Source organism: Pseudoalteromonas sp. TB51, assembly GCF_000498055.1.
GTDB classification, from domain to species: Bacteria; Pseudomonadota; Gammaproteobacteria; order Enterobacterales; family Alteromonadaceae; genus Pseudoalteromonas; species Pseudoalteromonas atlantica.
The window spans coordinates 1-47,774 of sequence record NZ_AUTO01000273.1; the positions used below are offsets into that span (position 1 = coordinate 1).

At 41.2% G+C, this 47,774-nt stretch carries 39 protein-coding genes and 5 pseudogenes; 23 read left to right on the forward strand and 21 right to left on the reverse strand.

Annotation, left to right across the window (positions count from 1 at the left end):
• Positions 1-350: 350 nt before the first annotated feature.
• Both gppA and rhlB read right to left on the reverse strand, forming a co-directional pair.
• Positions 351-1,830 (reverse strand): annotated as a pseudogene (gene gppA / locus L650_RS0116020) (guanosine-5'-triphosphate,3'-diphosphate diphosphatase).
• Positions 1,831-1,874: 44 nt separating this feature from the next.
• Positions 1,875-3,152 carry an ATP-dependent RNA helicase RhlB gene (gene rhlB, locus L650_RS0116025; protein WP_024032051.1) on the reverse strand — a complete coding sequence of 426 codons (1,278 nt, stop codon included), beginning with the start codon at positions 3,150-3,152 and terminating at the stop codon, positions 1,875-1,877.
• Positions 3,153-3,243: 91 nt separating this feature from the next.
• Here rhlB and trxA point away from each other — a divergent pair, with 91 nt between their 5' ends.
• Both trxA and rho read left to right on the forward strand, forming a co-directional pair.
• Complete coding sequence (trxA, locus tag L650_RS0116030) at positions 3,244-3,570, forward strand: thioredoxin TrxA (RefSeq protein WP_004588957.1); 327 nt, start codon at positions 3,244-3,246, stop codon at positions 3,568-3,570.
• A gap of 182 nt (positions 3,571-3,752) precedes the next feature.
• A complete protein-coding gene (gene rho, locus L650_RS0116035; RefSeq protein WP_004588958.1) occupies positions 3,753-5,012 on the forward strand; it encodes a transcription termination factor Rho in 1,260 nt (419 codons plus the stop codon).
• Positions 5,013-5,234: 222 nt separating this feature from the next.
• Here the strand turns inward: rho and L650_RS0116040 are convergent, their stop codons facing one another.
• Complete coding sequence (locus L650_RS0116040; RefSeq protein WP_029773734.1) at positions 5,235-8,048, reverse strand: tetratricopeptide repeat protein; 2,814 nt, start codon at positions 8,046-8,048, stop codon at positions 5,235-5,237.
• Positions 8,049-8,123: 75 nt separating this feature from the next.
• Here L650_RS0116040 and L650_RS0116045 point away from each other — a divergent pair, with 75 nt between their 5' ends.
• Positions 8,124-8,687 carry a DNA-J related domain-containing protein gene (locus tag L650_RS0116045; protein WP_029773735.1) on the forward strand — a complete coding sequence of 188 codons (564 nt, stop codon included), beginning with the start codon at positions 8,124-8,126 and terminating at the stop codon, positions 8,685-8,687.
• Here L650_RS0116045 and dbpA read toward each other — a convergent pair whose 3' ends face one another.
• Positions 8,688-10,076 carry an ATP-dependent RNA helicase DbpA gene (gene dbpA, locus L650_RS0116050; RefSeq protein ID WP_029773736.1) on the reverse strand — a complete coding sequence of 463 codons (1,389 nt, stop codon included), beginning with the start codon at positions 10,074-10,076 and terminating at the stop codon, positions 8,688-8,690.
• 205 nt (positions 10,077-10,281) lie between these two features.
• Between dbpA and L650_RS0116055 the strand changes: the two genes are divergently transcribed.
• From L650_RS0116055 to L650_RS0116065, 3 genes are all read left to right on the forward strand, one after another.
• Positions 10,282-12,360 carry a TonB-dependent siderophore receptor gene (locus L650_RS0116055; RefSeq protein ID WP_029773737.1) on the forward strand — a complete coding sequence of 693 codons (2,079 nt, stop codon included), beginning with the start codon at positions 10,282-10,284 and terminating at the stop codon, positions 12,358-12,360.
• Positions 12,361-12,512: 152 nt separating this feature from the next.
• The gene (locus L650_RS0116060; protein ID WP_029773738.1) at positions 12,513-13,913 is read left to right on the forward strand and encodes a M20/M25/M40 family metallo-hydrolase; all 1,401 of its coding nucleotides are present in this window, start codon (positions 12,513-12,515) and stop codon (positions 13,911-13,913) included.
• Positions 13,914-14,006: 93 nt separating this feature from the next.
• Positions 14,007-14,948: a tetratricopeptide repeat protein gene (locus L650_RS0116065; RefSeq protein WP_029773739.1), complete on the forward strand. Its 942-nt coding sequence runs from the start codon at positions 14,007-14,009 to the stop codon at positions 14,946-14,948.
• 49 nt (positions 14,949-14,997) lie between these two features.
• Here L650_RS0116065 and L650_RS0116070 read toward each other — a convergent pair whose 3' ends face one another.
• On the reverse strand, positions 14,998-16,956 hold the full coding sequence (locus tag L650_RS0116070; RefSeq protein ID WP_029773740.1) for an alpha/beta hydrolase family protein: 1,959 nt from the start codon (positions 16,954-16,956) through the stop codon (positions 14,998-15,000).
• A 115-nt stretch (positions 16,957-17,071) separates the two neighbouring features.
• Positions 17,072-17,983, reverse strand: coding sequence for a DUF808 domain-containing protein (locus L650_RS0116075; protein WP_029773741.1), 912 nt, complete (start codon positions 17,981-17,983; stop codon positions 17,072-17,074).
• Between the two features lie 133 nt (positions 17,984-18,116).
• Between L650_RS0116075 and L650_RS0116080 the strand changes: the two genes are divergently transcribed.
• The 4 genes from L650_RS0116080 (at position 18,117) to L650_RS0116095 (ending at position 21,419) form a co-directional block, all read left to right on the forward strand.
• Positions 18,117-18,410 (forward strand): MliC family protein, encoded by a 294-nt coding sequence (locus L650_RS0116080; RefSeq protein WP_024032060.1) that lies wholly within the window; start codon positions 18,117-18,119, stop codon positions 18,408-18,410.
• Between the two features lie 146 nt (positions 18,411-18,556).
• Positions 18,557-20,023, forward strand: coding sequence for a 4-hydroxy-3-polyprenylbenzoate decarboxylase (gene ubiD / locus L650_RS0116085; RefSeq protein ID WP_024032061.1), 1,467 nt, complete (start codon positions 18,557-18,559; stop codon positions 20,021-20,023).
• 103 nt (positions 20,024-20,126) lie between these two features.
• Positions 20,127-20,840, forward strand: coding sequence for an NAD(P)H-flavin reductase (fre, locus tag L650_RS0116090; protein ID WP_004588968.1), 714 nt, complete (start codon positions 20,127-20,129; stop codon positions 20,838-20,840).
• 162 nt (positions 20,841-21,002) lie between these two features.
• Positions 21,003-21,419 carry a CBS domain-containing protein gene (locus L650_RS0116095; RefSeq protein ID WP_029773742.1) on the forward strand — a complete coding sequence of 139 codons (417 nt, stop codon included), beginning with the start codon at positions 21,003-21,005 and terminating at the stop codon, positions 21,417-21,419.
• Between the two features lie 46 nt (positions 21,420-21,465).
• Here the strand turns inward: L650_RS0116095 and add are convergent.
• From add to cyaY, 8 genes and pseudogenes are all read right to left on the reverse strand, one after another.
• Positions 21,466-22,451: pseudogene (gene add / locus L650_RS0116100) on the reverse strand (adenosine deaminase).
• A 138-nt stretch (positions 22,452-22,589) separates the two neighbouring features.
• On the reverse strand, positions 22,590-25,238 hold the full coding sequence (locus L650_RS0116105; RefSeq protein ID WP_029773743.1) for a CHASE domain-containing protein: 2,649 nt from the start codon (positions 25,236-25,238) through the stop codon (positions 22,590-22,592).
• A 46-nt stretch (positions 25,239-25,284) separates the two neighbouring features.
• Complete coding sequence (locus tag L650_RS0116110) at positions 25,285-26,394, reverse strand: heme biosynthesis HemY N-terminal domain-containing protein (protein WP_029773744.1); 1,110 nt, start codon at positions 26,392-26,394, stop codon at positions 25,285-25,287.
• Positions 26,391-28,225, reverse strand: a pseudogene (locus L650_RS0116115) (uroporphyrinogen-III C-methyltransferase). The gene L650_RS0116110 and the pseudogene L650_RS0116115 overlap by 4 nt, the downstream one beginning before the upstream one ends.
• Positions 28,226-29,164, reverse strand: coding sequence for a hydroxymethylbilane synthase (hemC, locus tag L650_RS0116120; protein WP_029773745.1), 939 nt, complete (start codon positions 29,162-29,164; stop codon positions 28,226-28,228).
• Positions 29,165-29,199: 35 nt separating this feature from the next.
• The gene (locus L650_RS0116125; protein ID WP_029773746.1) at positions 29,200-30,135 is read right to left on the reverse strand and encodes a DUF2914 domain-containing protein; all 936 of its coding nucleotides are present in this window, start codon (positions 30,133-30,135) and stop codon (positions 29,200-29,202) included.
• A gap of 21 nt (positions 30,136-30,156) precedes the next feature.
• Positions 30,157-30,813 carry an alpha/beta hydrolase gene (locus L650_RS0116130; protein ID WP_029773747.1) on the reverse strand — a complete coding sequence of 219 codons (657 nt, stop codon included), beginning with the start codon at positions 30,811-30,813 and terminating at the stop codon, positions 30,157-30,159.
• On the reverse strand, positions 30,810-31,133 hold the full coding sequence (cyaY, locus tag L650_RS0116135) for an iron donor protein CyaY (protein ID WP_004588977.1): 324 nt from the start codon (positions 31,131-31,133) through the stop codon (positions 30,810-30,812). The genes L650_RS0116130 and cyaY overlap by 4 nt, the downstream gene beginning before the upstream one ends.
• Before the next feature lie 148 nt (positions 31,134-31,281).
• Between cyaY and lptM the strand changes: the two genes are divergently transcribed.
• From lptM to L650_RS0116180, 9 genes are all read left to right on the forward strand, one after another.
• The gene (gene lptM, locus L650_RS0116140; protein ID WP_004588978.1) at positions 31,282-31,473 is read left to right on the forward strand and encodes an LPS translocon maturation chaperone LptM; all 192 of its coding nucleotides are present in this window, start codon (positions 31,282-31,284) and stop codon (positions 31,471-31,473) included.
• On the forward strand, positions 31,474-32,727 hold the full coding sequence (gene lysA, locus L650_RS0116145) for a diaminopimelate decarboxylase (protein ID WP_029773748.1): 1,254 nt from the start codon (positions 31,474-31,476) through the stop codon (positions 32,725-32,727).
• A gap of 64 nt (positions 32,728-32,791) precedes the next feature.
• Positions 32,792-33,622: a diaminopimelate epimerase gene (gene dapF / locus L650_RS0116150; RefSeq protein ID WP_004588980.1), complete on the forward strand. Its 831-nt coding sequence runs from the start codon at positions 32,792-32,794 to the stop codon at positions 33,620-33,622.
• Positions 33,619-34,230, forward strand: coding sequence for a DUF484 family protein (locus L650_RS0116155; protein ID WP_024032071.1), 612 nt, complete (start codon positions 33,619-33,621; stop codon positions 34,228-34,230). The genes dapF and L650_RS0116155 overlap by 4 nt, the downstream gene beginning before the upstream one ends.
• Positions 34,227-35,171, forward strand: a complete 945-nt coding sequence (locus tag L650_RS0116160; protein WP_029773749.1) for a tyrosine recombinase XerC — start codon at positions 34,227-34,229, stop codon at positions 35,169-35,171. Before L650_RS0116155 ends, L650_RS0116160 begins: the two co-directional genes overlap by 4 nt.
• A 10-nt stretch (positions 35,172-35,181) precedes the next feature.
• Positions 35,182-35,889, forward strand: coding sequence for an HAD-IA family hydrolase (locus L650_RS0116165; protein WP_029773750.1), 708 nt, complete (start codon positions 35,182-35,184; stop codon positions 35,887-35,889).
• Between the two features lie 24 nt (positions 35,890-35,913).
• Entirely contained in the window at positions 35,914-37,014 is a 1,101-nt protein-coding gene (locus tag L650_RS0116170) for a retroviral-like aspartic protease family protein (RefSeq protein WP_029773751.1), read from the forward strand.
• Between the two features lie 24 nt (positions 37,015-37,038).
• A complete protein-coding gene (locus tag L650_RS0116175) occupies positions 37,039-38,340 on the forward strand; it encodes a hypothetical protein (RefSeq protein WP_029773752.1) in 1,302 nt (433 codons plus the stop codon).
• Positions 38,341-38,377: 37 nt separating this feature from the next.
• Entirely contained in the window at positions 38,378-38,734 is a 357-nt protein-coding gene (locus L650_RS0116180; RefSeq protein ID WP_029773753.1) for a HopJ type III effector protein, read from the forward strand.
• A 15-nt stretch (positions 38,735-38,749) separates the two neighbouring features.
• Here the strand turns inward: L650_RS0116180 and L650_RS0116185 are convergent, their stop codons facing one another.
• Together L650_RS0116185 and L650_RS0116190 are read right to left on the reverse strand one after the other, a co-directional pair.
• Positions 38,750-39,157, reverse strand: a complete 408-nt coding sequence (locus L650_RS0116185; RefSeq protein WP_029773754.1) for a GNAT family N-acetyltransferase — start codon at positions 39,155-39,157, stop codon at positions 38,750-38,752.
• 41 nt (positions 39,158-39,198) lie between these two features.
• A complete protein-coding gene (locus tag L650_RS0116190) occupies positions 39,199-39,504 on the reverse strand; it encodes a DUF6482 family protein (protein WP_029773755.1) in 306 nt (101 codons plus the stop codon).
• Positions 39,505-39,595: 91 nt separating this feature from the next.
• On the opposite strand from L650_RS0116190, the gene L650_RS0116195 reads away from it, so the two are divergent.
• The 3 genes and pseudogenes from L650_RS0116195 to L650_RS0116205 all read left to right on the forward strand — a co-directional run bounded on the left by L650_RS0116195 (position 39,596) and on the right by L650_RS0116205 (position 41,969).
• Positions 39,596-40,288 carry a pseudouridine synthase gene (locus L650_RS0116195; RefSeq protein ID WP_029773756.1) on the forward strand — a complete coding sequence of 231 codons (693 nt, stop codon included), beginning with the start codon at positions 39,596-39,598 and terminating at the stop codon, positions 40,286-40,288.
• 99 nt (positions 40,289-40,387) lie between these two features.
• Complete coding sequence (locus L650_RS0116200; protein ID WP_004588989.1) at positions 40,388-40,762, forward strand: BlaI/MecI/CopY family transcriptional regulator; 375 nt, start codon at positions 40,388-40,390, stop codon at positions 40,760-40,762.
• A gap of 9 nt (positions 40,763-40,771) precedes the next feature.
• Positions 40,772-41,969 (forward strand): annotated as a pseudogene (locus L650_RS0116205) (TonB family protein).
• A gap of 73 nt (positions 41,970-42,042) precedes the next feature.
• Here L650_RS0116205 and L650_RS0116215 read toward each other — a convergent pair.
• On the reverse strand, positions 42,043-42,426 hold the full coding sequence (locus L650_RS0116215) for an MAPEG family protein (RefSeq protein ID WP_029773757.1): 384 nt from the start codon (positions 42,424-42,426) through the stop codon (positions 42,043-42,045).
• Between the two features lie 255 nt (positions 42,427-42,681).
• Between L650_RS0116215 and L650_RS0116220 the strand changes: the two genes are divergently transcribed.
• Positions 42,682-43,560 (forward strand): DMT family transporter, encoded by an 879-nt coding sequence (locus tag L650_RS0116220; RefSeq protein WP_029773758.1) that lies wholly within the window; start codon positions 42,682-42,684, stop codon positions 43,558-43,560.
• 81 nt (positions 43,561-43,641) lie between these two features.
• Here L650_RS0116220 and L650_RS0116225 read toward each other — a convergent pair whose 3' ends face one another.
• The 4 genes and pseudogenes from L650_RS0116225 to L650_RS0116240 all read right to left on the reverse strand — a co-directional run.
• Positions 43,642-43,959 (reverse strand): DMT family transporter, encoded by a 318-nt coding sequence (locus L650_RS0116225; RefSeq protein WP_004588993.1) that lies wholly within the window; start codon positions 43,957-43,959, stop codon positions 43,642-43,644.
• Positions 43,959-45,491 (reverse strand): bifunctional GNAT family N-acetyltransferase/carbon-nitrogen hydrolase family protein, encoded by a 1,533-nt coding sequence (locus tag L650_RS0116230; protein ID WP_029773759.1) that lies wholly within the window; start codon positions 45,489-45,491, stop codon positions 43,959-43,961. Before L650_RS0116230 ends, L650_RS0116225 begins: the two co-directional genes overlap by 1 nt.
• 88 nt (positions 45,492-45,579) lie before the next feature.
• Positions 45,580-46,409, reverse strand: a pseudogene (locus L650_RS0116235) (MBL fold metallo-hydrolase).
• Between the two features lie 58 nt (positions 46,410-46,467).
• Positions 46,468-47,774, reverse strand: a 1,307-nt coding sequence (locus tag L650_RS0116240; RefSeq protein ID WP_029773760.1) for a penicillin acylase family protein, incomplete at its 5' end; no start/stop codon positions are given.

The window sequence follows — 47,774 nt, forward strand, 5'->3', positions numbered from 1 at the left end:
ACGAGTGCCCACACAGATGATTGCTTTATATTGTTAAAGAACGTTGCGATTAAAGCGTTAAACTTTATCTCGCTAGGGCTGCGCATCTTACGCTTTCCTATTTTTTTGTCAACACTTAATTTTGTTAAACTTGAAAGTTTTTAAAACTAAGTTTTACTCGACTTACTAAGTGGTTTGCTTGCCTCGCTAAGCGTTGCCTGCTCTGCCGTCTCAGTGGGGTCGCATTATAGGGAGATCCGAAAACAGATCAACCCTTTTTTGAAGAAAACTTAAAATAAATGACTGTTCGCGTGAAATTGAAGCAAAGTGGTTACTTTAAACACTAAAAAGGCCCTTACGGGCCTTTTTAGTTAGTTTACGATGAGTTTCCAACCGAGTTTACTTTGCAATTTAGACTCTTGTTGTAGCTCACTAGCCATAAGAGGGTGTTCTTTTAACCAGTTATTGGCAAACTTTAAGTCTAAGGTGTCTTTTTCTACAGATAACTCTATTTTAGGAAGTACGTCGTCTTGTCGACGCATCGATAATATTACGGCAATTCTTAATAACCTAACTAAGTATTGGGTAAGTGTACTATGTGCACCTAGAACGTCGAAGCTTCCTTTTTGAATATCGGAGCGATGTGCATTGGCAACAGCTGCAATCACTTTATGTTCAGATTGTGAAAAACCTGGCATATCGGTGTTTTCTATAATGTAGGCTGTGTGCTTGTGATATTGCTTGTACTCTATTAATAAACCAATTTCGTGTAGTTGTGCTGCAGCTTTTAAAAGCGGCAACGCATTTTCACTAACAAGCGGCCAGCTTTCACCTACTTGTTCTGCCAGTTGAATAACTAAGCTCGATACCCGATTAGCTTGCTTTTGGTCAACATGATAACGGTCCATAAACCCATCAACAGTGCGTTTACGAATGTCGTTGTTATGAAGCTCGGGCACCATACTGTAAAGCACACCTTCGCGTAGTGCACCGCCAGCTAATCCCATTTTTTCAATTTCAAGCGATTCAAATAGCGCAATTAAGATAGCTAGACCAGATACAAAAACTAATCTGCGCTCTTCGCTTAAACCAGGTAAGTCTAGTGCAGCGATAGTGCTAAACGTTATTGATTGCTCTTTTATTTTATTTAGCTTTTCTAGGGTGAGTAGTTCATCTAAGTGTTGCGCAACCATTATTTCTTGAATGGCTTGCACCGTGCCAGAAGCACCCGATGCAATTTGCCAACCTGCTTGTTTATACTCAGGGGCAATTTCATCAATAACTTCGTGGGCAGCTTTGATGGCAGCGTTAAAGTTTGCTTCACTTAATTGGCAATCTTTAAAATAGCGTTCTAAATAAGTAACACACCCCATATTTAAGCTTTTATAGTGCAGTGCCTCAAAGCCCTTACCTATAACGACTTCGGTACTTGCACCACCAATATCAATGACTAGCTGCTTACCAGTGCATGATGAAGTGTGTGCTACGCCTTTATAAATAGTGCGTGCTTCTAGCTCACCACTTATTACATTAATAGTGTGGCCTAAGATTTTTTCGGCTTGTGCTTTNCGTCGCAAGACGTAATGTGGCCGTTGCTACTATGGTTATATTTTGTTTTGGAATGTCTTGTAGGCGCTCAGCAAAAAGTGCAAGGCACTCCCAGCCTCGCTGCATTGCCTCAGTGCTTAATACGTTATCTTTATCAAGCCCTGCGGCTAATCTTACTTTGCGTTTAACGCGGCCTATAGTTTGTAGGCCGCCAGCAATTGATTTAGCAATTAGCATATGAAAGCTATTTGAGCCTAAATCAATGACTGCATACACATTTTTTTGCGGTTTAAATTGCCCCACCGTTCAAAAACCTCTAGTTACTACTACGTACAGTAACGGCCGAGTTACGACCGTCCTTTTTGGTAACTATTATTTGGGCGACGTCCGTTATTATTACTACGATTACGTGGGCCTGTAGAATAGTTGCGCTTTCTTTGAATAGTAGGCTTTGTTAAATCATCTAGCAATGCGGTTTTATCATAATGTGATAAAGGAATGCTGTGCTCTATATACTCTTCTATTTCATGCAGGTTATAAGCGTACTGCTCACATGCAAAGCTAATTGCATGACCTGATGCGCCCGCACGACCTGTACGGCCAATACGGTGAACGTAATCTTCACAATCATCTGGCAGGTCAAAGTTAAATACATGACTTACCTCAGGGATATGTAGCCCACGTGCTGCCACATCGGTTGCCACTAAAAAGTCTAATTCGCCTTTGGTGAATTGCGCTAATATAGATTGGCGTTTTTTCTGGTTTACATCGCCAGTAAGCATACCTACTCGGTGGCCATCGGCTTTTAACCAGGCATACACTGTTTCACAGCTGTGCTTTGTATTGGCAAACACAATGGCTTTCTCTGGCCATTCTTCCTCAATTAAAGTTAATAGCAGCTTAATTTTATCTTCTTGAGAAGGATGAAATAGCTCTTCTTTAATTCGCTTACCTGTTTTAACGTCTGGCTCGATTTGAACGTGCTCAGGGTTGGTCATATGTTCAAAGGCAAGTTCTTGCACGCGATAAGAAAGCGTGGCAGAAAATAATAGATTTAATCTATCTGCTGTATCTGGCATACGGCGGAACATGTAACGAATATCTTTTATAAAGCCTAAATCGAACATACGATCGGCTTCATCAAGCACAACTACCTCAATTTCATTAAGGGTGTAACAGCCTTGCTTGTACAAATCGATTAGTCGACCTGTAGTACCAATTAAAATATCAACGCCTTTTTCTAATTGTGCACGTTGTTTTTCGTAATCTTCGCCACCATATACTAAACCTAAGTTAAGATTACAGTGCGGCGCTAAAATTTTAGCATCTTTGTGTATCTGAATCGCAAGCTCCCGAGTCGGGGCCATGATCAGGGCTCTTGGATGTTTACTAGGTGCTTTGCTAGATTGTAATAACCGATGGCACGTGGCAGTTAAAAACGCCAACGTTTTGCCCGTACCCGTTTGTGCTTGGCCCGCGATATCGCGTCCGTCACAAATAAAAGGTAGGCATTTTGCTTGAATGGGTGTGCAATATTCAAACCCACTTTCGGTTAAACCGGCAACCACTTCCGGTGCGATAGCAAAGTCTGAAAACTTTTTATCGGTCAAATGTGTCTTAGTCATAGCGTTTAAGCATAACGTTTAAACTTGCAATAAGAAACAAGAGTGTTTAAATACGCACTAAATATTTCGCCTAACTAAATCGGAGAGCGCAATGAGCGAGAAAATAATCCAAATTACTGACGATAGCTTTGAAGCTGACGTATTACAATCAGACAAGCCTGTACTAGTAGATTTTTGGGCTGAGTGGTGCGGACCTTGTAAAATGATCGCCCCTATCCTTAATGAAGTAGCTGATGAATACGAAAGCCGTGTAACAGTTGCTAAATTAAACATCGACCAAAACGCGGGTACGCCGCCTAAATTTGGTATTCGTGGTATTCCTACTCTGCTTCTTTTTAAAGACGGCCAAGTAGCTGCAACGAAAGTTGGTGCGCTTTCTAAAACTCAACTTATTGAGTTCTTAGAAAACAATATCTAAGTAAAAATTAAAAAAAAGGGCGTTTTTGCCCTTTTTTTGTGTTTATTTTGTATAAAGACTGGACGCTATGCCAGTGAACTGCTAGTTTATAAAGCCAACTAATCCTTAGTTATATTCAACAAACCTCACTCAACTATCAAAGCGATTTTGAGTATGACAATTGTAATAAAGAACCCACCAATATGCATTTACGCGAATTAAAAGACAAGTCTATAAAAGAACTTGTAAACTTAGCTGAGTCCATGGGGCTCGAAAACGTAGCCCGCTTAAGAAAGCAAGATATCATTTTTGCTATTCTTAAAGCACACGCCAAAGGCGGAGAGAACATCTTCGGTGGCGGTGTACTAGAGATTTTACAAGATGGTTTTGGTTTTTTAAGATCATCAGAAGCATCTTACTTAGCTGGCCCAGATGATATTTATGTATCTCCAAGCCAAATTCGCCGTTTCAGCATGCGTACTGGCGATTCTATTTCAGGGCTTATTCGTCCACCTAAAGATGGCGAACGCTACTTTGCTTTATTAAAAGTAAATGAAGTTAACTTCGATAAACCTGAAAACTCTCGCACTAAAATTCTTTTTGAAAACCTTACCCCACTACATGCAAACGAACGTTTTCGTATGGAACGCGGTAACGGCAGTAAAGAAGACATTACCGCTCGTGTACTTGATTTAGCATCTCCAATTGGCCGTGGCCAACGTGGTTTGTTAGTAGCACCGCCTAAAGCCGGTAAAACAATGCTACTGCAAAACATTGCACAATCAATTACTCACAATCACCCAGATGTTACATTAATGGTTTTACTTATTGATGAGCGTCCGGAGGAAGTAACCGAGATGCAACGCCTCGTTAAAGGTGAAGTTATTGCATCAACGTTTGATGAGCCAGCTTCTCGCCACGTACAAGTTGCAGAAATGGTTATTGAAAAAGCAAAACGTTTAGTTGAGCACAAAAAAGATGTGGTTATCTTGCTTGATTCAATCACCCGTTTAGCGCGTGCTTACAACACTGTTATTCCTTCATCAGGTAAAGTACTTACCGGTGGTGTTGATGCTAACGCACTGCACAAGCCTAAGCGCTTCTTTGGTGCTGCACGTAATGTTGAAGAAGGCGGTAGCTTAACAATTATAGCTACAGCACTTATCGACACGGGCTCTAAAATGGATGAAGTTATCTACGAAGAGTTTAAAGGTACCGGTAACATGGAACTACACTTAAATCGTAAGATTGCTGAAAAGCGTGTATTCCCTGCCATCGACTTTAACCGCTCTGGTACGCGTCGTGAAGAACTACTTACTAAGCCAGATGAGCTACAAAAGCTGTGGATTTTACGTAAGATTGTTCATGAAATGTCAGAGATTGATGCAATGGAATTCTTAATTGATAAGCTTTCTATGAGCAAAACGAACGATGAATTCTTCGATTCGATGAAACGCCAATAAGCGCGTTTTCGTTATATAAAAAAAGCGCCTAGGGCGCTTTTTTTATGTTTAAACGACTAATACCAATCGACTTAGATATTTAGCCTTTTTGCATGCTAAATAAAGCGTTAATGGCGTTATAAATTTCTTATGTAGAGCAACTTCGTGTCAAAATTCACGCCTTATTACCACTCTATTTATCTGTCGCTATAAATGTCTAATAACCTAACACGATTGGTATAATTAACTCTCGTTATATTTTTTAAGTACACGCTGTAATTCATCTACAAGCTTTTGAATGTGTTCTTTACTTTGGCTTTGTTTATTGAGTAAAGCCATATCGAGATTTTTAGCGGCTTTGGCAATATCGTCTAACGCAAACATTTGCGCAGCGCCTAAAATACGATGGCTGTCTTTTTGTAGTGCCTCTAGGTCATTACTATTATGGTGCTGACTTATGGTTTCGCTTTCAAACGTGAAGCTTTGCTTAAAACTTGTTACTAAGTCGCTCATGTCTATCTTAGCTGTATAGGCTGCCTCTTGTTTTGCTTCACCTAAATGCTGGGCAAGGGTGTTATAAAACGCGTTTTTATCTAATGGCTTACCTAAATACCCTGTAAAGCCTAGGGCAAGATAATCATCAACTTCATGGCTCATTGCATTGGCCGTTAAAGCAAAAATAGGCGCTTGAAAACCGCACTGTTGCAACAACGAAAACGCAGCACGCCCGTCCATAATAGGCATTTGTATATCAAGCAGCACGAGGTCTGGGTATATTTGTAGGCACTTCTCAACCGCTTGCTCGCCATTTTCTACCGCAATAACTTCAAGCCCCATAGAACGTAAATAACGACTTATGAGTCTGCGATTGTCGGGATGATCCTCAGCCAGTACTACACGCCCGGTTAATTGCTTAACCTGTTCAGCGGCGCTTACATGTTCGTACTCATCTAGCTCTTTTTCGACCTCTACACAGGGTAAAAACAGCGAAAACTGACTTCCGCGTTTAAACTCACTTTGTACGCTAATGTAGCCGCCCATCATAGAAGCTAGCTGTTGAGACAAACTAAGCCCTAACCCGGTGCCACCAAAACGGCGGCTAATACTGTTATCGGCTTGGCTAAAGCATTCAAATATTTGTTTTAGCTGTGATGAATTCATGCCAATACCGGTGTCTTTCACTATAAAAACAAGCCCTTGCTCGGTTTTGTTTAAAGACACAACAACCTGCCCCGCCTGCGTAAACTTAATGGCATTAGCACATAAATTAATGAGTATTTGCTTCACCCGCATTAAGTCGAGCTTGGTATAAAACGCATTGCCTACATGGTTATCAAAACGGATTTGTAAATGCTTCGCCTTAGCCTGCGTAATAAACATGGCATGTACATCGCTAACTAGCTGCACTATGTCAAAGCACGAAATATTAAGCTCTAATCTGTTTGCTTCTATTTTACTCAAATCGAGTACGTCATTAATTAAACTTTTTAAGTGATCGCTATGTCGTTGAATTATTTTTAATTCATCTTGTAGGTTTTCAGGCTCGTACAAACCATTAATTAAATCATCTGTTTGGCCTAAAATAGCGGTGAGCGGGGTTCTAATTTCATGGCTAATATTTGCCAAAAACTGGCTTTTAACATCATTTGCTTCTCGCAGCTCCTGGGCAATAGCTTGTAGCTCTGCTGTACGCTGCGCGACTTGTTCTTTTAATAACTGCTTGGCACGCTTTTCGGCGCCCCGACGATAAAGCGCGGTGCCCGTTACAATTACTAAAAATAATAAAACAAAAATAAAAACCGTAAGCTGCGAGCGTTGGCTCATTTTTAACTTTTGTACTTTTCGTTCTTGCTTCAGCTTTTGAATTTCTTGATTTAACTGAGTAGCTTTAAATTGATTTTGTAATACAGCTAAGGCGCTGGTAATTGTTTCGCTATTTATACCGCGCTGCTCTGCTACAAACTTTTCGTGCAGAGTTAATGCCTCAGCGTAGTTGCCTTTGCTTGCCTCTAGGAGCGAGCGTGTACCAAAAGCATCGCGCTTTATACGCACACTATTATATTGTGTGGCCAAATCGGTTGCTTTATCTAGGCTTTTTTGCGAATCAGCAAGCTCGCCTCTCACAAATTGTATTTTAGCCAATGCATGTAAGGCGTTAAGCTCTAAACTGTGATTAGCAATTTTAAGGGCATTTTGTACCCCCAATTTAGCTTGCTCGTAGGCAACATCCACGTTATTAAGAATTAAATTGATGTTTGCTAAATTAGTATATTGGGTAGATAACTTATTATAATCATTGGTAGAAATATAATAGCGCAGTGCCATTTGGTAATAATGCAGCGCTAAATCAAATTGCGAACTTTCGTAGTAAGCAACCCCTAAATTATTGTTAACTTGCGCTATGCCGCTGGTATCAGCTAATTTTTGATAAACTTTAAGTACTTCTTTATAAAATAAAATGGCGCTTTCGTAACGCGATAACCTTATGTACACCCCTGCGATATTTAGCAAAATATCAGCTTGGTCTTGAGCACTGCCCTTTTTCTCATAAATCTCCTTTGCTTTTAAATAATATTCGAGCGTTAGCTCCATATTATTCATTTCGAAGTACGCTAAACCAATATTACTTAGCAGGTTTGCAAGCTCTACTTGCTTATTGTTTTTTTCAACAATCACCATGGCGCGGCTATATTCAACAATAGCTTGCTGAAAATATCCCTGAAAATAAAACACAACGCCTTGCATTTTAATGGCTCTAAAGTGCATATCTGGTAGGTAGTTTAAGGAAGTGTGCTGTTCTAATTTTTTAAAATACAGCAGGGCATTTTCAAAATCATCTGAGGAGAAGGCTAAATCGGCAAGTTCAGAATACACACTGACCTTCTGGGATTCTGTGATATTTTTTGCTTCAAGCAGCGCATTACCGAGCGTGAGTTTTACGTCCCACTGCTGCTCTTTTTTAAATTCATCAAATAAAGATACACTATTTTGAGCAAAGCTTGGCAGTATGAACACACAACATAAAACAAATAAAAGGCACTTCAATTTGCCTTGCATAATATTATTCCTTCAAACTTTAGCTTTAGTCAGTGTAATCTTTATTGAAGATACACAACAAAACGAGTGCAAACAATGCTTAACCCCCTGATTGATGAGATTTTTGAGCTACTTTTAACTCAGCGTGTTTGGAAAGTTCATACCTTAGCTGCAACGCTCGCTCAACAAGGGGTGTTACCACCTTTAGATGCAAACCCTGAGCAAAATTTATTTAAAAAGAATTTTTTAATTATGAATGCTTTATTTGAGCTGCAAACACAGCTATTACCCAAGCACTTAATTATATCGTCATTACATATTGAACTTACAGAGCCAAGTAGCAATATAGCAACGCAATCCCATTTAAAAAGTTACTATTTAAACTGGGAAAACTACGACACCAGTGCCAAAGACATAGAGGCATTATTAGATAGTTTTTGGCAGCAATTTAACCCACTAATAAAGCAACCAGTTGGGCATATTGAGCCATTACTTAAGGCTTGGCAACTACCGCCAAACTTTAGCCTGGCTATGCTACAAAAGCGCTGGCGGCAATTGGCATTAAAACATCATCCCGATAAGCAAACTGGGAGTGCATGTAAATTTAGACAAATAAGAGCCGAGTATGAGCAGCTAAAGCTAGCTGCTCAAAACAGGTAATTAACGGGTAAGGCGACGGGCACGAATTTTACGCCCTTTAATATTGCCCTCGGTTAATTTACGAAGCGCAGGTTTTGATGCATTGCGCTCAACGGCTACAAAGGCAACGTTATCAAGTACATTTATTTTACCTACTTGGCGTCCTGCAACACCATCTTTGCCAGTAAGTGCACCTAAAATATCACCAGCGCGCACTTTTTGCTTTTTGCCCGAGTCGATCATTAGGGTAACCATTTCAGGCTTGTAAGGCGGCTTTTCTAATAAACTAAAAGCTGGCATTGGCTCTGGCAAAAAGTCTCGTTCGTAATGGTCGCCTATTTGCGCCACTTTAAACTGCTCAGCCTCACCGTAAATAGAGCACGCAATGCCTTTTTTACCCGCTCGGCCTGTACGCCCTACACGGTGCACATGGGTTTGTGGGTCGTGTGCTAAGTGGTAATTTATTACCATATCCATGTCGTCAATATCTAAGCCACGCGCGGCAACATCGGTAGCAACTAATATTGAGGCGCTCTTATTAGCAAAATGAATTAACGTACGCTCGCGATCACGCTGCTCTAAATCACCGTGCAACGCCACTGCGCTAAAGCCTTCACTTGCTAAATCATCACAAACTTGTTGTGTTTCTACCTTGGTATTACAAAAAACAACACAGCTTTGCGGTGTAAATTTAAGCAGTAATAATTTAAGTGTTGAGTAACGCTGTTTGTTGTTATCCATTTTGTAAAAGTATTGCTTTATTGTGCTTTTTTCTTGCTCTCCTTCTACTTTTATCATCTCTGGATTTTTTAATACGCGCTTTGCAATCGCTTCAATTGCACGCGGAAAGGTAGCACTAAATAACAACGTTTGACGATTTTGCGGTATACACTCAATAATTGCATCAAGGGTATCTTGAAAGCCCATATCAAGCATTTGATCTGCTTCATCAAGTACCAGCGTTTCAACATCGTCTAAACGCAGTGTACCTTTGCGAATATGATCGTCCACTCGCCCAGGTGTACCCACAATAATGTGCGCGCCATGCTCAAGCGAGCCTATTTGTGGGCCAATTGATACACCACCACATAGCGTTAATATTTTAATATTGTGAATACCGCGGGCAAGTTTACGCATTTCTACTGCCACTTGCTCGGCCAGTTCGCGCGTTGGACAAAGTACAAGCGATTGAATACGAAAACGTTTTACATTTAATTTAGCTAACACACCTAAACTAAAAGCAGCAGTTTTACCTGAACCGGTTTTTGCCTGTGCAATAATGTCTTTACCTTCAAGTACAGGTGGCAGGCTTTGCGCTTGTACAGGCGTCATTTGCGAGTAGCCAAGTGTTGATAAATTATCAACTAAACCAGCAGGTAAAGCCAAAGATGAAAATGCAGTAGAAGTCACAATAAATTCCAAAATAATAAAAACAACACAGGGCTTAGCCCCAAAATATGGCTCTATAATAGCAGAATTCAGGTTAGGCAACCATTAATACCCGATGTGCATTATTTTACGATGCGTTAATCCTTGTTAATAAAAAAGTTGCAAATGATACTAGTTTTCATTAAGATCCCCAAAAACTTTAACACCCTAACACTGGATGTAATTGATGAAACTAAACTCACTGTACGTAGCACTTGTTGGTGCCATTAGCACAAGCGCCTTTGCCGCCCCTACTGACCTAGAGCGAATTGAAGTTAAAGGCAGCTATTTCAACGACTACAAAGTCGACAACGCCAACGGAGCAATGAGAACATCAGCGTCATTGTTAGAAACAGCGCAATCGGTAACGGTTATTAGCGATACAATAATTAGCGAGCAATTAGCAACGACCCTTGGCGAAGTACTTACTAACGATGCAAGTTTAACTGCCGGCTCTCAACAACGTAACCGTGAAGTATTTAACTTACGCGGCTTTGAACTTAGCTCTTCAACAGGCTACTTACGCGACGGACACCAACATTGGTCTCACTACCAGCAACCGATTGAAATTCTACAACAAGTAGAAGTTATTAAAGGTCCATCAAGTATTTTATACGGACAATCAGGCCCAGGTGGCTTGATTAACATGGTGACAAAAAAGCCTACGGCAACTACATTATTTAACGCCAGCGCAGATGTAGACCAACACGGCTCTACCCGCTTTATGCTAGACGCAGCTGGTGCACTTACCGACGCTGAAGATTTACGTGCACGCGGTATTTTAGTAAAACAAGATGTTGATTACTGGCGCGAATATCAAAACGGCGAAAACCGTGAACGCGACCGTTTTTTAGGCGCTGTAATTGTTGATTACGATTTAAGTGACAACGCATTAGTACGCGTGCATTACGACCGCACAGACGACAAAGCAGGCCTTGATACAGGTGCATGGATAGATGACAACGCTAATGTGATTGGCGATGACAAAACCATTCGCGATATGTCTTGGGCGTTTACCGACATAACGGTAGAAAACTTAGGCGTAGATTTTGAAGTGTACTTAAACGATCACTGGCAAGTTAAGCTTGGTTACAACGAGCAAACATTTGAGCGCCAGCGTTTTGAGTCATCTCCTAGTCGAAATTCTTACATCTCACAAACGAATACATACACTTCGAACCCATACGATCGTTTTGATGATTGGCAATTCACCACTGCATTTATTGATTTTATTGGTGAATTTGAAACGGCTGGCATACAACACCAATTTCTAATCGGTGCGAACTCGCTTGACTACTATTATGGTCAACTACGCACATCTGCTGATTCATTTAGTTTTACAGCAGGCCAAAATGAACCTGCCCGCCCAGATGTCAGCTATAAAACTGATCTCACTAAAAGCGAAACTGAATATGACTACTACGGTGTATACGCCCAAGATTTAATTACTTTTTCACCACAATGGCAAGTGTCTGTTGGCGGTCGCTTTGATAAGCAAACACGTGAAGGACAAAATAACGAGTCGTTTTTGCCTAAATTCGGCGTACTTTATCACCCGAATGCATCTGCAACTATTTATGCCAGTTATACAGAAGGTTTTGAGCCACAAAACGAAACCATTACTAACGAAGAAGATATCAACTTTGGTATGAAAATAGATGCTGTCACCTCTGAACAAAGAGAGCTTGGTATTAAATGGCAGCTATTTGATGAGCGTTTAATGCTTAGCGGTGCTATTTTCGATATAAGTAAAAATGGAACCTTAGTTACAGAACAACTTGAAACACCTATCGGCTCAATTACCACTGAAACAAACCAAGTTGGTGAACAGCGTCATAAAGGTTTTGAAATGGCAGCACAAGGTGCAGCAACTGACCGTTTATTTGTTATGGCATCTGCAATGTATTTAGATGCTAACTATGAAAGAGCGAACGAAAATCTACAAGGTAAACGACCTACCGATGCCCCTAAATGGTCTGCATCACTTTGGACACGCTATGAGTTAAACGACACCATTGCGTTTAATGCCGGTGCTTTTTATGAAGGTGAACGCTTTGCAGATAGCGATAATTCTATTACCAAAGATGCCTATACACGTATAGATGTTGGTGCAACTTATAAGTTTAACATGAGTAACACCGATATAAATCTTCGCCTTAACGTTGAAAATCTATTTGATACTGATTACTTAGGTGGCGGCGGTAATGGTAATGTAACTATTGGCGAAGGCACCAATGTACGCCTAGCAGCTCAATTTAGCTTTTAAGTTATAAAACTTATACTTATTAAAGCCCGCACAATAATAATTGTGCGGGCTTTTTACTGCCTATTAAAAACACCACTGCATTCATCTCATCTATTTTTTAAAGCCTTTAAAAAGTGCTCTAATGCACTTAATTATAAAAAGGCTTACTCTATATGAAAAAAATTATTACAGCGCTACTAATGACTAGCAGCCTCAGCGTTAGCGCAAACAATGCAGAATTCACCACAACGCAATTACAACAGGTTGATGAGGTGCGCACTGCTGCACTTAAAAGCCATTTAAGCTACGAGCTACTCGAGTCACTCACAACAGAAGTTGGCCCTCGCTTACCCGGCACTGAAAACGATAAAAAAGCAGTAGCATGGGCTAAAGCAAAATTTAACGAACTTGGTTTTGATAAAGTATGGCTTGAAGAAGCAACATTTCCAAAATGGCGCCGTTATAGCGAAAGCGGAAAAATACTCACCCCAAGTGAGCAACCTCTGCATTTAACTGCGCTGGGTAATAGTGTAAGCACACCTGATGATGGCATTAGTGCACCGGTTGTGTTGTTTGAAACATTGGATGAGCTAATTGCAGCACCAGCAAATAGCTTGGAAGGTAAAATTGCCTATATTAATTACCGCATGAACCGCGACATAGACGGCAACGGTTACGGCCCTGCAGTAAAAGCACGTGCCACAGGCGCAATTGAAGCTGCAAAAAAAGGCGCGGTTGCTTACATGATGCGCTCAGTGAGCACAGCTCACCATCGCTTTGCTCACACTGGCGGTAGTTACTATAAAGAAGGGGTTAAAAAAATACCTAACGTAACTATTGCCAACCCTGATGCGGATCAAATAGCGCGCTTAGTGGCTTTAAACAAAAAGGTAACGGTTAATATAAATGTACAAACACAAAGCCTAGGAGAAGGCACAAGCTATAACGTTATAGGCCAATTTAATGGCACCGAAAATCCAGAACAATATGTGTTAATTGGTGGCCACCTAGACTCGTGGGATTTAGGCACTGGCGCATTAGATGATGGTGCAGGTGTTGCGTTAACAATGGCTGCGGCTAAACACATTAGCGATGTTAAACGCCCTAAGCGCAGTATTCGTGTTGTACTGTTTGCAGCAGAAGAGCTTGGACTTTGGGGTGCAAAAGCTTACTTTGCACAACACAAAAGTGACTTACACAATATAGTTGCAGCTGCTGAGTCGGACTTTGGCGCCGATGTAGTATATGGTTTTGAGTCAAATGTTAATGCGGCTTCTCTGCCAGTAGTCCGTGCCATAGCAAAAGAGTTGGCTCCATTAAATATTGAGTACATTGGTAAAAACCAGGCTAACGGCGGGCCGGATTTAATCCCATTAAAAAAAGCGGTGTCGGCACCTATATTTGAGTTGGCCCAAGATGGCACTGACTACTTTGATTACCATCACACAGCTGATGACACACTCGATAAAGTAACGCCTGCTAAACTGCGCCAAAATACCGCTGCGTATGCTGTATTTGCGTTAATGGCAGCAGATGCCAAAACAACAATTCAACCGAAAGCGCAGGCTAACTAATAACTGACATACTTACTTACAGTTTGTCGCTTTGATAAAAGCACTCCTTGTTTTACCTTTATATAAATTAAATAAAACAAGGAGTGTGCGGGCATGTTGCTTTTCAATACGAGTCAGTCGTTTCCTCATTTTGCACAAATACAGTGCTGCCCTAACTGCCATAGCCGCGCCTATCATCTAATAAACCAAAGTCGTTTTTTACGCTTTACGGTTATTCCTGTTCTACCTTTAGCACTAAACTATAAATACGAATGCTATCAATGCGGCCATAATGCGCCTGTAAAATTAAAGCAGTTACCGACGTTTGAAATTTTCACTCTACCTAAATACTTTATAGGGGTATTTTTAGCGTTATGGGTGGGGCTATTTTTTTACCAACAACACGCTGCAGCGCAAGCGCAAAAGCAAAGCTACTTAACTAACCCTAAAGCCTACGATACGTATTTAGTACACGCTGATAAATTTACTCATGAGCCCTGGACACTCACCAACTTAAAAGTTGCGCAAGTTTTAAGTTTTGACGAGCAGTTTATAACGTTTCAAGTAAGTAACTACAGCTATAAACGCAACAAAGGCATTACTACTGCAATGCGTACCAGCTTATTAGTACAAAGAGGTTACTTCTCAGATGACAAAATTACTTTGCCTCGTAGCGAAGTAAAAAGACTTTACAACGACGGGGTGATTTACGACGTACTGCGCCCCTCAGCAAACAGTTTATATGGTGGTTTTGTAATGTTTCCGCCAAAACCAAAACCGCTATATAAAGGCTTAAAGCTCGACAAAAATAACCAACAGGGCATTACGTATTTTAAAAACGGACAGTATAGCGATGCGCTTGAGAGTTTTACTCTAGCCGCAAATGCCGGCTCGCAATGGGGGCAGCTCAATCTTGCGCAAATGTACCGAGATGGACAAGGCGTAACTCAAAATGTACAAACAGCAAAACATTGGTATGAGCAGGCAATAGCGCAAGGTAATAGCAAAGCGAAAATAGAATTAGAGGAAATGTGCAATAAAGCAAACTGCAAATAAAAAATGGCCAGTTTAACTGGCCATTTTCAATCTTCGTTCATACTTATAATTAGAAAGTCATATGCTCATCTAAAAAGTTAAGTACCTGTTTGTAGTAGCGCGTTCTGTGCTCTGCTTTATAAAAGCCATGCCCTTCATCTTCAAGTAACTCGTATATGTAAGGATGGTTTTCTTTTTTTAGCGCTGCAACTAAAGACTCAGCTTGCTCAATAGGTGCTCTTTCATCCTGCCCACCATGTACAATTAAAACTGGCGCTTTAAGCTTGTCTATGTTGTAGCTAGGTGAAAAACGCTTTAACAGTGCCTCATCAGTACCAAGCGCGCTTTTAAGATAGCGCTGTCCACGGTCACGTTCAGAGATATCGCCTTCTTCGAACATTAGCGGTAAATCGTACACCCCAACTACACCAATAGCACACTGAAACATATCAGGTTCTAAAATTGCACTTTGTAATGCCGAATAACCACCAAAACTTGCGCCCATTATACAAATATTATCTTTATTTACAGTGCCTTGCTCTATTAAGTATTTTACACCGTCAATAATGTCGTATTGTATTTCGGCACCCCATTTTTTATGTCCAGCATGTTCAAAGTTACGGCCAAAGCCACCAGAGCCTCTAAAGTTAACTTTTAGTACTGCAATGCCTCTACTGGCTAATAGCTGAGCTTCGCTCTCATAGCCCCACCAATCTCTTGGTCCATGAGGCCCACCGTGAGGCATAACAACTAAAGGTAAGTTTTTCTCATCAGTATTATTAGGGATGGTTAAATATCCGTATATTGTTAAGCCATCACGCGCTTTATAATTTACAGGTTTGGTTATAGCCATTTCACTTGGCTTGATCCAGCTTTTAGTCGCAAACAAAAAGCGTAAGCTATTCTTTTTGGCATCGAACAAGTAGTAGCTGCCAGGGTTAGTATCGCTTGACGCAAAGATAATACTCTTCTCACCATCTTCAGTACTACTAACAAGCTGAACTTGCTGCCCTTGAAGGGATTGTATCAATGCCTTTAAGCGCTCACTTTTGTGTGAATTATTTATAAAGGAATAGGCAGGATAGCCAAGCTCATTTTCAATTGCGAATAATTCTTTAGAAACTTCATCTACCCACACTTTTTTTGGAGAGACCTGTGGTTCTTTATGTAAAAGCTCAAACTTTTTGCTTTCTAAATTTAGTTTATAAAGCCCCTTTGCTTCGCCATTTTCTGACGCTGTAACATAAACAGAAGCACCGGTACTATCAAACGCATGGAGGCTAATATCAGTGTATTTTAACTCTCCTAAATCAAGCTGTTGCCATTCACCACCTGACTTTTCTCGCGTATAAATCTTTTGGTTAATGTAATCATCGTTTGAAACAGCAACACGCACATTACCATCATGATCTGTTAAAAAGCCTGCCATTCTTGATGGTGAGCGAGCGACTCTTTTTCGCTTTCCACTGTAAATATCAACTTCATAAACTATTGTATGCGGCTCATTTGAAGCGCTCCATGGGTAGGTCAGGATCAGCATTTTACGCCTATCATGAATAAGCGGGTCTAGTACATAAGAAGTACCTAGTATGGGTGTCGCTTTTTTTATACGGGTTCCTGTTTGCATTTCACCTTGGTAACCCACTAAATATTTGCCTCGGCTACCATCAGCATTTACACCAAAAAGCTCACCATGAAATTCGGGATGATCTTTCCAGCCTTTAATGTACTCTTTAGCCAGTACAATTCTTTCATTGTTAACCCAATAATAATTACCAACCTGGGCATCATTAGGAAAGCTAATTGCATGACTTACTTTAAATGTATCAGTGCTTAGCACCATTAATACATTTTTTCCTTCAGGGCGCGTAATTACAGCTAAGTATTTTCCATCAGGTGAAATTTTCACACCTGCAAACTCTATATCTTTACTAAAGCTTTCTATCGGTACCAAGTCGTTACTTGCTGTAGTATGTGAGCTAAAAATACTGGCCAGTAATAAAGACAGACAAGCCAAAAACTTATTCATTAAAGTTCCTTTTATTTATTTTTGATTGAGCTTTTATGTTACATACTTTTAACAAAAATATACACCATACTTCTTCCCTTTATATAAACAGGCGTAAATTAATAGGGTTATAAATCTAATGCTTAGGGTTAGTAAGCTTACTCCAAACTAAATGCAGAATAACAATGCATAGCCCTGCTACTACTCCTAGTAATCCGTCAAATATAAGGGGGGCTAATGTTTCGCCGGTGCCATTTAATAACGACTTGCCTATGGCTATTACTTCTAATTGCCAATGATGTAGTAGCTCAATACCGTGGGATAAAATGCCGCCACCGACTAAAAACATGGCCACCGTGCCGGCAAAGGCTAAAAATTGCATAAACCTTGGTGCTGCAGCTAATAACCCCTTACCAAGCATCTCTTTAAATTTATTAGCCGACACCTTTGATTGATTAAGCAAGTACAACCCCGCGTCATCAAGCTTTACAATACCGGCTACAAGGCCGTATACACCTATGGTCATTAATACGGCTATAACACACAGTACAAGCGCCTGATTTACAAGTGTAGCACCTGCAACCGTTCCTAAGGTGATCACTATAATTTCGGCTGATAGAATAAAGTCGGTGCGTATGGCTCCTTTTACTTTTTGCTTTTCATACTCAGCTGGGTCTAATTGCTGCGACTCATCAACCTCTTTTTCGGGGTGAGGTAAAAACCGAGCAAATACTTTCTCAGCGCCTTCAAAACATAAAAATAAGCCACCGATTATTAGCAGCGGGGTTATTAACCAAGGCAGCCATACACTTATGAGCAATGCACCAGGCACCAAAATGGCTTTATTTAAAAATGAGCCCTTTGCCACAGCCCAAACCACAGGTAACTCACGGTCGGCTGTAACCCCTGTAACTTGCTGAGCATTAAGTGCTAAGTCGTCACCAAGTACACCGGCTGTTTTTTTAGTGGCGACTTTACTCATTGTGGCAATGTCATCAAGTAAGGTGGTTATATCATCAAGTAATGTTAAAAGGTTAATGCCTGCCATGTTGCTTCCTAGCTAAAAAATAATGCTATCAACATAGCGTAATCCGTAATTTTCACCAACGGTTAATTTTGCTTTGTTATGCTGATTAAACGCACTGATTTTTATCAATGGCAAACTTACTTAGGGGATATTAATGAAAGCATTGGTGGTTATTTTTACAAGCATGCTGGTTTTATCAGCCTGTAGTAATGAGTCTAAAAGTACCCACTACTTATGCAACGAGCGCGTAGTAGAATTAGCCCACCAAGGAGCGGGGGCAACACTTACTTTAAATGAGCAAACATATACGCTTAATAAAGAGCCGAGCGCATCAGGGGTAAAGTATATTAATGAGCGAGTGCTATTTTGGTCTAAAGCCGATGAAGCGATGTTGATTGTTTCAGGTAATAAATACCACTGCCAACTTCAACAAGCCGACGCCTTATAATTTTGTCGTTCGCGATTTAAACTTTTTCTTTTTTCTCATCGTAATAAATAGCCTGTTTTTACGCTATCACTGACTTAACAACTGCACATGCATTTGTTGTTTAGTTGGGTATAATACTTTCACTTTTTGCTTAGTAGCGGCCTACCATGAAATATAAAGATTTACGTGATTTTATCGATTTGCTTGAAAAAAAAGGCGAACTTAAACGTATTACTCAAGAAATCGACCCGTATCTTGAAATGACCGAAATAGCCGACCGTACATTACGTGCTAAAGGCCCCGCATTATTGTTCGAAAACCCAAAAGGTCACAGTATGCCTGTGCTTGCAAACTTATTTGGTACACCTAAGCGCGTTGCTATGGGCATGGGCCAAGAAGATGTAAGCGAGCTGCGTGAAGTTGGCAAGCTACTCGCTTTTTTAAAAGAGCCCGAGCCACCAAAAGGGATTAAAGAAGCACTAGGGCAAATTCCGGTATTTAAACAAGTACTCAATATGCCGGCTAAAGAAGTTAAAAAAGCACCGTGCCAACAAGTTGTTCTAGAAGGTGACGAGGTAGATTTAACTAAGTTACCAATACAGCATTGTTGGCCTGGGGATGCCGCTCCCCTTATTACTTGGGGTTTAACCGTTACCAAAGGGCCTTATAAAAAGCGCCAAAATTTGGGTATTTACCGCCAGCAGCTATTAGGTAAAAATAAAATAATTATGCGTTGGTTATCGCATCGCGGTGGCGCACTCGATTTTCAAGAATGGTGTAAAGAAAACCCTGGCGAGCCGTACCCGGTTTCGGTTGCATTAGGGGCTGACCCTGCCACTATTTTAGGTGCCGTTACACCTGTGCCAGACACGTTAAGCGAATATGCCTTTGCTGGCTTACTGCGTGGTAGTAAAACAGAAGTGGTTAAGTCAATTTCAAATGACTTACAGGTCCCTGCCAGTGCCGAAATAGTACTTGAAGGCTACATTATGCCTGGCGAAATGGCTCCCGAGGGGCCATATGGCGACCACACTGGTTATTACAATGAAGTTGATGATTTTCCTGTGATGACAGTGACCCATTTAACACACCGTAAAAACCCAATTTACCACAGTACATTTACCGGCCGTCCACCTGATGAGCCAGCTATTTTAGGTGTGGCATTAAACGAAGTGTTTGTGCCTATATTGCAAAAGCAGTTTCCAGAAATCGTCGACTTTTATTTGCCACCCGAAGGCTGCTCTTACCGTATGGCCGTGGTAACCATGAAAAAACAATACCCAGGCCATGCTAAGCGCGTCATGATGGGCGTATGGTCGTTTTTACGTCAGTTTATGTACACTAAGTTTGTTATTGTTTGCGATGATGATGTAAATGCCCGTGACTGGAACGATGTTATTTGGGCCATCACTACCCGTATGGACCCTGCACGCGACACCACATTAATTGAAAACACGCCAATAGATTACCTCGATTTTGCATCGCCGGTATCTGGGCTTGGCTCAAAAATGGGCATGGATGCAACAAATAAGTGGCCAGGTGAAACCGACCGCGAATGGGGCGAGCCAATTGTCATGGATAAAGCGACAAAAGATCGTGTTGACGAAATTTGGCAAAGCCTCGATATACTTTAAGCACGCTTAGTGAATATAAACAGGCTATAAAATAACCCCGCAGATATGTTAATATTGCTCCACTTAACTGCATATCTGCGTAAACGCTGCTAAAAGGTAAAAAATGCAAACATTAAAAGCTGAAGTTGTTGCCATCAGCCCACTTACAGAATTTGTTCATAAAGTAATTTTAAAGCCTCAACAACCTGTTACGTTTGAAGCTGGCCAATACATGCAACTTGTACTTGGCGAAAAAGACAAGCGCGCATTTTCGATTGCAAGTCGTCCATCGCAATGTGATGAAATAGAGCTTCATATTGGCGCATCTAAAGCCGATTCATACGCAATGCAATCGCTTGAGCATTTGCGTAATGCGCATCAAAATAATACACCGGTAGATATAGAAGCTGGCCTTGGTGTATCGCAACTACGTCTACAATGCGAGCGCCCTATTATTTTATTGGCTGGCGGCACTGGTTTTTCTTATGCAAAATCAATGGCTGATCACTTAGCTGAAATTAACTGCGACCGCCCGGTACTATTTTACTGGGGTGTTAAAGAAGAGTCTGCATTGTATGCTCACAGCGAAATGCAAGCATGGGCAGAGAGTAACGAGCACTTTAAATTTATTCCTGTTGTAGAAAACCCATCTGCTAATTGGCAAGGCCACACTGGGTTTGTACACAAAGCAGTCATGCAAGATATTGTGTCGTTAGAACCTTACGACATTTATATGGCTGGTCGCTTTGACATGATTGGCATTGTCCGTGATGACTTTATTGCTCACGGTGCTGTTCGCGAAAACATGTACGCCGATGCATTCGCGTTTATAAAATAAATTTTTATTTATAATACAAAGGCGCCCCATGGCGCCTTTGTTATTTCTATCAAATTTAAGCTATTAATTGGTATAACCTATTACTTTAATCAGTATAAACAATTTCCTAAATTCCTATCTATAAACCATACTTTGTATAGAACATCAGCGGGAGAGACCCAAATGTTAAATACAAAAGTAAAAGATTTTATGCAACGCAAGTTGCCACACATTACCCCAAATACCGAAATGACCACTGCCATTAGTGAGCTGCAAAAGTTTAAATTATTAGGTGCACCAGTATTTGATGACAATAAATCGCTGGTTGGCTTTATATCTGAGCAAGAGCTGTTAAAACCATTAATGCGAAGCAGCTATTTTTGCGATGGCGTTGTAAAAGTTTCGCAGCTTATGCAAACCGAGGTTGTAACCGTTAATGCCGATACCAACATTATCGAGCTTGCAGAGCAAATGAAAACAGGAAAGCCAAAAAACTACCCCGTTGTTGAGGGTGATACCGTGATAGGGCTAATTGGCCGAAGCGATGTATTAAAAGCACTGTTTGATAATTACGTGAGCTGCCAAACAAAAGTAAGCTAACATAAAAAATGCCGCTAATAAGCGGCATTTTTTGTATTAAGCGTGTTTAACGTGCTGCAGCAAGCGCAGTTAATGCGCCTTTATCGCTATCGCTTAAAAATGCAATCTCTAAGGCATTCGCTTGTGCCTTATGCATATCGGCTTNGGCGCAGCCACTAAATATTCATGCTCAATTTCAATGCCCTCTACAGCCGGATCGTCGGTATTAATACACGCTAAAATACCGTGATCTAAAAACTGTTTAAGGGGGTGTTTAGCTAAATCGTTTACGGTGCTGGTTTGAATATTACTGGTTAAGCACGACTCAATACCAATGCGGTTATCGCGCAGGTAGTCCATTAGTTTAGGGTCTTCAATTGCTTTTACCCCATGACCTATACGGCTTGCACCTAATTCATTAATGGCTTGCCAAATACTCGCTGCGCCCAGCGCTTCACCGGCATGAATGGTAGCGGCCAGGTAAGCGTCTCTTACTTGCTTAAATTGTTCGACAAAAAGCTCTCCCGGAAAACCAATTTCATCTCCGGCTAAATCAATCGCCACTAAATCATTTTTAAAGGCAAGTAATGCGTCAAGCTCCTGCTGGCAGGTTTTAACACCATAAGTACGCGACATAATACCAATTAAGTTTGCTTTAATATTGGCGCCTTGAGTAGCCGATTTAATACCATCAACCACGGCCTCAACCACCCCTTGCGGGTGTAAGCCTTGGCTTTGTGCCATATAATACGGGCTAAAGCGAAGCTCTACATAATCAAGTCCCTGCGCTTGAGCGTCTTCTATGTTTTCAACGGCAATGCGTCTACAGGCGTCGTAATCGCCCAGTACCGTTACACCCCAGTCGAGCTTTTGCAAAAACGCCATTAAATCAGGCTCAGGATCAATAACTTGCACATGAGGGATAAGCGCCTCTACGTTATCAGCAGGTAGCGTAATATTAAACTGTCGACCAAGCTCTAGTATGGTTTGCGCACGTACATTGCCATCTAAATGACGATGAATATCTAGCAGAGGTAATTTTTTATTTATCATAATAGCGACTCGGTTAGGTTAAAATTGCGCGCATGATACGCAGGTACAGTTATTTTTCAAGTGTAGAGCAGTTAAAGTAAATATTAGCGGTCATATGTCTGCTTTTTACTCTAAAAGTGAACAAAATTAGGTTTTTGTTCACTTATTTTGATGAGCTAAGTGATGCCAGAGTGTTTTGAATAAGGTATTTGCTTCAATGGGTTTAGTAATATAATTATCCATACCGCTGGCAACTGCTTTTTTAACATCGTCATCGTGGGCATTAGCAGATAAGCCAATAATAGGTAGGTCAAACAAACCAAGTTCATTACGAATAACTCGCGTGGCTTCAAGGCCATCCATTTTTGGCATTTGTATATCCATAAGCACAATGTCGTAGGTATGCTCTGTCAGCTTTTCAATCGCCTCAAAACCATCATTAGCAATATCAGCAACGCACCCTTTGGTTTTTAAAATAGCGCTCGCGACGTGCTGATTTAATGGGTTATCTTCAACAAGCAATAATTTATAATCTGCAAAAGAAAGCGTACTAACATCTATCTCATCATATTGTTGCTTTATTTGCTCAGCCTTTGGTAGCGGCGAATAAATTGGCAGGCTAAAAGTAAACGTAGAACCGTGCCCTTCGTGGCTTATTAAATCAATTTCTCCACCCATCAACTCTACAAGCTTTTTGCATATACTTAAACCTAAGCCCGTGCCGCCATATTGACGCGAGGTAGAACTATCTGCTTGTGCAAACGGTTTAAAGAGCTGTTTTTGCGCCTCTTTACTAATACCAATACCGGTATCGTTAACGCTAAAGTAAGTCATTTTTTTTGATTGCCACACTTTAAGCGTGATGCTGCCTTTGGCCGTAAACTTAATGGCATTATTGATTAGGTTTAGTAAAACTTGTTTTAAGCGAATTGGGTCGGTGTTGATAACCAAGTTACTTGATTTATCGTAATCAAGCATAAATTCTAGCGACTTTGCTTCTATATCAAACTGCAGTAAATTGGCCACTTCTTCACTGAGTGTGCCTACATCAATTGGCTCTTGAATTAAATCAAGTTTGCCTGCTTCCATTTTAGAAAAATCGAGCACATCATTTAATACTCTTAGCAATACGCCCAGAGCCCCATCCGCTTGTTCAATATAGCTGCGAGCTTGCTGCCAATCGTTTTGCTGTAGGGCTAAATAATGCAGCCCTTTAATACCATTAATAGGTGTGCGAACTTCGTGGCTCATATTTGCTAAAAACTGGCTTTTTATTTCATTGGCTTCATCGGCCTTTTGCTTTTCTAAGCGTAAAATTTTTGTTTGTTTTGCTACCTGCTCACGTATACGAATATTGGTACCCGTTACCGATATTAAAAAGGTAATAAGCAACCAAACAAATAACATGCCGGCTATTTGTGCAAGCCAGNCCTGCCACACCCGCTTACCTACCAATAACTTATAGTCTTTTAACGGCAATAGTTGCTGATGATCGGCAATAAAAATAGGCTGTGCATTATTCTCTGTTGTGGTGTCTGTAAAGCTCACTGCAACGCCGTTGTTTTGATCAAATAACACCGCGTTTGATAGTCTTTCTAAACTAACAACAGCTACCACAAAACCTTTAAAATCGTCTTCGGTAATATTGTTGCCAAACACCGGATGAAAAAACAACACGCCGCGCTCAGCTTCGTTTTGTACTAAATTTATTGGCTCACTGATCACCAACTCATTTAACACTTTTGCTTTTATTAGTGCAGATCGCCTTACCTCATTTGAGGCAAGATCAAAGCCAATTACATCTTCATTTCCCGACAAAGGATGTGCGTATTGTACGGGGTAGTAAAAATCTCGTGGGGGTGCGGCTTGCCAACTGCCATCTTTTGCTCTTTCTTTTAAGCTATATTTAGCCAGCTCGGTGTTGTTATTAGCCTCTATATACTGAGCTAAGTTTTCACTTGGTAAGTAGGGCACCCACTCAAATGCTAAAATTTCTTCGCTGTAACTAAGCTGCTTAGAAGTAAACTGCTTAAATTCAGTAAAGCTCACATCGTCACTACTAGAAAAAAAGGTCGCCAGTAAGGCGAGGTGTGCTGTTATTTCGTTAATTTTATTGTTGATAGCATCTTGAGTGGCTAATATTTTCAGCTCTTCTTTTTGAATGTTTTTTTCTTTTTTTACACTGGCCGCGCCATAAAAGCTAATACTTATAACCATATAAATTAACAGTGAGGGCAGTATAACTTGGAGGCGATAATTTACCTGTGAATAATTAAATGCCGCCAGCATAAGCGGAGTAAAAACAAGCACCCCAATACTGTCGCCTATCCACCACGCTATAAACGTATCCCAACCGGCTTGAGACACAATAACGCCATTAAAAATTAATAAGCTGGTGCCTACACCTGCAGCTATAACACAGCACAATGGGCCGGCAACAACGAGGCTTTGAATACAGTGCTTTAAAGAAGATAAGTCGAGTGGTGCTTTAATCACTTTCGTGACCAATTGGCTACCTACCCATGCTTGTAAAGTAGCAGCAAAGGTAACAGCCGCAGCATGCATAAATACACTTAACTGAAATATCGCTGAGGCGCTTTCTAAATGAATGAGGTTAGTAAAAAAAGCCCCTAAAACAATACCTAGTAAGCTCTTTCTGCCCCAAATTAAAAAGCCAGCAAGCGCAATTCCCGAAGGCGGCCACACAGCCACTGCGTAGCCATCTATCGCTAATAGTAAATTACTAAAATATCCGGTAAAAAAGTAAGCGCACGCTAAACTTACAGTGACAATGAAAAAGTGTTTCAACCCAATGCTCCCGAATATCAAAGCTGCAAAAGTATAAGTGTAGCCTTTATTGATACAAAACGAGTGCTTTATCGGCTTGTGCGGTATTTTTATAGCTAAGCGCTGCTTGCTGAGCAAATTGCTTTTTGTTTTCGATATTCAAGGCTTTATCAAAAACCTTTGCGGCTAACTCATAATCGCCTTGAGCATTAGCTAAACACGCAAGCGAGAGTAATAATGCGTTGTTTGCATCATCTTTTTTCAGGCGCTCTTGAATACTACTTTGAAGCTTTACAGCCTCTGCCGAGGTGGCGTTACTTAATATATTAGCCAGCTGAGCATGTTGCTCGTCGTGCTTCACCATTTTAATTAAGTCACTTTCAATCGCACTTAACTGGCCCACTTTAGCCATTTGCATTAAGTAAGCTGTATTAGCATGAGCTTGTAGCTTTTTAGGAAGTTGTTTATATTTTTCAGTTATTTTATCGCTAGCTTGTGCATTAAAATAGGCATTAAACAGCTGCGTCCACTGCGCATCGTTGAGGACTTTTTTGCGAAGTAAACGCGGTAAAAAGTCTTCAAGTGCACTAAAGTGCTGTTGCTGTACAAGTATTTCGGCGTATAGCTTAAGCTCAAGTGGTGTCGCTTTTTTTGAATCGCTGTTAGCACGCATTTGTGATTCTATTGCGCTACTATCGCCACTGGCTATCCAAAGTTTAGCAACGTTAAGTTGCTGCTCTGGGCTAATTTCAAATAAACGCTCTAGAGCTTTGTCAGTTTGGTTATTAGCAAGCGCTGCTTTTGCTAATAGCGCTAAGCGTATATCTTCAAACTTACTGGGTACACTATTACCTGATAACGTTTGCTCTACAAGCTCGTAATCATCGTTTATTGCACTCCATAAAGCTTGCTCTATAGCTGCTTGCTTTCGCTCTTCGCTACGCGCAAAAAAACCATGTTTAGTATTATGATAAATCGAGAATAAATAGCGCACTAATTTGTAAGTTAAAAACAAAATGGTTGCACTAATTACCGCCATAATACAAAACGATACAATCGTGCCTTCAATCGTGGTGTTGTTAAACGAGATCAGCACATAGCCTTTTTCATCCAGTACAAATGGCGTAATCGCTAATACTAAAACAATCGCAACAATTAATACTATAAGCCCTATCATTGCGCCCACTCCTTAACCTGCTGCGTACTTTGTAGGTTTACTTCAGGGTTAAAGTTTAATGGCTCTTTTTCTAGGCTAGTTAGTGCATTTATAACAACTTTTGTCGCCTCGTCATCTTGTTTAAAGTACTCATTAACAAGACGCTTTGCCTCACTTATGGCACTAAAATAAATGCTCGCTTGTTTGCTCATTAATGCATCTTGAGCTTGCGTCACATTTAATTTAATACGTTGATTAATTAAGTGGCGCTCCTGATCGGTTAGCAGTGGCTCTATAGCAACCCCTTCGTGCTGACGAATAGTAATAAAGCTATCAACTAGCTTATTCCAGCTATTACTTAGGTTTTGCTGCCAATCGCTTACATCTTCACTCAAGGCATTTTTTTCAATTTCTGCTGCTTCTTGCGGTATGTTAACGGCATTAAATGCAAGGTTATCTATGTTTGATAACACGCTATTAAGTTTTAAGTAAATGGCTTCTGTTGGGATAGGTTTTAAGCTATCTAATGTTTGAATATCTTGTGTTATTGCTTGGCGAACTGCAACAGTACCTGGGTGTTCACTCAATAAGGCATCTAAGCGTTTAAGTACAGCGCTAGCACCTTGGTAATCTTTTTCAGCCCACAGTTTAAACTCAGCCATACGTTGTAAGCTGGTTACTTCTTGCGGGTTTAGTGAAGCGCCTTGCTGTTGAGCTTGTTGCAATGCTGCTTTTAATTGTTGCTGGTTGTTCTCTGCACTTTCATTAAGCGCAGCAGCCACTTTTTGCTCACTATTGAACAATGCTTGCTGAAGATTAGATTGCGCAGACTTGAGCGCCTGTAACTCTTGTGACAATAACGCGTTTTCTTCTTTTAGTTCATTAACAGCTACATTTTGGGCTTTACCTGCATTGAGTTTTTGGTAAAACTCATACCCTACACCACAGGCAACAATAAGCGAAATGATCAGCGCTAATACCGCTAATTTACTTATTTTTTGCTTATCGTTATGTGGTTTACTGTGTGCTTTAGCTGCCTCTTTTTTTTGTGCAGAANAGCCGCTGCCTTAGTGGTTGGTGTGTTATCTGCCGTTACTGGCTTTGACTGTTCGCTCATCTTGCTACCTTGCTGTTTTATGCAGGAAAACATAGCGGTATCGCTTGCCCCTGCGGCAATGTGTATATTAGCCGAGCTTACCTGTTGCTGTTGTAAATAAGCGGCTATACGCTCGCTAGCAACATAAAATCGGCACTGTTGTAACCACTGTAACTGTTGTTCAGTCAGGTTATTAAATATTGCATCAACTGCTGCATTACTGGTTATGACTATACCTTGTACTTTCAGGCTTTGCCAGTGGTCTGTCCAGTTGGTTTTTTCAGCGCTTATTGGCTCGCGCTTGTATACCACACAGTTATTTAAAAATGCCCCACGCGCCTTTAAGGTTTTGGCAATATCAGGGCGCCCCGCTTGGCCTTTTACTAATACAATATTGCTACCATCAACCTCAGCTAACGAGTTTAGCGCCAATAACCCTTCAGAATCATGTAGCTTAGGCACTGCTGCTCGCACGCCTAATAACGCATAAATAGTATCTGCAGTTTGCAGCCCTACTGCGTAAAATTGCGCTTTGGTATTTATTGTTGGCTTTAATTGCGCAAGGGCAGTAACGGCATCTTGAGAGATAAAAATAATTTTATCGGCATTAATTAACGGGCTTAGCTCGGTAGTAGAAGGAGTAAGGTAGGATATTTTTAAAACAGGAAATAATGACGCCTGATAACCCCCTTGCTCAAGTTGCTGAGCAAGGGCTGCGCCTTTTCCTTCGGGCCGAGTTATCAGGATATGTGTCATTTATGCGTCTCTATATACTTCTGCTAATATTTTGTCGGCGCCTTGCGCTAATAACTTTTTAGCAAGCTGCACACCGATAGCTTCGGCATCATTTATATGACCGGTTACTTCGTCATGTAAAATTTCACTACCATCTACCGCGCCCACGAGGCCACGTAAATGCACTTGCTCGCCATCAACTAATGCGTAGGCACCAATTGGTACTTGGCAGCCACCTTCTAAATGACGATTCATAGCACGCTCTGCATTTACACGAATACGTGTTTGGGTATGCTCAAGCGGGGCCAGTAAGGCTTTTGTTACTTCATCGTCAATACGACATTCAATGCCGACAGCACCTTGGCCGTTAGCAGGTAGAGATACCTCAGGCTCAATATAATCAGCAATACGCTCGTCCATTTTTAAACGTAGCAGTCCGGCTGCGGCTAAAATAATCGCATCATACTGGCCATCATCTAGCTTAGCTAAACGGGTATTAACATTACCACGTAAGTCTTTAATGACTAAATCAGGGCGCAAAGCTCTAATTTGGCACTGACGACGAAGGCTAGAAGTGCCTACTACAGCGCCTTGTGGTAATTCGCTTAAATTGGCAAAGTTATTTGATACAAACGCGTCGCGCGGGTCTTCACGCTCACAAATTGTGTGCAGTGCTAAGCCTTCTGGAAATTCTACGGGTACATCTTTCATTGAATGCACTGCTATATCCGCGCGGCCATCTAACATTGCTTGCTCAAGCTCTTTAACAAACAAGCCTTTACCACCAATTTTAGCAAGCGGTGTATCTAAAATAATATCCCCTTGAGTAGACATAGGGACTAATTCTACGCGCACATCAGCATGAAAATGCTCAAGCTGTGCTTTTACAAATTCAGCCTGCCAAAGCGCTAAAGCACTTTTACGGGTTGCAATGCGTACTAACTTTGTTTTTTCTGTCATAGGGGTATCCAAATAGTTACAGCTAATAGCCAAGCTTAATTAGCTAAAATTCTAAATTCTTTTTGAGCAATTAAATTACCTTGCTCATCAACAACATCTACACGCCAATGGCCTGTTTGTGTATTCATAATATTTTTGGTTGAGTACGTTCTGTAGCGCGGCGAAGTAACATTAAGCGAAATCTCAGCCATGGTTTCACCCTCATAAGACCATACATGCTTTACTTGTTGGCCTTGTAGGTTTTTAAGCTCACTAAAAAACGAAAGCGCCTCTTCAAACTGATTTAAGCGAATATCTGCAGCAAATACATTAGTGGGCTCGCGCTTACTTACTTTGCGAGTAAGCACTGCACGGCTAATTTTACCTGTATCAATTTGTGCACCTAACGCAACACTGGCAATGTGCGCATTAGATGAAAAACCTTCACTGCTAGTTAGCGAACCGTCGTCGTTTTCAATATCTGGGAACTGTTCATTGGGTGATGCGCTTAACTGCGTGCTAGTAAGCGGCTGATTAGCAATAGGCTCAGCGAGTTCGGTATCTGATTGCTCAATAACAGAAACTTGATTGCTTTGGACGTTAGCAATTGGCTCTCTATTCGTTTGCTCATTATTGCTTTGCGCTAACGAAGTATTATTAACGCTTTCATCTTCAAGCACCGCTGGCGCAACATCTGCTATATCATTTGTAAGCTCATTTGGGCGCGTTTGCTCGTCATTTACACTCACCGTGGGCTCAACATTATCTGCTGTGTTGTCGCTTAAATGTGAATACGGCGATTGCTCATTAGGTTGCTCGCCCTGCTCGGCATTTACCGAGCTAGTTAAGCCATACACAATCGCTGCCGAGGTCATTGCTACCAACATAGAAACACTCGCAATACGACGCCAATGCCACTCGTAGCTTACATTAGGTACACTATTTTGTGGTTCGCGTTTTACATTTGCTTTAATAACTATTTTTTGACTCATATTGACCTCAGCGGCTCCAAATTAGCTTAAACGGGCAATTAACCATTGGCGAATAGCTTGCAGTTCTTCTGCGCAAACCTGATGAGCCATAGGGTATTCTTGCCAGCTTACATCCATGTTATGTGCTGTTAATACTTCAAACGCACTTCTACCCGCGCTATGCGGTACTACATTATCTTGGCTACCATGAGCCATAAATACATTTAAATCAGTATGCTTTGCTTCTTGCGCTAGCTTTTCAGGCACGCACATATAAGTAGACAGCGCCATAACACCTGCAAGTTTGTGCTCAAATCGCGGCGCTAAATGTAGAGACACCACGCCCCCTTGCGAAAAGCCCGCCAAAATAATTTTATTGGCAGGTATACCATTTTCAATTTCTTGATTGATCAGGGTTTGCACTTTTTCGGCTGAATCTCTCACGCCTTGTTCATCGGCACGTTTGTCTAATTCTATAGATTTAATGTCGTACCACGAGCGCATTTCCATGCCACCATTTATGGTGACCGGTTGAATAGGCGCATGCGGAAAAATAAATCGTATACCAAGCTCACTGGGTAAGTTAAGTTGCGGTGCAACCGGAGCAAAGCCATCGCCCGAGTCGCCTAAACCATGTAGCCAAATAACAGTGGCTTTGTGCTCACCTTGCGCTGGGTATTGTGCAAACTCTAAACTCATAAGCTTGATTGCCACTTAATTTCTTGGCCAGCTTGGCGAGTAGACGCTTGGTTCATAAACTCCCAAAACTCTGCGCCCGAGCGGTTATCAATCCACTGGCCGTCACGCATTTCAAAATGGTGGCCATTAAATTTAGTCGCAACCCACACTTGATGCAAAGGCGCTTGTTTGTTAATTACAATTTTACTTTTATCAGGGAAAATTATTTCTAAAATACCCTCTGCCGATTCGTAGTCTAAATCTGCTTCGCAATCATCAACTTGCTCTTCAATTGTGAACATAAGAGCTTCGGCTAATTGGTGATATTCGTGTTCAGTCATTGTAATTTTCCTTTGCAGGCGAGCTGCCTAATATTGGGTACGGTTTATATACAGCTAGTGTAACAGGAATAAAATCATCCGCGAATAGCTGCATTTTTTAGATATTCTGTTACTCTGCGATTATAAAGCCAGCAACCGTATTAATCTAATGAAAGCGACACATACCTTACAATTAAAACGACTATATATAAGTACTTTACTGCTAAGTGCATTAGCTGGCTGCGGCCAAAGCGGGCCTTTGTATTTACCAGAGCAACAGGCTGAGCAAAACACGCCCCCTAATACGGCACAGCCAACGCCCGTAAAAAAAACCAACACAGAGCAAGTGCAGGAGCAATAAATGGATTATTTTAACTATCAAAACAATCAATTATTTGCCGAAGATGTCAGCATTGCCACAATTGCTCAGCACTATGGTACGCCGTGTTATGTGTACTCGCGTGCTACTTTTGAGCGCCATTATTTAGCCTTTGCAAATGCCACTAAAAATCATAAAAGTTTGGTGTGCTACGCAGTTAAAGCCAATTCTAATATTGCAGTATTAAATATATTAGCGCGTTTAGGCTCAGGGTTTGACATAGTGTCTAAAGGTGAGCTGGCGCGTGTAATAAAAGCTGGCGGTGATGCCAGTAAAGTGGTGTTTTCAGGTGTGGCTAAAACCGCCGACGAAATTGCTTATGCACTAAAGTTAGGTATTAAATGTTTTAACGTTGAGTCGGCCTCAGAGCTTGAGCGTATTTCTGAGGTAGCGTGCGAGTTAAATTTAGAAGCCCCTATTTCTATTCGTGTAAACCCTGATATAGATGCCAAAACTCACCCGTATATTTCTACCGGTTTAAAAGAAAACAAATTTGGTATCGATATTCAAACGGCTGTGAGCGTTTATCAGCATGCGGCGTCTTTACCTGGTCTAAAAGTAACAGGTGTAGATTGCCACATAGGCTCGCAATTAACTGAGGTTAAACCTTTTTTAGAAGCGCTTGATAAGCTAATGGCATTAATAGATGAGCTTAAAGCAAATGGTATTGAGCTTACTCATTTAGATATTGGCGGCGGCTTAGGCGTTCCTTACAATGATGAACAGCCACCTCACCCAAGTGAATACGCTGCGCAGGTTACCGAGCGCTTAGCCAATTACAAACACCTTGAACTTATTTTTGAGCCAGGGCGCGCTATAGCCGCTAATGCTGGAATTTTAGTAACGCAGGTTGAATTTATTAAGCAAAACCAGGATAAATTTTTTGCCATTGTCGATGCGGGTATGAACGACATGCTTCGCCCTTCGCTTTATCAGGCATGGCAAAAAATCATTCCTGTATCGGTGCGCGATGACGACACCCCAACACATAACTTTGATATTGTGGGCCCAGTGTGCGAAACCGGCGACTTTTTAGGAAAAGACCGCGAGCTAGCCCTTAAACAAGGCGACTTATTGGCGCAGCGAAGTGCTGGTGCCTATGGTTTTACAATGAGTTCAAACTACAACTCTCGCCCACGCGTGGCCGAAATAATGGTAGATGGTGAGCAACACCACCTTATTCGCCAACGCGAAACCATCGAGAGCCTTTATCAAGGTGAGAAAATTTTACCATAAACGTTTTTGTTAAGGCGCTGCTCTGTGGCATGATTAGCGCAGAGCAAACCCGAATTAGAGCGCTATGTTAGTTAATTTTTCCAAAATGCACGGCTTAGGCAACGACTTTGTTGTAATTGATAACATTACACAAAATGTATTTTTGTCTCGCGATCAAATCAAAAAACTGGCTGATCGCCACTTTGGTATTGGCTTTGACCAATTACTTATGGTTGAAGCCCCTTACTCCCCTGATCTCGACTTCCATTACCGTATATTTAATGCCGATGGCAATGAAGTAGAACAATGCGGAAATGGCGCACGCTGTTTTGCCCGCTTTGTGCGCATGAAAGGCTTAACTAACAAGCACAAAATTAGTGTCTCGACTAAGTCGGGCAACCTCACGCTATATATAGAAAAAGACGGCCAAGTGACGGTAAACATGGGCCATCCTAATTTTGAGCCTGCTAAAATCCCGCTTAAAGCCAGCAAGCGAGAACTTACTTATATAATAAGAGCTCAAGAGCACACTGTATTTAGTGGCGCTGTGTCTATGGGTAATCCGCATTGCGTGTTAGAAGTTGACGATATAGCTACCGCACAAGTTGAGGTGCTTGGTCCGCTGCTTGAAAATCACGAACGTTTTCCAAATCGTGCCAATATTGGCTTTATGCAGGTGGTATCACAAGATCATATTAAACTTAGAGTGTGGGAGCGCGGCGTTAGTGAAACCCTAGCGTGTGGCACGGGTGCCTGCGCAGCAATGGTAATTGGCCACATTCAAAGCAAACTTAACACCACGGTACAAGTTGATTTACCCGGCGGCACATTACAAGTACGTTGGAGCGGCGAAGGTCACCCTGTCCGCATGACCGGCCCAGCCGAGCATGTATTTGATGGTCAAGTTGCCTTATGAGCGAGCTAACAAAAGAGCAAGTCGCTGAGTATTTGGCGCGCCACCCTGATTTTTTAATAGAGCAGCCAGAGCTACTTGCACAACTTGAGTTACACCACAAAACGCAAGGTGCCACCTCGCTTGTGCACATACAACAGCGCCAATTGCGCGAGCACAATACTCAGTTAAAAAATCAAATACACAGTATGAGCGAACACGCTACGCAAAATGAGCTAGTATATCGCTTGTTTAGCCAATGCCACCGCCAACTGTGGACAAACTACGACTTTAATACGCTTGCCGCTAATTTGCGCAATATTATTTGTACCAGCCCACACATTAGCGAGTGTAGGTTGGTTAAATACAACAACACTTTAGATGGGCTTATTGAGCACCGCCTTAGCCAATTTGGGCACTACTTAGGACGCGTTAATCAGCAAGAGCGTGAGCTATTATTTTGTGAAAACACGCAGTCTTCTGCTATTTATCTTATTGGTTGCGCTGAAAAACCGGTCGCTATATTGGCCTTTGGCAGCCATGATGAAAACCATTTTGAACCCGCACAAGATAACCTATTCGTGCTTGATTTTGTTCATGCATTGCAACTTAGGCTGTTGGAATTGGCATGAGCGACGAGACGCCTAACACTGAGCAATTAAGTGAGCATTGGCGTACACCCATTCATTTATTTAGTGACTATTTAAAGTACGAAAGACAGTACTCAGAGCACACTGTAAATCAGTATGTTAGCCAACTAAACTTTGCCGCCCTGTATTTTAGTAAATTATGTGATGACTGGTTTGGCGTACAAGGCGAGCATATTCGCCGCTACAGCATGGCGCTTCGTTCAAAGCAATTAAGTGGGCGCACCATTAGTTTAAAATTAAGCTGCATTCGTAGTTTGTATAAATTTTTAAAAGCTAAAAACATCGCTCAGCACGCGCATTATCATAATCCGGCACAAGGCATTAAAGGCCCTAAATTTTCTAAGCCTTTACCTAAAAATCTCGATGTAGATCAGATGGCAAGTCTATTGGAGATTAACGACGACGACCCATTAGCCATACGAGACAAAGCTATGATGGAGCTTATGTATTCATCGGGGCTGCGCATTAGCGAGTTAGTTGGCACCAACTTACGCGATATAAACACTGCAAGCGGCGAAATATTAGTCAAAGGTAAAGGTAACAAAGAGCGCCTCATTCCCGTGGGTCGCAAAGCGCTCACAGCGTTAAAAAATTGGCTCAACATACGAGGGCAATTTGCAAAGCCTGACGAAATGGCGGTGTTTTTAAGCAGTAAAAAAAATCGTATTTCGGTTCGCCAAGTTCGCTTACGCATGCAAGAGTGGGGAATAAAACAAGGCATTAGCTCACAAGTGCACCCGCATAAACTTCGCCACTCGTTTGCCTCTCATATTTTAGAATCATCTGGCGATTTACGCGCTGTGCAAGAATTATTAGGGCACAGTAGTTTATCGGCTACGCAAGTATATACGCATTTAGATTTTCAGCATTTAGCAAAAGTGTACGACAACACTCATCCGCGTGCTAAAAAACAAACCGATTAGGAATGTAATTATGATCCGATTTAATCGTGCTCCTCGCCCTTTTTCAGTTATGAGCTTTGATTTAGACGACACCCTGTATAACAACCACCCTATAATAAAAGCCGCGGTTAAAGCCCAGCAAGATTATTTAAACGCGCTACCCAGCTACTTACAACAAGGCCCAAAATACTGGCAAAAATGCCGTAACGAGGCTGTATTACAGTTACCAGAGCTTGCTGATAATGTAACTAAATGGCGCCAACATACGCTTCGCTTAGCCCTTTCAAAGCTAGATTTAAATGAGCATGAGGTAGAGCATCATGCCGATGCTGCCTATAACGCTTTTGCCGATGCGCGCAGTAAAATAGTGGTAACTGACGACGTACTAAAGCTGCTAGATAACTTAGCCCAGCACTTTACGCTGGTTGCAATAACCAATGGCAATGTAGAAATTGAGCGCTTTAACTTACGCGATAAATTTGAGCTGGTATTGCAAGCTGGTATGCACGGTAAAGCCAAACCCCACGGTACACTGTTTGATAAAGCCGCCGCGCACTTAAACGTGGCTAAAAGTGAAATTTTACATATTGGCGATAGCCTAGATACCGACGTACAAGGCGCTAATAATGCAGGCTGCCAATCGGTTTGGTTAAACGACCAAGGCGCGGCTTATCACTACAAAGGCCTTGCCGATGTTGAAATTGCGAATATTCATGCCTTAGCGCACTTTATCAAATAGCCTAAATAGAACGAAGAGGTTGCAATGAGCCATTATACCAAGCTAATTACCTTGCTATTAATAGGCTCACTTGGCCTAAACGCTTACTTATTGTGGCCACAAAAACAGCCTGTAGTTGGCACACACAAAATCCACAGCGGCAAGAGCATCAAAGCGCCAAAAAGTAACCTGCTCAGCCAAGCTCAACAGCAATTTACACAACACAAATTTGATGATGCTCTAAATACGTATCAGCAACTAAATCTAAGTGCTCCAAAAAAAGCACATACTTTATACGCTTCGTGGGTAGCACAACTAAAGCAATGGCTAAACACAAACCTACCGCTTAGCCAGTCATTGTTAAATGCACTTTTAAATAAAGACCCTTACAATACCGAGTTACTCACTTTACACGTTGATTTCCTGGTAAAAAGCGGACAACGGCAAAACGCAATTATTGCGCTATTTGAGCTCTACCCATTATTAAATAAGCACCAACAAGGCCCTGTAGATAGGCGCCTTGTGAATTTAACGACTAACGAACTGCATAGTTTGAGTGAGCAGCAAAATTGGCAAACAATTATTGAACAAACTCAAATTTGGCTCGACTATCAAAACGACAATAGCCATTTTTTATACGCACTCGCTCATGCTTATTATCAACTAGAGGACTTTATTAGCGCCTTAACAACTATTGAGCGCATGCCATCAAATCACCCACTACAAGCCGAAGTAACTGCCTTACACGCAATGATAGAGAAAGCTCAATCGCAAGATGACTTTATTGCGCTTACCCCCTACGGCGCACATTACTTAATTAGCACCGAGCTAAATAGCTCAATCCAAACAGAGCTAATGATAGATACCGGCGCAAGTATTACTTCTCTTTCGAGTGACGTGCTTAACCAACTTTCACCCAGACCACTGTATTTAGGCGATGTAACCGTAAACACGGCGAATGGGCAAATTAGAGTAAAACGCTACCAAATTGAGTCGTTTAAAGTAGGGATGCAAACTATTTACGGTTTTGAAGTGCTCAGTATTGAAAACACCCGCGGCCAAGGTTTGTTAGGAATGAACTTTTTATCTAGATATAAATTTAATATAAATCAACAAACAGATGAGTTAGAGTTGAGTGCTAAATAAACAAAAAATAATAAAAGGAAGTTTATGCGTACTCTACTATTTACACTACTTTGTTTTTGGCAATGTACTGCTCAGGCAACAAATTATTTTGTAAAAGACAAAAGTTGTGAGGCTATTTCACCCGAAATAGAAATAAGCCTTAGCGCTACACTGAGAGATTTAGATAACCATCAAAGAAAAAGACAAAACCTTAGACAAAAAGCGCTGAATAAGTATAGCGAACAGTACAATCAACAGCATGAGCAACTATATGTAGAGGAACGCTTTACTACAAATAGCAGCCACGCTGCTGAAACTCCTACAATAAGCAGAGCCCAAAAGAAATTACATTACCTTATTAAGCTCACCCCCTCAAAAAACTGCAATCAACAAGTCGCTATGACTAGCGAGCTATTTATTTCTGGAATGCACAAGCACAGCCTCTCAAATACCATTGAGGGGAATGCAATTGATGTCACTTTAGACATAAACAATTACCCTAAGTTTACTCAATTTAACAACCCCCTCATCACCCCCACTAACTTTTTCGGACTCCAATTTGGCAGTAGCTATGAGCAGGTATTAGCGTCTCTCGGACTTGCTAGTTTATCGCTAAGCGATAACAATAACGCAATACTTGTATATGGAAGAAATCATGCTTTTCACTTTAAAAACAATGTATTTATAGGTTATCAGTTCCATGAAACGCTACTACCTATGGTGATAAATAATGAGCTTTCTTTGGCAAATGAAAAATTACAAATAAGCACCGGTACAGATCAGGCTATTTTCTTAGATACAGATTTAACCCAACCAGCAATTAATAAATTAAAAAACAGTTTTGATGAAGTGGAAACCGCATCTTATAAAGTATCTATTAACAAGTCAGAGCAAAGAGTTGTTGGTATATCGCACGGTGAATTAGTTGAACATATAAAGAGCAACACTCAATGCTATAACGGCACAATATTGGCCGATGAATACTTAAAAAAACACAAAAATAGTAAAACGCTTAAAGTAGTTAATGAAAATCATGACAATATAATCATTACTCCTTGTTATGAGTTTATATATGAAGGCAACGGCTACATTTCTAAATTAAAGCTTGTGGAGCCCTTTTCAACCGCTAAAATTAAGCTCGCTGCATTAACTGGCTATATTAACCAAAGTACACAGTGGAACTTATCAGGCGTAAAATACAACGACCCTGTTGCAAGCCTTGCTAAGTTAGGCGATTACGACGAGTTCTTTGACTCAGCAGAATTTACTTCTCAACACTGGGATGGTTATTTTTATATTTATGACGGAAAGCTTTTAAGTGCAGAGCTTACAAGCAACGACTATTAATTTTTCTCTTTGAATCTTCTGTTAGAAAAGGACAAACATGTTATTAAACGATTTTTTACAGCAACTTGCAGACAACCCTAAAAGCATACAATTTAGCGATACCATGGCGGTAATAGAAGCTAATTACGATTTTACCGCGTGTGGATTTAATAACCACGGCTTACTTAGCTCTGCAAGCGAGAACAACGGCTCATGTAAAATTTTTGCGTTTGCTAAATTAAACGATTTAAGCAAGCAAAATACATTGGATTGCTTTGGTAAGTTTTACCGCGAAGACGTACTACAAAACCCTAAAGGCGATGATCACATGAACATTCGCACATTTATGTTAGCGCCAGAAGCGACTCCATTTTTAGGCCTGAGCTTTGATGGTGAGCCACTAAAAGAGAAATAACACTAAGCTGCTAAATTAAAGCGTTTTTTCCATAAAGTAACGCGTACCAGAGCGCGGATAGTTGTTAAGCTGATACTTAACCACGTATCCGCGCTTTTCATAAAAAGGCTTGGCCTGAAAATCGAGTGTATCGAGCTGTGCGGTCGTTGCACCTAGTTCAGCAGCTGATTGTTCAAGTGCCGTTAGTAACTTATCTGCAAGCCCTTGACCTCGCGCTACACCGCTACACCAAAGCCAACTAATCATCAGCCAATTTCCAAACACACACCCACTAATACCTGCAATAAGCTCACCTTGCTCATCAACAAATTTATAGCCTAATGGCACTCTTTGCGCATCAAAATGCTGCGCGTTAAATTCAACTATTTTAGTGCGAAGCGCTGAGTTTAACGCATCGGTATTATCTGCTTTTAATTGATACATGTACCGCCCTTAAAGAAGCAGATACTAGCAAACAAACTTAATTAAAAAAGGTTATTTTTTCCATAAGGTACTTCTAGCAAATTGCTGCTTGTTTTTTCGGGTTGGCCGCACATTTCATCGTAAGCGCTAGTATGTCGCAGTACCATTTCGGCGTAGGCTATTTTTTCAAAACGTTTTTGAATATGCAGCGGGCTGAGCGCTTTAACAAAAGCGCCATTTTCTTCAGTAACGTAATACTCTACGTTATTTATAATGACAGACACCTGATAGAGCGCCATTTCAAGGGAGTGCGCGACCACCTTTTGTAATGGTTCGTGCTTTTTTAACTCAGAAAATTTCATACCCATAACAATCGCCTTTTAATAAAAAGTAACTTTATAGATACGCACCTTTGCTATAATCGCGATCAAATTATTACATCACTGCCTTTTTAAGCTTATGAGCAACAAAATTCGACTCGCTAAATATATTGCTCACGCTGGTGTGTGCTCACGAAAACAAGCATCGCGTTTAATTGATGAAGGTGTGGTGACTGTAAATAATCGCCCTGCTAATCATATTGATCACGTTAATGAGCAAGACGACGTAATAGTTAATGGCCAAGCAGTAAAAGGGGCTGCCGATTTAGTTTATTTTGCGTATCACAAGCCTGTAGGTATTGACTGCAAATTAAATGAAAATGACCCCGCCAGTCTTATTCACCATTTACCTACCCACACTCGGGTTTACCCCATTGGCCGATTAGATAAAGACTCTCGCGGATTGCTTATTTTGACCAACGACGGAGATTTTTGTAATCAACTTATTCACCCTGACTTCCACCAGCCGAAACATTATTTAGTCACGGTAGATAAACCTATTAATAATGCGTTTTGTGAAAAAATGGCCGCAGGAATCCCCGTAGATAAACAAGTAACCTTACCGTGTGAAGTAACAAAAATAGCTGACAACCAGTTTAGTATTATTTTAAAGCAAGGGCTTAACAGACAAATACGTAAAATGGCGCATTACTGTGGCTTTAAAGTAATTGATTTATTTAGAGTGCAATTTAGCGAACTCGCCCTCTCAAAACTAAACCTCCCTGAAAACCACTACATACAAATTAATAAAACTGATATTTCAAAAATCTAACCTTCGTTTAAATAGCGCACAAAAAAGTTAAAAAATAACCTTGCAAAAATAGATTACAGGTGTAGTCTTAACTTAAAGATTACATTTGTAGGCAATAAAATGATTGAGTTATCAAAAGCAGAATTTGACGTGCTTGATGCACTTTGGATTAATTACCCAGCAACCGCCAGCCAAATAATTGAGCGCTTAAGCGATGACAAACAATGGCACGAAAAAACCATTAAAACCCTACTGGGTCGATTAGTTAAAAAAGGCGCACTGACCTTTGAAAAAGACGGCCGCCAATATATTTATACTCCTTGTATGGAGCGCGCCGACTACACATTAAAAGAAAGCAAAAACTTTATTGAGCGTTTTTTTAGTGGCCGCATAGCGCCGCTGGTAAGCGGGTTTGCTAAATCAGAGCAGCTTTCGCAGCAAGATATAAACGAGCTAAAAAAGGTCATTGATGACTGGGAAAAAAACCAAAAGTAAGGAGTGGCTATGGATATTCAAACCCTGTTTAACTGGTTACTAGAGCAGCAATTATTACTCAGCATAATGCTTGGCGGGTTTATTATATGTGAGCGTTTTAGTTTAAGGCTGCTTGGCCCAGGCTTTGTGTATAAATTAGTATGCCTAATCCCCGTATCGTTACTGGTTGCAAACTTACCAAGTAACATTAAGCCACTACAAAACAGCGCCATTAGCCATTATTTAATAACGCCGAACCAGCCCCTTATTAATAACTTAGGCCTAAATTGGGCCGTGCTTTATGTAGTGGTTAGCCTAGTGCTGTTTAGCATAGCGTTTGTTGTGCATATTCGCTTTATAAAAAACCTGCAGCTCAATTATTTAATTAATAGCGAACACACTCTAACCTCACACATTAAAACCTATACCAGTAACCATATTGCATCGCCAATGGTGGTAGGTATTTTGCAAAGTAAGCTCATACTGCCTAGTAATTACAAAACCCAGTTTGATAAAGCCACTTTGGCACTTATTTTAGAGCATGAGGCTGTGCACATAAAACGCAAAGATAACCTAATAAATGCCCTGCTGTTACTGACTACTATTTTAATGTGGTTTAACCCGCTCGCTTGGATGGCTTACGCAAGCTTTAGACGCTTGCAGGAGCTAACTTGTGATCAGCGGGTACTTGCCAATAAAACCACACACCAACACATTTTATACAGCAAAGCCTTAGTTAACTGCGCGGCAGCAACGCCCGCAGGCCTAATGGCTTATTCACACTACGGAGATAAAAAAACCATGTTACAACGACTTACCAATATAAAGCACAGTGGCAGTGGTAATCACTCTCGCCTTGCCAAAGGTGGCTTACTGCTAGTTGCAGCAAGTATTTTAAGCACGCTCGCTATTGCAAAGCAACCGCAAGCAGAGGGCGCTAAAGAAGAGCATATTTCACCAATAATTCGTATTGAACCTCGCTACCCAGCCCAAGCAGCTAAGCAAGGCATTAGCGGCTCNNNCCGCCAATGGCAGAACAAAAAACATTAGTGTCATTCAATCTAAGCCGTCAGACGTTTTTGATAAATCAGCTAAAGAAGCGCTGGCAAAGTGGGAGTATAAAATCTCTGAGGCAGGCTTTAATGATGTACTTGTACAGCTCGATTTTGCTATAAACAGCGAGGTTGCTAATACCGATTTAATAGAGCGAATTAAAGTATCGCATTAAGGCTAATAAGTGATGCAAGAGCACAAAGCAAGCGCCCTTTTAGGCCGCTTGCTTTGTGGTTTTAACAATAAAATTAAATACTCACTATAATCATAGCCATGGCAGTGCCTAAGCCAATAAACCATACAAGCGAACGGATAATATCTAAGTTCAACCAATAAAAAATGCAATACAAAGTACGCGAAACTATATGAGTAACCGTCAAGGTTTCGGTTACTGCATTTACCGAGTTAGTTCCCAGTACCACCGCAATAGCAACGGCAAACACTGCAAGTGATTCAAAACAATTTTGATGAGCAGCGAGCGTTCGCGCACCAAAGCCCGTTAATTTTGCTTGTTGAGAGCGCGGGTGTTTATTGTCGTATTGGCCAAGCTTTGCCATTGCAATGGCCACTGGTATTTTTGCAAAATAAGGCATTAATACAGCAAGTAATGCGCATACTACTAATGTTGTCATAATTTATTCTCTTATTTTAAAACCTAGTTATTTAACCAATACATATAACACACATACACAAAAAAGCCGCCAACACGTTTTATGACATACGCAGGCGGCTAAACAATAACATCATACTTACTATAGCTAAGTTTACCTATAAAGCAGTGCGGCATAATGTCGCAGGTGATGAATATTCACTATCACCCTTAATGCATCGCATTAATAACTAAAGATTGTTAACTTATAGACCTTATTTTTTTACCGACGACCTCTATGACTTGGATCTTTTTCACTTTTTTAGCCGCCTTTATGCAAGCATGGCGAAATGCCCTACAAAGTAAATTAAGCGCACATGCAAGTGTGGCTGGCGTAACCCTCTCGCGCTTTATTTTAGCCGGCCCTATTGCTGCAGTATATTTGTATGGCTTGTATCAATATAAAGACACAGCCATGCCTACGTTTAATAATGCCTTTTGGGGGTTTATTATTGGCGCAAGTGTTATGCAAATACTCGCCACCGGCTTAATGGTAAAACTGTTTAAAATGAATAATTACGCCATAGGTGCAGGGCTTGCTAAAAGTGAGGCATTAGTAGCGGCTATTTTAGGGGTATTGTTTTTTGGTTCTGCGCTCAGCCTTCTTGGTTGGCTGGGTGTATTTTTAGGCGCTATTGCGGTGCTTTTACTTAGCGGTATAACCAGCGTAAAACACTTTGATGGCAAAACAGCGTTACTTGGCCTTGCCTGTGGTACCAGCTTTGCCCTTACATCACTGTGGGTGCGTGAAGCGAGCTTAAATTCAGGGTTATTGTTTCCACACTCAGCTGCATGGGTTTTACTGTTTGTAATAAGCCTACAAACGCTTATATTACTTGGCTATTTATTACTAAAAGAGCCACACACTGTTGGCAAACTTTGGCAATATAAAGGCACCACTGCCGCAATTAGTACTTTTAGCTGTGTAGGCTCTATTGGCTGGTTTAGCGCGATGAGTTTACAGCACGTAGCGTATGTTAAAACGCTTGGTCAGGTAGAGGTATTTTTTACCATGCTAATTGCTGTACTTTGGCTCAAACAGCCACTTAAAAAGCAAGATACCGCGGGCTTAATACTTATAGCCATTGCCGCTATTTTGGTGATGCTGCCAAATTGAGAACATAAAAAAGCGCAGGCTTTTAAACCTGCGCTACTATAAGCTGCTTATAACGTTTAAAGCGAGTATTAAGCGCTCTTTTTAAGAGCTAATTTTTAGCGTTATCACACCGCAAATGATCATGAGTACACCAGCAATACGGCCAAACGTGGCTGCATCACCGTAAAGTAATATACCCACTAAAAACGTACCCGCAGCACCTATTCCGGTCCATACGGCGTAGGACGTCCCCATTGATATTTGCTTTTGTGCAAGCCACAACATAAAACCACTGGCTGTTAAAAATGCAATTGCCATTACTATACCCTGCCAGCGTGTGTCGGGATTTTGTGAAATTTTTAAACCAATTGGCCAGCCTATTTCAAGCAAGCCGGCAATGACTAAATAAACCCATGCCATTAAACATCTCTCTTTTTCAAAATTACGTCGTATAAATCTTCGCGGCGATCTTTTAAATTGCGCACCGTACCTTCGCTATGAAGAATTTTTAGCTTATCCATATCAAGGTCGCTAAATAGTAACATTTCAGTATTAGGTGTGGCTTCATTTAATGTTGCATCGTGCGGAAAAGAAAAGTCAGACGGGGTCAATACTGCCGATTGCGAGTACTGTACGTCTAGGCTTTCTACCTCAGGTAAGTTACCCACTGAGCCTGCAATAACCACATAACATTCGTTTTCGATTGCGCGCGCTTGCGCACAATGGCGAACCCGTAAATAACTATTTTTAGTGTCGGTCCAAAACGGCACAAAGAGTATATCAAGCCCCTGCTTGGCTAATATGCGCGAAAGCTCTGGAAACTCTACATCGTAACAAATTTGAATACCTACACGCCCAGCATCGGTATCAAACACGGCAATTTTGTCGCCGCCTTGAATCACCCAATCATTTTGTTCATGCGGGGTTATGTGTATTTTTCGCTGCTCGTCTATTTTACCGCTACGGTGGCACAAGTAACTTACGTTATAAATTTTATCGTCTTCGGCAAGTGGCATAGAGCCGGTAATAATATTGGCGTTATACTCTATTGCCATACGCGACATCGCGTTTTTAAACGTTTCGGTATATTCGGCTAAATAGCGGATTGCTTCGGTTTGATTATTCTGATCGCCTAAACCCATAAGTGGCGCGTTAAAAAATTCCGGAAATAATATAAAATCGCTTTTGTAGTCAGATACCGTATCTACAAAGTATTCTACCTGCTTTAGCATTTCGTCAACCGACTCTACACAGCGCATTTGCCATTGCACCGCACCTATACGCACTATCGATTTAGTTGATTCGAGCACGGTGTCGGTTGGCTCGTACATTATGTTATTCCACTCAAGCAAGGTGGCGTAACCTACAGACTCTTGATCCTCCGGCAGGTACTTTTTAAGTAACCGTTTTACCTGAAAGTCGTTAGAGAGCTGAAAACTTAAAATTGGGTCGTAAAGCTCTTTTTGGTCAACCTTTTCAATGTATTCCATTGGCGTCATTTCACTGCTGTGATTGTAATAACGCGGAATACGGCCACCGGCTAAAATAGCGCGCAAGTTATATTGGCGGCACAACTCTTTACGGGCATCGTATAATCTGCGCCCTAAGCGCATGCCTCGGTGGGTTTCGCTAATTGCTACATCTAAACCGTATAGCGCATCGCCGTCGGAGTCACTAAATACACGGTCGTGCCCATCGGCTATGTCTTCGTAAGTGTGAGGATTTGAAAAACGCGCGTAGTCTACTTGCACGCTTAGTGCTAAGCCCACCAGCACGCCATCATCTACAATGCCTATTTGCCCTTCAGGGAACTGATCTATCAATCTAAAAATAGTATGGCTTGGCCACGCGCCACCTAAATCTGGATAAGCCTGATCCATCAAGGTTTTAATTTGCGGATACTGCTCTTTTGTTAGGTTACAAATTTCTAGGTGGGTTTTTTCTGCCGACATACACAACTCCTTTGGGCATAATAAAATAAAAGCCGAATGTACGCTAAAGTACACTCAGCTTTGTATCATGTTTTTTACGTTACGCGTACTACTTTAAGCTGCGATAAAAAAGTGTAGTCACTTTCTCTTTTGGCAACCAGCCTGCGTATTCAAGGCCAAGCTCTTCCAATGGATCAGCTTTTAGTACTTGCTCTAAGCTTGCGTTATTTTGCATTGCTTTTAGCATTAAATCTTTGGCTTTTTTAACAAGTTTAGCATACGTTTCCAGCCCTGAACGGTCACTTACCGGCCCATGCCCGGGTATCACTATGGTGCGCTCGTCTATTTGCTTAATAACGTCATTTACGGCTGNCCGCCGCTATCTACATCAACAAACGGCAAGCTGCCAAAGTTAAAGTAAATATCGCCCATGTGCACTATGTTATCGTTATTAAAAAATATCACCGAATCACCGTCGGTATGTGCATGGGCGTAGTGCACTACATGGGCGTGTTCGTTATTAAAATGCAGTTTTAAATCGTGGCCAAAGCTAATGCGTGGCAGGTAATCTGAGTTTGCACCGTGTTTTTCTTCTAATCGCTTATGTACGTTGTCGTGCGCAATGACATGCGCACCGGCTTTGGCAAAGTTTTCGTTGCCGCCAGTGTGGTCGCCATGATGATGCGTATTAATTACAAACTCTGCACTACCAGGTTTTAAATCGCTAATTGTTTTTTTAATGTCGTTTGAAAGCTTAGCAAATTGGTCATCAATAATGTAAATGCCATCTTCCCCTACACTTGCGGCAATGTTACCGCCTTGGCCAAACAGTACATACACACTGTCGCTTAGTTTTTCTGCCGTTACCGGGGTTTCATCTGCATGTGTTGCACTGCTAAGTAATAAGCCTGTTATTAATGCGGGTAGTATTTTTTTCATTTTAGTTCTCTGTTGATTTATTAATGATTATATAGAACGTGATTAACTGTAATTTAGTTCATCGTGCTGGCTCTATCACTATTTGATGTATTAGCGTTTGTGGCAATAAAGGCGTGTGTTTACCTTCTATGTAATCACTAAAGCCTGCACGATAAAACGCGGATAGCGGATGCCCCNCTGCCATAATGGCGTTTTCTAAATGCCCTGGTTGGGCAATAAAGCGCTGCGATGCACCAAAGCTTTTGCCCTGTACGGCGGGCATGTAGCTATCGCCAAAAGCTGGCGCTATAGGCATATTTAAAAGCTTAGCCAGTATGGGCATTTGTTTAGCAAACGGGTGCTCAATATTAAGCGCATTTACTTTACCCCACTGCCAATTTTGCAAGTTATCCCCATACTCAGCCCCAAGTGCTGTCACTGTTTGGCTAAATGCACCTAATAACTGCTCGTCCCAATTTTTATACTCAGGGTTTACCCATGAGCCCGGTCTATCCTTAATAAGCTGCCATATAGCTGGTTCTAGATCGCGTTTTACATATTTAAGCGTGGCGTCTTGCTCATTAAGTTTGTTCTCCATGCTTGCAAATACAGTATTAATTACTGTGCTGCGGTAGTGTTTAACTAAGGTATAACCTACCGAGCTTGCACATGCGCATCGCTGCCAGTTTTCAAGTGCACTTATGTACTGTGCGTTTTTGGCTTTGTCTTTTTTAAGCTGATTAAGTAGCAATGTGTGCCATGGCGTTAAAAAGCGGGCTTGGTTATCAAGCTGTAGCGCGTAAAAGTCGCTCTCAGCAAAGCTTTGTTTTTCAAATAACCTATCACGAATTTGGCTCGAACGTGCGCCTAGCGCGTACCNCCCGCCATTGCCAAAGCGTGCATTATCAGTGGCCGACACCACGCGCGAATTACCTGTCCATAATCGCCCATTTTGCGGGTTTTTAACATAAGGGCGCTGATGCTCATTTTGCTGCCCGTCGGGTGAGTATTCGCTTGCATTAACACTTAGCTCGCTCGGTGTTTTACGTGCCGGTATAGCGCCAATATGTTGCCATGCGGCACTGCCTTGGCTATCTACCACCATTAAATTTTGTACCGGAATACCCACATCGCTTGCTATTGCTAATGCATCATCAACCGTATTTGCTTGTTCAAGTTTTACTAATTCCATATCAACGGCATAAGGCTTATGTGCAGCCCAGCTAAGTGCGTAGGGTTTTTTATTAATGTATTTTACTGGGCCATATTCGCTTAACGTTAATGGGTAGTTTTCTACCTCATCATTTGGCAGCGCTATTGGCTCATTGACTTGCCATGTTTTACTGTCATCATTTAGCGCTATCCAATCAGCGGTATCTATGTAGC

Excerpts from the sequence above, each read along its gene's own strand:
- cyaY (WP_004588977.1), bottom strand. The coding sequence starts at position 31,133 with ATGACTGAACACGAATATCACCAATTAGCCGAAGCTCTTATGTTCACA.
- L650_RS0116095 (WP_029773742.1), top strand. The coding sequence starts at position 21,003 with ATGTTAAATACAAAAGTAAAAGATTTTATGCAACGCAAGTTGCCACAC.
- hemC (WP_029773745.1), bottom strand. The coding sequence starts at position 29,164 with ATGACAGAAAAAACAAAGTTAGTACGCATTGCAACCCGTAAAAGTGCT.
- rho (WP_004588958.1), top strand. The coding sequence starts at position 3,753 with ATGCATTTACGCGAATTAAAAGACAAGTCTATAAAAGAACTTGTAAAC.
- L650_RS0116040 (WP_029773734.1), bottom strand. The coding sequence starts at position 8,048 with ATGCAAGGCAAATTGAAGTGCCTTTTATTTGTTTTATGTTGTGTGTTC.
- L650_RS0116165 (WP_029773750.1), top strand. The coding sequence starts at position 35,182 with ATGATCCGATTTAATCGTGCTCCTCGCCCTTTTTCAGTTATGAGCTTT.
- L650_RS0116190 (WP_029773755.1), bottom strand. The coding sequence starts at position 39,504 with ATGGGTATGAAATTTTCTGAGTTAAAAAAGCACGAACCATTACAAAAG.
- L650_RS0116055 (WP_029773737.1), top strand. The coding sequence starts at position 10,282 with ATGAAACTAAACTCACTGTACGTAGCACTTGTTGGTGCCATTAGCACA.
- rhlB (WP_024032051.1), bottom strand. The coding sequence starts at position 3,152 with ATGACTAAGACACATTTGACCGATAAAAAGTTTTCAGACTTTGCTATC.
- L650_RS0116045 (WP_029773735.1), top strand. The coding sequence starts at position 8,124 with ATGCTTAACCCCCTGATTGATGAGATTTTTGAGCTACTTTTAACTCAG.
- L650_RS0116125 (WP_029773746.1), bottom strand. The coding sequence starts at position 30,135 with ATGAGTCAAAAAATAGTTATTAAAGCAAATGTAAAACGCGAACCACAA.
- L650_RS0116180 (WP_029773753.1), top strand. The coding sequence starts at position 38,378 with ATGTTATTAAACGATTTTTTACAGCAACTTGCAGACAACCCTAAAAGC.
- L650_RS0116220 (WP_029773758.1), top strand. The coding sequence starts at position 42,682 with ATGACTTGGATCTTTTTCACTTTTTTAGCCGCCTTTATGCAAGCATGG.
- fre (WP_004588968.1), top strand. The coding sequence starts at position 20,127 with ATGCAAACATTAAAAGCTGAAGTTGTTGCCATCAGCCCACTTACAGAA.
- lptM (WP_004588978.1), top strand. The coding sequence starts at position 31,282 with ATGAAAGCGACACATACCTTACAATTAAAACGACTATATATAAGTACT.
- L650_RS0116110 (WP_029773744.1), bottom strand. The coding sequence starts at position 26,394 with ATGATAGGGCTTATAGTATTAATTGTTGCGATTGTTTTAGTATTAGCG.
- L650_RS0116160 (WP_029773749.1), top strand. The coding sequence starts at position 34,227 with ATGAGCGACGAGACGCCTAACACTGAGCAATTAAGTGAGCATTGGCGT.
- L650_RS0116130 (WP_029773747.1), bottom strand. The coding sequence starts at position 30,813 with ATGAGTTTAGAGTTTGCACAATACCCAGCGCAAGGTGAGCACAAAGCC.
- L650_RS0116155 (WP_024032071.1), top strand. The coding sequence starts at position 33,619 with ATGAGCGAGCTAACAAAAGAGCAAGTCGCTGAGTATTTGGCGCGCCAC.
- dapF (WP_004588980.1), top strand. The coding sequence starts at position 32,792 with ATGTTAGTTAATTTTTCCAAAATGCACGGCTTAGGCAACGACTTTGTT.
- L650_RS0116225 (WP_004588993.1), bottom strand. The coding sequence starts at position 43,959 with ATGGCATGGGTTTATTTAGTCATTGCCGGCTTGCTTGAAATAGGCTGG.
- lysA (WP_029773748.1), top strand. The coding sequence starts at position 31,474 with ATGGATTATTTTAACTATCAAAACAATCAATTATTTGCCGAAGATGTC.
- L650_RS0116075 (WP_029773741.1), bottom strand. The coding sequence starts at position 17,983 with ATGGCAGGCATTAACCTTTTAACATTACTTGATGATATAACCACCTTA.
- trxA (WP_004588957.1), top strand. The coding sequence starts at position 3,244 with ATGAGCGAGAAAATAATCCAAATTACTGACGATAGCTTTGAAGCTGAC.
- L650_RS0116060 (WP_029773738.1), top strand. The coding sequence starts at position 12,513 with ATGAAAAAAATTATTACAGCGCTACTAATGACTAGCAGCCTCAGCGTT.
- L650_RS0116080 (WP_024032060.1), top strand. The coding sequence starts at position 18,117 with ATGAAAGCATTGGTGGTTATTTTTACAAGCATGCTGGTTTTATCAGCC.
- L650_RS0116170 (WP_029773751.1), top strand. The coding sequence starts at position 35,914 with ATGAGCCATTATACCAAGCTAATTACCTTGCTATTAATAGGCTCACTT.
- L650_RS0116200 (WP_004588989.1), top strand. The coding sequence starts at position 40,388 with ATGATTGAGTTATCAAAAGCAGAATTTGACGTGCTTGATGCACTTTGG.
- L650_RS0116195 (WP_029773756.1), top strand. The coding sequence starts at position 39,596 with ATGAGCAACAAAATTCGACTCGCTAAATATATTGCTCACGCTGGTGTG.
- L650_RS0116070 (WP_029773740.1), bottom strand. The coding sequence starts at position 16,956 with ATGAATAAGTTTTTGGCTTGTCTGTCTTTATTACTGGCCAGTATTTTT.
- L650_RS0116065 (WP_029773739.1), top strand. The coding sequence starts at position 14,007 with ATGTTGCTTTTCAATACGAGTCAGTCGTTTCCTCATTTTGCACAAATA.
- ubiD (WP_024032061.1), top strand. The coding sequence starts at position 18,557 with ATGAAATATAAAGATTTACGTGATTTTATCGATTTGCTTGAAAAAAAA.
- L650_RS0116215 (WP_029773757.1), bottom strand. The coding sequence starts at position 42,426 with ATGACAACATTAGTAGTATGCGCATTACTTGCTGTATTAATGCCTTAT.
- L650_RS0116230 (WP_029773759.1), bottom strand. The coding sequence starts at position 45,491 with ATGTCGGCAGAAAAAACCCACCTAGAAATTTGTAACCTAACAAAAGAG.
- L650_RS0116175 (WP_029773752.1), top strand. The coding sequence starts at position 37,039 with ATGCGTACTCTACTATTTACACTACTTTGTTTTTGGCAATGTACTGCT.
- L650_RS0116185 (WP_029773754.1), bottom strand. The coding sequence starts at position 39,157 with ATGTATCAATTAAAAGCAGATAATACCGATGCGTTAAACTCAGCGCTT.